The sequence below is a fragment of the Halorubrum wangae genome, assembly GCF_051194135.1.
Lineage (GTDB): Archaea > Halobacteriota > Halobacteria > Halobacteriales > Haloferacaceae > Halorubrum.
This window is the reverse complement of sequence record NZ_JBLZNH010000002.1, coordinates 835,590-890,572: the sequence shown is the minus strand read 5'-3', so window position 1 is coordinate 890,572 and position 54,983 is coordinate 835,590. Positions and strand designations below refer to the sequence as shown.

Sequence of the window (54,983 nt, the reverse complement as noted above, 5' to 3'; positions counted from 1 at the left end):
GGGCTCTAAGAGGACGGGCCGGCCACCGCGCGATCCCGACCCGTCGCCGCCGAACGCAACCCTTACCGCCCGCGTCCGCACACTCCGGGTATGCGCGATCACTTCGAGATCCGGGACCACGACGCCGCCGGACGGATCGGTCGGCTGGAGGTCCCCCGTGCCGGGGTCACGGTCGAGACGCCGGCGCTGTTGCCGGTCGTCAACCCCAACGTGCTCACCGTCGAGCCGTCGCGGCTCCGCGAGGAGTTCGGCGCGGAGATGCTGATCACCAACTCCTACATCATCCGGAGCACGGATCGGATTCGGGATCGGGTGCTCGACCAAGGGCTCCACGACTTCCTCGGCTTCGACGGGGCGATCATGACCGACTCCGGCTCCTTCCAACTCGCCGAGTACGGCGACATCGACGTGACCACCGAGGAGATAATCGAGTTCCAGCGGCGGATCGGGAGCGACGTGGCGACCCCCGTCGACGTGCCGACCCCGCCCGACGTCGACCGCGAGCGCGCCAAGCGCGAGTTAGAGACGACGGAACGGGCGCTCGCCGACGCAGAGGCCGCGGAGACGGGTGAGATGCTCGTCAACGCCCCAGTCCAAGGGTCGACCTTCCCGGACCTCCGAGAGGCGGCGGGGCGACACGCGACGGCCACCGACCTCGACGTGTTCCCGGTCGGGGCGATGGTCCCCCTTCTGAACTCCTATCGCTACGCGGAGGTCGTCGAGGCGGTGCGGGCCGCGAAGCGGGGGCTGGACCCGGACGCTCCCGTTCATCTGTTCGGCGCGGGTCACCCGATGATGCTCGCGCTGGCGGTCGCCGCCGGCTGCGACCTGTTCGACTCGGCGGCCTACGCGCTGATGGCGCGCGACGGGCGCTACCTGACCGTCTCGGGGACGGAACACCTGGAGGAGATGGAGTACTTCCCCTGCTCGTGCCCGGTCTGCGCCGAGCGCACGCCTGCGGAGCTCCGGACGCTGGACGACGACCCCGACGCCGACGCGTCCGCCGAGCAGCTGCTGGCCGAGCACAACCTCCACGTCACCTTCGAGGAGCTCCGTCGCGTGAAGGCGGCGATCCGATCGGGGACGCTCCTCGACCTCGTCGACCGCCGCGCTCGCGGCCACCCCGCGATGCTCGACGGCTACCGCACGCTGCTGGACCACGCCGACGAACTGGAGCGCACCGACCCGGTGTCGAAGGACGCCTTCTTCTACACCTCTCACGAGTCGGCCCGACGCCCGGAAGTCAGGCGTCACCACGACCGCCTCGTGCGACTGGCTGTCCCGGACCGCCTACTGCTCACGGAGTCGAACGCCCCGTCGACCCACGACTACGACGCGGTGTGGCGCGTGAAGCCCCCCTTCGGTCCCTTCCCGCGGGCGCTCTCGGAGACGTACCCGCTCACCGCGGAGGTCCCGGAGCGGCTCGACGACGCAGCGCGGGTCGCTGCAGCCGAGGGCGTCGCCGCGCTCGCGGAGGCGAACCCCGAGACGGACCTGACGTTGGGACACGACGGTTGGCCCGAGACGGCGCTCGACGCCGTCCCTGAGCGCGTCGAAACCGAGGATTTGCGGACGCTCGGGAATCACGGATAGCGAGGCTCGGGCGGGTCGACGACGCTCGGGTGTTGTAACGAACCGTGCGACACTACCGCTCTCCCGGTCCCATCCGTTTCGAGTAGTCCCACGTGTGGAGCCGCCGCGGTTCGATGCGGATTCGGACCTCATCGCGCTCCGGGCGGAGCAGGCGGTCCGCGGTCGGGTTGTCGACGCCGCCGAGGTACCGCTCTAGCAGCGCGCGGAGCAGTTCCTTCTCCGCGTCTGGCGACACCGTCGCGCGGCCGCGTCCCCTAACTCCTTTATAAGGCGGGTCGTTCGTCGACACCTCGAAGGAGACGTGGTCGTCGTGCGCGAGGAACGAGACGAGGTCGGCGTCGGCGCTCGTCGCGCAGTTGACGGCGCCGTCCCACGAGAACCACAGTGAGACGATCCACGGGTCGTCCGCGGGCGTGCGACAGCCGATCCGAACCGGCACGCGCGCGTCGGTCAGGAACTCGTCGACGCGGTCGCGGTCCCACGGGCCGGAGGGCTCCATGCAATTTCTTCGGTCGGTTCCGCCGTAACGGTTGCGGCCGGTTCCGTCCCGACGAGCGCGTCGCGGAACACAAGAGAATTGACCGTCCCCGCACGAGGGAGTGTATGACCGACTACTTCGAGGTCCACGAGCGCGACGGCGCCGCCCGTCTCGGGGAGCTTCGGCTCACCGAGCCGGTGACGACGCCGGCGCTCGCGGACCCGTTCCTCGAGGACGCGGGCAGCCTCTGGGCCGGCGCCCGCGAGGTTCCCGACGGCGACGAGACGTCGCTCACGGTCCTCCCGCATCGCTCGTTCCCCGCAGGCACCCGCGAGGAGGTCCGCGAGTCGTTCGCGGTCGACCACCCGGACGTCGACTTCCCCTCTGCGGCCGTCGTCGACAGCGCCGGCGCGCGCGACGTCGGTGCCGACGCGTACCTCCTCTCGGACGCCTCCGGATTCGTCGGCCACGGCGAAGCGTTCCGCGATGCGATCGTTTCCGCGAAAGAGGCCCTTCCAGCCGACACCGCGCTGTTCCTCTCGGGCGTCGCCACGCCGCTGAACGTCGCGACGCTCGCGTACGCCGGCGTCGACCTCGTGGACGAGACGCTCGCCCGAACGAAGGGGACGCAGGGGATGTACTGCACCGCCGACGCCGAGCATTTCCTCGAGGACCTCGACGAACTGCCGTGCGCCTGTCCGGCGTGCGCGCAGCCTCGCGACGAGTTCACCCGCGCCGACTGCGCCGAGCACAACGTCAACGCGCTCCGCGCCGAACTCCGGCGTGTGCGCGAGCGAATCCGCGCGGGTCGCCTGCGCGATTACATCGAAGGACAGAGCCGCCACGAGCAGTGGCTCACGGCCGCCTTCCGTGAGTTCGACGACCAGTGGGGGTACGTAGAGGAGCGCACGCCGCTGATGCGCGACGCCGAGGTGACAGCCGCGACCGCGGAGACGCTGGATCGTGTCGAGATCCGGCGGTTCGCCGACCGGGTGACGAGCCGCTACCGAAATCGGTTCACCGACCAGCCGCTCGTGTTGGTGCCTTGCTCGGCGACGAAGCCGTACAGCGACTCGCAGAGCCACGGGCAGTTCCACGACGCGATCCAGTGGCGCGGCCACACCGTCTCGATGACCTCGCCGATCGGCGTGGTGCCGCAGGAACTCGAGACGACGTATCCGGCCCAGCACTACGACGCGGTCGTCACCGGCGACTGGAGCGAGGACGAGATCGGATTCGTCGCCGAGGTGCTCCGCAGATACCTGACACGGAACGACTACTCGCGAGTGATCGCGCACGTCCCGGAGGACGGCTACCGAGAGATTTGCGAGCGCGTCGAGCGCGACCCCGCCGTGGACGTCCCCTTCGAGTACACCTGCGTCGGCCACCCGACGAGCGACGAGTCGCTCGGGGAGCTCAACGCCACCTTACAGGGCGAACCCGCATACAGCAAGCGCGAGCGCGAGCACAACACCGTCCGAGCGATCGCCGACTACCTGCTCGGTGACGGCGCGGGCGACGGCCTGTTCGGCGGGCCGGGCGAGGCCGACGTCCGCACCACCGGTCGCTACCCCAAACTCCAGGTGTGGGGCGACGACCCCGACGCCGGCCGCGAGGGCGAGCCGGGCGAGCAGCTCGCGACGATGGTGCCGCAGTACGGCACCCTCTCGTTCACCCTCGCCGGCGCACGCCACTGGGTCGAGAGCGACGCACCCACCAAGCGCGTCGAGATCGACGCGTTCGTCCCCCACGGCTCCGTGCTCGCACCGGGCGTCGTCGACGCGGACGACGACATCCGGGTCGGCGACGAGGTCGTTATCGAGGGGCCCAAGGCGTTCGCGGTCGGTCGCGCCGAGATGTCCGGCCCGGAGATGGTCGACTCGACTCGCGGCGTCGCTAGCGAAGTTCGCCACGTCGACGAACGGTAGCGATCGGAAACTGGCGGATATTTAAGTACGGATCTCCGCGGCGCACGCCCGTCAACGCCCGGGAGATCGCACCGGGGTGTCTCTTGCCGCTTGTTTTATTCATCCAGATCGCATATTTAAGCTAATATTACAGTACAAATCCGCATCATAACCATACCTCGTGAAAATAGATTGAAATATGGCATGGATCGGTCAGATAGCGAGATATCGCGCCGAAATGCGCTCCGGAAGGGTGGAATTGCGATCGCAGGTTCGGTAGTTGGACTGTCGTCAGCTTCGACCACGGCCGTCGCAGAGCCGACCGAGATCGCGGAGTGTGGCGAGTATCGCGCCGGTGAATACGTGCTTACCGAGGACATCTCCACGACGGGTGGGTGTTTGTCTCTGGAAGGCGATGTCACGTTAGACGGTAACGGGCACACTATTTCTGGGGACGGAACGGGGGTTGGAATTAGTATGGGAGAGGGTACGGTGGAAATAACTAACCTCAATTTGGATGACTTCGGGACCGGTATTAGAATCTCTACCCTCGGCACTATCTATGAAGCTGAACTCACGGTCCGGGATACGATCATTTCGAACACGTCTGCTGCGATAAGTGGAAACTATCGACCCAGAATAACACTGCAAGATTCCGAATTGCGCGATAACGGAACGGGTATCTCCGGCGGAGAAGCCGCTCGTGTTTCGATACGTCAGAGCACAATTAGCGGCCATGACGGGCAGGCGGTCTTCACCGACCTGGGGAACTTCATTGGAGTAGAAAATAGCGTCATTGAGGACAACGGTGCAGGGATCGATGTCGGACAAGGAACAATCACAGACAGTACCATCGCCGACAACGACGGATACGGTATCAAATTAATCGGGCTCGTGGCACCGGCAGATGTCGGTGAGACGACTCTCGTCGGAAATGACATTCAGAACAACTCCGGGGCGGGAATTTTGTTCAAAGCAAGTAACGGAACCGTCCGAGAGAACACGATCGCAGATAACCAGAACGGGGTGGTTATCTCATACGATTACTCGTTCGGAGGATTCCCGGACAGATACGAGTTTATCAACAACAACATCGAGAACAACGCTGAATTTGGGATCCATAATAGGATCGACGAATTCCCGACTGTCGACCTCGAAGACACCGGCGTTCCCGATGCGACCTGCAACTACTGGGGAGATCCGACCGGACCACAGAACGAGAACAATCCGAACGAGAATCCACAGGGCGACAGAGTCAGTGATAACGTGGAGTTTGGCCCGTGGTCAGTGACCGAGATACAGGACGGCGAAGGCACCTGCCTGGGTGGGAACCCAATCGGTGACTTCCAGAGTCAGCCGACCGATCCCGACGGCGACGGCCTCTACGAGGATATTAACGGAGACGGTGAGTCGGACATCGTCGACGTCCAAGCGCTGTTCTCCAACTCAGACGACGAGACAGTACAGAACAATCCGGACGCGTTCGACTTCAACGATGATGGATCCGTCGACGTGGTCGACGTTCAAAAGCTGTTCACCGAGCTATCGGAGTAGCGAAGACCTCGACGAACGACGCTTCCAATGTATCCTGTTCGGGCCGGCGTTTCACTGGAGCACACGCGACTCTCCTCGACGTGAATCGGTCCCTATCGCTATCGTCGCAAAGTCACCGAACGTCAGAGCCGGAATCGTCCAGAAACGCTCCCTTGCGGAGGAAAACCGCAGAAGGGGACAGTGAGTCGCCCCGGTCAGTCCCCGCTGTCATCGAACTGCGCGTCGTAGTCGTTGTGGACTTCGATCGGCGCCTCACGGCCGAGTTCATCGACGTCTTTTCCGTAGCCATCGTTGGCGGTCTCCCCGCGAGTCATGACGTCACCGGGGTCTGTCCCGTCGGCGAAGGGCTATCGGTGAGTTCAATGATGTTCTATGGGGCTCGGTCGATGAGTAATCGACCACCGACCCCTGGACGGCCACCGGGCGGCGTTCATCGTCGAACGATCGGCGGATCAGTAGCTTCAAAACCGCGCCGGACCGACTCGCGGGCATGGCGCTCGAAAAGGACGTGGACTGTCCGTCGTGCGGAGAGACCCAGTCGTTCTACCGGACCGCGGCGATGACCCTCCACCTCGGCGAGAAGACGAAGTGGCGGTGCCCCGAGTGCGGCTACGGCTACGTCGAGATCAACGGGATAAGCACGCTCGCGGCCTGAGCGACGAGAGGGACTCGCCCGCGGTGCGGTACCGGTTCTCCGCCTCCACTGCTAGTTAAAAATAAGCGACCGCGCGAGTATGGATCCGACGGGTCGCGGTCACCTCGTTCAGTCGTCGCCGCTCTCGCTCGCGGTGATCGGGTCGCTCTCCTCGTCGGTGAAGCCGGCGGACTCCTCCTGCCGGGCCGACGCCTCGGGATCGAAGCGCGCCTCGATGTCCTGGTACCGCGGGACGAAGGATAGCTCGTGGTGGCTCTCCGTCTCGTGACCGAGGTAGCGATCCTCCAAGTCGAACTGCGCCTGCTCGTCGTTCTCGGCGATGTTCTGTAGGTCCTCGTACACCGCGTGGGCGCCCGAGTGGAGCCCGTAGAGGGTGATGAAGATGTACTGGTACCCCAGATCACCGAGCTCTGCGAACGTCAGCGGGTCCTCCTCTTCGCTCCACGCGAACGACGAGGAGTAGTTGAACGCCAAGTCGAGGTCCGGGTGGGTCTCGTGGATCGTCTCGGCGTACTCGACCGCGTCCTCGCGGGACGGGTCGGGCATCTCCGGCCAGACGAGGTCGACGCCGGCGTCGGCGTAGATCCGGCCGCGTTCGAGGTGCTCCTCCCAGTCGCCGTTCGCGGAGCCGTACGCGTCGGTCCGCGCGATGATGACCGTGTCCTCGCTCTGCTTCGCGTCGACGGCCGCCTCGAAGCGCGACCGCGCCTGCTCGCGGGAGACGATCTGCTTGCCCGCGATGTGGCCGCAGCGCTTCGGCGAGGTCTGGTCCTCGATGTGGACGGCGGCGACGCCGGCCTTCTCGTACTCGCGGACCGCGCGCCGGACGTTGTGGACGCCGCCGTAGCCGGTGTCGCAGTCGGCGATCACCGGGAGGTTCGTCGCCTCGACCATCCGCTTCGCGTTCTCGACCATCTCGGTCATCGTGACCATCTCCAGGTCTGGGAAGCCGAACTGGCCGAGCACGGTCGAGTAGCCGCTCATGTAGGCGGCGTCGACCCCCGCCATCTCCGCGAGGCGGGCGTCGAGCGCGTGGTAGATCCCGGGCGCGAACGTGTAGTCCTGCTCCGCGAACAGCTCGCGGAGCCGCCGGCCGGCCGGGTTGTCGATATCTCTCGCGTAGACGTCGTCGTCGAGTTCGTTCGGGTTCATGGAGGTCACTCCGCGTTGGCGTCGGCGATGTGTCGGTCGGCGGCGCGGCGCGTGAACGTCGTCGGGTCCGGTCGCGGCCCGCGCCCGGTCCCCGCCATCGGGACGGCGCTCATCGCGACCCCCCGTCAGACCGCGAGCCGCGGCTCGGACGCAGGTCGGGGACGAGCGGCGCACCCGCTTCCTCGGTTCTCGGCGTGCGGCCGGGGATCTGTCGGGGAGAAGTCGTGTCGGTGGTCGTATCTCGGTCCGTCGGTCGGGTCGTCTCGGGCGTCGTGGTGTCGTCAGGTGTTGTCATCGGGTCGTGTGGGCGGTTGCGGCGGTCGTCTGGTGAGCGGTCGGTCGGGGTCTCGTGCTGCTGTCGCGTTTCCGTGTACTGGTACTGACATTGCACTCGGTTCGTTCGAGGCACTGGTAATAAACATAATGATTGATAATGATAATATTCGTTAATGTGTTTTACCTATTTAAATGATGTTTGGTACCACGGCTCAAGGCCGAAGCTGTCGGCGGACCGCTTCCTTATAAACGGGTTCGGTGCGTGACGTTCGCTCGTGAACGAGCGCGACGCGCTTCGCCGGATCGCCGCCGACCTGCCACACGCAGGCGACGACGCCGCCGTCGTCGGCGACACCGTCATCACGACCGACATGCTCCACGAGCGCACCGACTTCCCGCCGGGGACGACCCGGTACACCGCCGGGTGGCGCGCGGTCGGCGCGTCGCTCTCCGACGTGGCGGCGATGGGCGCGGCGGCGACCGCAGCGGTCGCCGTCTATGCCGACCCCACCTTCGACCCGGACGCGCTCGACCGGTTCGTCGCCGGCGCGGTCGACGTCTGCGACGCGGTCGACGCCGAGTACGTCGGCGGCGACCTCGACACCCACGACGAGTTCACGACCGCGTCGACCGCGATCGGCGACGTCCTCGACGACGGCCCGGTGACGCGGTCGGGCGCGACCCCCGGCGACGCGCTCTGTGTCACCGGCGAGTGGGGGCGATCGGCGGCCGCGCTCCGGCTGTTCGATCGCGCGGACGACGCGTCGGTCGAGCGCGCCAACGACTGCTTCCGATTCACGCCCCGCGTCGCCGACGGGACAGCGCTCGCCGGGCGCGCGACCGCGATGATGGACTCCTCGGACGGGCTCGCCCGATCGCTCCACCAGCTCGCGGAGGCGAGCGAGGTCGGCTTCGCGCTGGACGCCGACCGGCTCCCCGTCCACCCCGCCGTCGACGACGTCGCAGCGGACGCGACCGACCGGTTCGAGTTGGCCGCGCACTTCGGCGAGGACTTCGAACTCGTCTGTACAGTCCCCGAAGACGAACTCGATGACGCCCGAGAGGACTGCCCCGGCGGGCTCGTCCGCGTCGGGACCGTCGTCGACGCCGCGGACGGCGTGACCGCCGACGGCGACCCCCTCCCCGACCGCGGCTACACGCACGGGTAGCGGGCCGACTCACCGATCGCTTATGCCCGCGGCACCGTCACTGCGACTATGCCGACCGAGACGGAACGGATGCTGGCCGGGGAGCGCTACGATCCGAGCGATCCGGCGCTCGTCGCCGACCGAGAGCGCGCCCGCGACCGCGCCCGGCGGTACAATGCGACGAGCGAGACCGAGGGGTCCCGACGCGAGGCGATGCTTCGGGAACTGTTCGAGACGGTCGGCGACGATCCGACCATCCAGCCGCCCCTCCGCTGCGACTACGGCTACAACGTCGCCGTCGGCGACGGCTTCTTCGCGAACTACGGCTGCGTCTTCCTCGACACGAATCGGATTGCCTTCGGCGACCGCTGTCTGCTCGGGCCGGGAGTCCACGTCTACGCGGCGACCCACCCGATCGACCCCGCGGAGCGAGCGGCGGGTCGCGAGCGCGGGCGCCCGGTGACCGTCGGCGACGACGTCTGGATCGGCGGGCGTGCCGTGCTCAATCCGGGCGTTTCAGTCGGCGACGGCGCGGTAATCGCCTCCGGCGCAGTCGTGACGGAGGACGTGCCGGCGCGCACGGTCGTCGGCGGGAACCCGGCGCGCGTGATACGGACCGTCGAATAAGGCGCTACTCCAGCACGTCGGCGATGGGAGCGGCGACGCTGACGACGCTACAGCCGCGCTCGATGGTGTCGCTGCCGACGATACGAGCGACGCCGGCGGCGCGGAGCTTCGTCACGGCGTTGGCGGCGAGCATGGGGTGGACGCAGGCTGCGAACACCCGCGCCGCGCCGCGGTCTGTCAGCACGGTGATCGACTCGCTCATCGTCGAGCCGGTGGCGATGATGTCGTCGACGACGACGACGTCCCGACCCGAGGCGTCGGCGTCGGACGGCGATACCGTAACGGCGCCCGTCTCGCGGTCGCGGTGCTTCTCGAAGTAGTCCGTCTCGCCCGCGCCGTACGAATCTCGGACCGTCTCGGCGATACCGATCGCGCCCTCGTCAGGGGCGAGGAACAGCGGTTCGACGAGGTCGGCCGGCAGGGGCGCCGCGAGGACGCTCGAAGCGTCGACCGTCTCGACGGGCACGTCGTAGAAGTCGGCGACGCCCGACTCGTGGGGGTTGACGAGGACGACGCGGTCGGTTCCAGTTGAGATGGCCCGCGCCATCGCCCGCGCCGAGACCGGCTGGCCGTCGCCGAACGACTCGTCTTGTCTGGCGTAGCCCATGTAGGGAATCACGGTCGTCACGCGCTCTGCGCCGGCCTCGCGCACGGCGTCTTGAAGCTGGAGCAGTTCGACCCACGCCGCGTCGGAGTCGGTTGTGGCGACGACGACCGCCTCGTTCCCGTCGAAGTCGGGCACCGCTGCGAGCGTCTCGCCGTCCGGGAACCGGTCGTAGGTCGGCGTCGCCAGCGGCCGGCCCGTCTCCTCGGCGAGCGCGGCCGCGAGCAGCTGTGAGCTGGATCCGGGTACGATCATGGGCGTCCGTTTCCCTGACACCGGTAAACCAGTTTCCTTACTCGGGCGGCGACGGACTCGCGCTCGCCGGGCGGCGACGAACTCGCCGATACGACCCCCACGCGACCGAGTGACGCACCGCGGCCACAGGGGCGGATATTTACGCGAGCGGCGGATACGACGCCGTAATGACCGAAACAGGAGACCGAGTCGGTCTCGCTTGCCCGTCGTGCTCGCCGGGCGAGGAGACCGTCCACGAAGTGTTGCGACCCGGCGGCCAGGCGACCGTCCGCTGTACCGACTGCGACCACACGTACAAGACCGAGATTCCGGAGGAGGACACCGTCGAGCTGAAGATCGTCGTTTCGCAGGACGGCGAGTCGTTCAGCACCCGGATGGACGTGCCCGCGGACACCTACGTCGCGACCGGCGAGGAGTTCGTCGTCGACACTCCCGACGCGCTGATGCAGGTGCGGGTGACCGATATCGAAGTCGGCCCCGAGCAGCGCGTCGAAGAGGCCGACATCGAGACGGTCGAGACGCTGTGGACCCGCGCGGTCGACAACGTCACCGTCCCGGTCACGCTGCACCCGAAGGACGGGAACGCGGACGAGACGCGCTCGATCCGGGTGAACGTCCCCGGCGACTACGAGTTCACCGTCGGCGAGACCGTCGAGTTCGGTGACGAGGAGTTCGTCGTCGAAGGCGTCCAGATCCGCGAGGACGCCCCCGAGTACCGCCACGAGAAGCTGGACCACGACGGCGACTTCGCGTACGCGAAGGACTGCAAGCGAGTGTACGCCCGCGACGAGAGTCTGACGGCGTGGTCGGCCTGGTAGGCGGCGGCGCGAACGATACGTAGGAGAGTCGATCAGTCCCTGCTCTCCCCCCTCGATTATCTGCGACTGCGGCTCTCATAACGTGTTGTGACTGTTTCGAACGCCTGAATTCAGTTTGCCATCTTAGCTTTTGAACATGTCGCCGTATTCGGCCAGCCGCGGAATCAACCCGCCGAACGAGGGTTTCGACGAGGCCGTTGAAAGTCAACTGGGGGGCAAGCACACGACATGACGAACGAAAAAACAACGGCGAAACGAAGCAGATCGGCCTCTGAACGGATCGTTTCCCTCGGCGACGGCGCTCGCGGCCCGCTGGGCTGCCCGATCGCAGGCCTGGGGACTGTACCCCGACCGGGGCCGTATACACGAGGCCCACCTCGATCGGCGCAGCGATACGGGCGATATTCGCGTGGATAGCCGCGGGGAGAAAGCCCCTTGCCGGGTGAAGTGGCAGTCTTCTTCGCGGTCGCGGACGCCGCGGTTCGCAGTTGTCTCCGTCCGAGCGATTCGGGGACGGCTGAGTTCGACGATGCGGATGTACCGCCTGAGGATCTACCTCAAGCAACGACACGACGGTCCCTCCTGGTTCGCGCGCTGTGGTTCGTGTTCGTCGGCTGGTGGCTGAGCCTGCTGTGGGCGAACGTCGCGTCGTTCCTGGCGATCACGGTCGTCGGGCTGCCGGTCGCGATACGGATGCTCAACCGACTGCCGTACGTCACGTCGCTGTCCCGGTTTCACGGGTGAGCCCGACGATCCTCACCCGGTCGGCGGCGTTCGATAGCGTCCGCGCCGTCGGTTATCGCGCCCGTGAATCCAACTCGCAAGCGTCCGGGCGTGCTGCGAACTCGATCTTTGGGATAAACGACGGGTCCACGGTCGTAGCGGTACGAGTACGCAGCAAGTGAACCGACGGGAGTACGCCGCGACACACGTCGGTTCGACGTGTTCCCGAATCAAGGGATAAACAGAGAGAGTGCTGTAGACGTCTGTAACGCGACAGAAATCGGGTTATCGGACCATGGGTCAGCCCATGGAGCCGTGTCTTAGATGACGCGGTTCTGCAGGTAGTCGAGGTGTTTCGCGTTGTAAACGATCTTGACCTCGTCGGTCTCCGGGCTACCGATGCAGGTCAGGCGAACGTTCTTCTCTTCGACTTCCTCGTCGGAGAGGATCTGCTGCATGTCCATCTCGATGTCGCCTTCCTTCACGATGGCGGCGCAGTTCGCGCACGCACCGGCGCGGCACGAGAAGGGCCAGTCGTAGCCCTGGGCCTCGGCGGATTCGAGAATGTACTCGCCCTGGTTTACGTCGAGAGTACCGTAGTCTTCCTCGTCGAGATCGGCGTCTGCGGCCGACTCGAAGAGGTCGTCGTCGTCCATCGACCAACCGTGGTCGTCGAGCACGTCGTAGTTAAGGTATTCTACTGTTGGCATCACCTGCTGGTTTAACGCCCTCCTCATTAGGCTTTGCTGTTCCTCGCCTTTTGCGACGGTGCGATCGACACGCCGAGGGGCGGTAGGGACACCGGATCCGTTCGCCCGCGCACCCGGCGTGAGCCTCACAGATGGGTATCGCTATTGATACCTCGTCGGTAACAGTAAATAGCGAACGGCGTGTAGTGTGGTCCGATGCCAGAGTCCGTCATCGCCGACTTCGTCGGTCGCGTTCACGCCGCGGACTTCCAGAGCGCGAACCCGGTGACGGGGCGAGTGCTCTTGAGCCAACGCCGGCTCGTGCTCGCGACGGACAACGGGAAGACGACCGTCCCGCTCTCCGAGGTGTTCGACGTGGTCGTCGGCACGGTCCCAGGTGACCTCCAGTCGTTCTTCAGCAACAGCGTCACCCTCGCGTACGAACGACAGGGCAACCGACGGACGGCCCTCGTCGAGGGAGAACCGGACGATATGGAGCAGTTCACCCGCCTGCTGTTCAAGGCCCTGTTACACGACGTGACCGTCACGGTTCGGCACCCGGCGCAGGTCGGCGGTCGTGTCACGGAGGCCGCGGACCACACAGCGTCGATCGCGCTCTTGCCCGGCGCCATCGAGTTCGACGACTGTCCCGACCCCTTCACGGTCGACCTCTCCGCCGTGATCGACTACGAACGAACCTCCCGAACGCTGGCGGGGACGCGACGCCCGTCGATCGTGTTCCGTCACATCGTCGACGGACAGACCGTCACGTCGATCGCGACCGTCCCGAACGGACGCGCGCTGAACGTGCTCGGGCGATACATCAAACAGGAGTACGACGAGGCGATGAAGGACCTCGAGTCGTTCGACCCGACCGAAGAGCAGTTGGAGGTCCTCGTGTCGATATACTCGGCCGGCGGATCGGCGAACATCGCCGAGGTGGTCACGGGCGACGTCACGCAGACGTCGATGATCCTCGACACACTTCGCGAGGAAGGCCTCGTCGTCGACGGGGAGTCGGGCGCGGCGCTCACGCGGAAGGGACAGATGATCGTCACCTCGTACAATGAGTCGGTCAACGTCTGATCCGTGCCGTCCCGGTCGGCCGAACGCCTGTGACTTCTCAACTCGTTCGACGGGTACGGGCTTCGCGACCGACCTGCGTAGCGGTCTCGTCGCGCTCATGGGGGGCACCGGGGGAAGTTTCATGCTGATGCGGACGTAGGGTATTGGCATGCTAGACGACCACCACGGGCGTTCGTCGCGGCTCGACGCCGTGGCTCGCGAGCGGGGACTGGAGGTCCCGGCGAGCGACCGTCGAGGCACGACGAGATCCGACGCGGGGCCGCGGACCTCTCGGGTGCCCGAGCCGCACGTCCACGACACCTTCTCGGTGGACGGGATCGACACGGATCACCGCGAGGAGCTGCTGGAAACTGTTCTCGCCGATCACGACGGAGTCAGCGCCGCCTCGGTGACGAATCGGAACGGGACAGTCGGGATTCACCACGACCCGGAGGTCTCGCGCGACGACCTCAGGGGCGTGCTGGAGTCCTGCGGCCTCGTGGTCGCGCCGGGAGACGCGGCGTTCGAAGTCCGCCGCGCGGCGCAGTTCGCCTCCGCCCGAGTCGCCGTCGCCGTGCTGTTCGGGCTGATGGTGGCGACGCCGTACATCGCCGTCCTCTACCCCACGCGGATCGAGTGGCTGTTCTACGACCCGGTCACGGTCCAGTACCTCCAGTCGATCCTCGACTCGCGGGTGTCGACGCACTTCTTCGTCAACCTGGGGGCGCTCTCGGGCGTCGCCTTCCTCGTCGCCTGCGGGCCGATGATCAAGCGGTCCGTCGCGGGCGCGGCGGCTGGTCGGTTCACGAGCGAGAGCGCGTTCGTGGGCGGTGTCGTCGCCCTCTTCGGCTACAGTACGCTCGCCGCGTTCACGGCCTTCGAAGGTGCCGTCCACTACGACCTCGTCGCCTACGCGGTCGCCGGCGTCACGCTCTGGAACCACTTCGGCGTCGGCGAGACGACGCCCGATACCGCGAGCATCGAAGAGTCGAGCGGCGACGGGAGCGACGCCGCGACCAACGCCGCCGAGGAAGAGCCGGTCGCGATGACCGACGGCGGCCGGTAATCGCCGCGAGTCGCGCGCGCAGATTTTCGAATTCGATCCCCTACCCAGGCAGGACAATATGGTCTCCCGACCAGTCAGTACAGTGCTCCGTCGAGCGCCTCGATGCCCTCGACGGTCACGCGATCACCGACCGCGAGGCGCGCTCCCCACTCCGCTTCCGGGACGACGGTGTTCACCATCAGCCGGAAGTCGTGGTCGAAGCGGTCGCTCTCGGTCCAGTCGGGGAGCGTCGCGCGGCGGTTCTTTATAAACGTCTCACGGAAGCCGTCGAGTTCGTCGCCCGTCTCCGGGTGTCGTGACGGGACGACGCAGCGCTGACAGGGGTTGACGCCGAGCAGTTCGGCACCGCCCGCGGAGAATCGGACCGCCTCGCCGCGGTCGGCGAACAGGCGATCCTCCCAGAACGCGGGACAGTCGTCGACGACCACGTTCGGACGGAGTCGTCGTCGCATCTCCGTCGCGTCAGCGACCGCGTCGAACCAGCCGGCGACGGTCTCCAGCGTGGCGCGCGAGACGACCGTCGGGCCGTGAGCGACCCGGTCGTCCGGAAGTCCGCCGTCCGGCTCGCGGACCAGATCGACGTCGTAGCCGAGGTAGTCGCCGACCCACGCCGCCAGCGCGTCGCCGTCCTCGGGGAGCGCGAACCGATGCTCGTCCGCCGCGGCCCCCGTTTCCGGGCGCCCCGGCCGCGTGAGAGTCACCGCGGTCGGCGTCGCGTCTGCCGGGTCGGCCAGTTCGTAGCTCGCGCGGAGCCGGTGGAGCGCAGGCTCGCTCTTCCCGTTGACGTAGCCGCCGTTCGCGCCCACGGAGGCCTCGTCCGGGTCGACGCCCGCCTCGACGAGCGCGTACGTGCGGTCCCCACGGAGCGCGCCCGTCGGGCCGATCTCCGCGCAATCGAGGCCGACGCCGTCGTTCGACTTCAGCGGGTAGGCGACGAGGTCGGCGATGCGTGCCATACCCCGCGTTCGATGGCGCGCGAGAAAAGCGATCGGTCGATGGAGCCGCGTTACTCTTCGTCGTCCGCGTCGACGTCGGATTCCTCTTCCTCGTCCTCGTCAGCGGCCACCCCGGCCGCCTCGAACGCCGCTTCGACCTCGGCGGCGGGGACGGTCTGGTACCCGTCGGCCTCGGTGATCGTCGCGACGGCGACGTCGGCGGGTTCGAACTCGTCCTCGTGGGCCGCGAGCGCCGCGAGACCGAGTTCGATGCCGGCGGTCACGGAGAGGTCGTCGGTCCACTTCTCCTCCAGGAGGCCCTGGATGTCCTGCCGGCCGCCGCCGATGACGGTCGCCTTCCACTCGTTCGGCGTGCCGGAGGGGTCGGCGGCGAACAGGCGCGGCTCGCCGTCCTCGATGCCGCCGATCAGGAGCGCGGCGCCGTACGGGCGCGTTCCGCCGCGCTGGGTGTTCTCCTGGATGTGGTCCGTGATCGTCTTCGTCAGCGCCTCGACGCCGACCGGCTCGCCGTAGCGCAGGCGGTTCCCCTGCGACTGCCGGCGGGCGAGGTCGATGAGCTGTCGCGCGTCGGCGACGTGGCCCGCGCTCGCGGTGCCGAGGTGGTCGTCGAGCTTGTGGAGCTTCTCGATGCTCTCGGCCTCCATCAGCGTGGAGGAGGCGCGGGACATCGCGACGAACACGACGCCCTCCGCGGTGCGAATCCCCACGCTCGGCGCGCCGCGCGAGACCGCCTCGCGGGCGTACTCGACCTGGTAGATGCGTCCGTCGGGCGAGAACAGCGACGTTCCGCGGTCGTACGCCTGCTGGTCGTTGTTGCCCATCATCGCCGATCACCCGCTCTCGCTGTGTCGCGTCGGTTCATTACCCCTTCTTACGTCGGGCGGTTGAAAAAGCATCCGTAACCGGTACGTGCGAGTGACGACCCGGCCGCTTTACCCGCGTCGCGTTGACGCGAGCCCGCGACGACGGCGTGCGACCGGAGGAGTCCGTGACCCTCGGCTACGACGGATATATGTCAATCGCTCCCCTAACAGGGTCGACATTGATTCTTTCACGAACGACGGCCGCGCTGCTCGCCCTCCTCATGCTGTTCGCGGCCATCGGCGGAGTCGCGGCCGTCCCCGACGCTCGGATCGGGATCGATGCGGTCGAGCCCGGTTCGACCGAACCCGTCGTCGGCGAACGCACGGCGCTGAACGTCAGCGTCTCGAACTCCGGCGGGAGTCCCGACGCCGCCGACGTGACGAGCGTCAGCGTGTTCGACCCGGACGCGGACGATGACGCGAAGCCGCTGGACGAGGCGACCGCCGTCGGAGCGCTCTCACCCGGCGACGCGCTCGAGGTCGAGTTGTGGACGCGGTTCGACGAGCCGGGTGAACGGCGGCTCACCGTCGAAGTCGTCGCGGAGGGAGAGGCGGTCGGAGACGACGAGGAGCCGGAGACCGTCACCGTGACGCGCGACGTCGTCGTCGACGTCCAGCCCGCAGAGGTGACGCTCGACCTCCGAACCCGTGGGCTCGCGCCCGGAGACCTCCAAAACGAGGATGAGGGGCAGAACGCCGGTGGCATCGACGTCGGCGGCATTCAGGGCCTCTTCGGCGGCGGTGGCGGCGGACTCGACACAGGCGAGGACGCCGAGGAGGTCGTGCAAGCCGCCGATTCCCCGGTGGCGGTCACCGTAGTCAACACGGGGACCACCACCGCGGACCGCGTGAGCCTGACCGCGGTCGGTGAACCGATCGCGGGTGCCGAAGGTGGTGCCGACAGCGAGGACGGAGCCGACTCGACCGCAGCCAGCGGGTTCGCGGCCGGCCCGTACGTCGTCGAGGACGTGGCGCCCGGCGAGGAGCGCGAAGTCGTCGTCGACCTCGGTCCGCTCGACCGGCGCTCCGCGGTGACGTTCACGGCGACGTTCCGGTCTGGACTCGACGCGCAAGCGGGCGCCGGCGCTGAGCGCACGGCGACGTCGACGCTCCAGTACCCGGCACACGAGGCGGCGCCGACGATCACGGACGCGACGGTCGAGACGGCCGAGGACGGCACGGTACGCATCGACGCCAACCTCGGTAACTCGGGGAGCGGTACGCTGGATGGCGTCGTCGTCTCCGTCGGGGAGGCGCCGGGCGTCGCGCCGACTCCGGGCGGGAGAGAGTACTTCGTCGGGTCGGTCGGCGCCGGCGACTTCGTCGCCTTCGACCTGCGTACCTCGGTGAACGCGTCGGTCGCCGACGAGGTCCCGGTCCGGATCGCGTACACCGAGCGCGGCGTTCGGTACGTCGAGACCGACACGGTGGCGCTCCCCGACGCGGACGGAGGGAGCGACGGCGGCTCCGGATCGGGCGGCGTGTTCGGGACGCTCGGTGTGATCGGGACGATAGGCCTCGTCGGCGCCGCCGGCCTCGCCGTCGTCGGTGGCGTGGTGCGTCGCCGCGATGTATAGCGTCGAACTTCGCGGCGTGACGAAGCGCTATCCCGGCGGGGGCGCGGAGCCGGTCGTCGCGCTCGACGACGTCGACTTCGCGGTGAAACCGGGCGAGTTCGTCGCTGTCGTCGGGCCGAGCGGCTCGGGGAAGTCGACGCTGTTGAACGTACTCGGGTTGCTCGACGACCCCACCGAGGGACAGCGGATCCTCGACGGGACGGACGTGACCGACCTCTCTATCACCGAGCGTACGAGGGCGCGGAAGGAGTCAATCGGGTTCGTCTTCCAGGACTTCCATCTGTTGCCGACGCTGACGGCGGTCGAGAACGTCTCGCTCCCCACTGCGTTCGACCCCGGCGACGCGAGCGACCGCGCCGCCGACCTCCTCACTCGCTTCGGCCTCGGCGACCGGCTCGACCACGACCCCTCGGAGCTGTCTGGCGGGCAGAAACAACGGGTTGCCATCGCCCGGTCGCTGATCAACGAGCCGGCGGTGCTCCTCGCCGACGAGCCGACGGGGAACCTGGACACGGAGACGGGCGAATCGATCCTCGCCGAGTTCGAGCGAGTGAAATCGGAGGGGGTCGCGGTCGTGGCGGTGACGCACGACCCGCTCGTCGAGGAGTACGCCGACCGGGTGGTCGAACTCACCGACGGCGTGCTCGTCGGCGGGGTCCCGGAAGAACCCGACTCGGTGCGCAACGAGGGGAGTCCCGCTCCGCGCCGTCGCACCGGACCGGCGACCGCGGAGGACGGATGAGTCGAGACGAGGCGCCGGCGCGGTCGAGGTTCGGCGGGCGGTTGCGCGGGTGGCGGCCCGCGGTCTCGATGGCCGCACGGAACCTTCGGCGGAACCGGGTTCGGACCGCCCTCGCGGTGCTCGGTGTGTGCATCGGCGTCCTCGCGGTCGCGGCGCTCGGTATCTTCGGCAACGTGCTGGCGCTCGGCGCCGCCGACGCCATCGGAGACATCGGCACGCAGGTCGTGGTCTCGCCGAACGCAGACGCCGGCGTCGAATCGCTCTCGGAGGCGGACGTGGCCGACATTCGGCGCGCCGTCGACGGGCCGGCGGTCGTCCCTCTGTACTCCGACAACGCGATCGTCTCCACCCAAAACGCCCAGCAGTTCGCGACCGTCTACGGGGTCGAGGAGCCGGCGCTCGCGTTCGAGGCCGCGGAGGGACGGCTCCCCGAGCGCCATCGACAGGGCGCGATCGTCGGCGCGGGCGTCGCGGCGGACCTCGGTATCAGCGCCGGCGACACCGTCGGGATCGCCGGGAGACAGGTCCGGGTGGTCGCGGTGCTCGTCGAGAGCGAGACGTTCAGCCCCGTGGCCCCGGACGACGCCGTCCTCCTCCCCGAGTCCGCGTTCGTCGCCGACGGGTACGGACAGGTCCTCGTCGTCGCCGACTCGGGCGAGGCAGCGCGGGTCGCGGCCGACGACATCCGCGAGCAGGTGAACGCCCGCGAGGAGCGCGTCGATCTGTTCGAACTTGCCGCGATCGTCGACGAGATCAACGAGTTCTTCGGACTGCTCAGCACGTTCCTCCTCGGTCTGGGCGCCATCTCGCTCGTCGTCGCAGGCGTATCGATCCTCAACGTGATGCTGATGAGCACCGTCGAGCGCCGCCAAGAGATCGGCGTGATGCGCGCGGTCGGCGTGACCCGCCGCGACGTGTTACGAGTGCTGCTCGCGGAGGCCGGTCTGATCGGCGCGGCCGGGGCCGCCGCCGGAACCCTCCTCACCGTCGCGCTCGTCGCCGGACTCGTCGTCGCCACCGAGGAGGTCGACGCCGCGCTGGCGCTCGACCCGACGAACGGGTACTACCTCCTCCTCGCGCTGGGCTTCGGCGTTGGCGTGGGACTCGTCAGCGGCGCCTATCCTGCATGGAAGGCGGCAAACGAGCGTCCGGTCGAGGCGCTCCGAAACTGAGCGGCGTCGGGGGTGACGAGCGCGGCGAGCGCGCCCGCTGCTCACTCGGACGTGCGCTCGTAGGTGACGAACGCGATGGCGTCGTCGCCCTCCGCGTCCTCTGTCTCGGCGTTCGCGGCGACCTCGCGGTCGACCTCCCGCCACGTGTCGGCGTCCCACTCCGGAAAGCGCGTGTCGCCAGTGGGTCGCCCGGGAATCTCCGTCAACACCATCCGGTCTGCGCGGTCGAGGAACTGCTCGTAGACGGCGGCGCCACCGATCACGTACGCCTCGCTGACGCCGCGGTCGTCGGCGTCTGCGGCGGCGAGCGCGATCGCCTCCTCGACGTCGTTCGCGGCGACGGCCCCCTCGGGGAGGTCGAGGTCTCGTGTCGTCAACACGATGTTGGTGCGGTCGGGGAGCGGTCCCCCGACTCCGGCGGCGATGCTCTCGTAGGTCGTCCGGCCGACGATCACGGGATGGCCGGTCGTGAGTCGTTTGAAGTGCGCGAGATCGGCCGGGTGGTGCCACGGCATCTCGCCCTCGTCGCCGATGACGCCATTCTCGGCGACGGCGGCGACAATAACGAGGTCGACGGGAGACGAACCGCCCGGGGACGAGCCGTCGGTCATCACTCCGCGACCGCGAACGAGAGGCCGTCCGCGGAGTCGTAGTCGACGAGTCGGACGTCCTCGTACGTCAGTTCGTCCAGCGGGACGTCGGCGATCTCGATGCGGGGACGCTCGCGCGGCTCGCGCGATAGCTGTTCGAGTAGGCCGGGGACGTGGTCGTACCCCTCCTCGCCGGACGTCTCGTCGGGGGCGGTTCGCTCGACCCAGCTCTTCACGTCGAGGTAGTCCACCTTGCTCTCGGCGCTCGCGAGCCGCTCCTGTACGTACGGAAGGTTGTTCGCGTACCACTTCCCGCGCTCGCCGCGGCCGCAGTAGACGTGCGCGTCGACGACAGTGTGGCCGAACTCGCCCACCTCGAACCCCGTCCGTTGCGCGAGCGCGTTCGCGAGCAGGGCGTACGCGGCGATGTTGAACGGCACGCCGAGCGCGATGTCGCCCGACCGCTGCGTGAGGTGGAGGTTCAGTCGACCGTCCTGCACGTTCACCACGAACGTGTAGTGACACGGCGGGAGCGTGGAGGTCGCGGCGTTGGCGGGGTGCCACGCGTTGACGACCATCCGTCGCGAGCGCGGGTTCTCTTCGAGCGTGTCGAGCACGTACTGGATCTGGTCGAACGTCCGACGCTCGGTCCCGTCGGGGCCCTTCTCGACGGTCACCCAGCGGTGGGCGTCGTCGGGCCACGTCTCGCCGGGCAACGCGGCGTCCGCCTCCGGGACCGGGAACCGACGCCAAAATCGACCGTAGGCGGTGTCGAGACGTCCCTCCTCGTCGGCCCACGCGTCCCATATCTTCGTCTCCTCGCGGAGATTTTCGACGTGTTCCTCGCCGGAGAGGTACCAGAGCACCTCGTGGATGAGCGAGTTCCAGCGGTAGCCGTCCATCTTCTTCGTGGTGAGGAGCGGGAACCCCTCCGCGAGGTCGACGGTGTACTGCCCGCTGAACGACGCGATCGTGTCGACACCGGTCCGGTTCGGCTTGTAGGTGCCCGTCGACAGAGTGTCGTCGACGAGATCGAGGTACTGTTGCATGGTGGTCGGCGTCGCCCCCGTCCCACGGCACACGAGGCGACTGTCTATCGGGTCAAACGCGCCGCGGAAAGTAAGTGTGTCGTGAGCGACCCAGAGGTAGATGTCAACGCGCTCGTCGGCGTCGTCAACGTATAATCGGCCGAAGCGGTGGCGCGCCTCCGAGCGGTCGCTGGCGGAGACCGCGAGGTGTCCGCGAGGGAGTCAGTCGTCCGGAGCAACGCGAAGGACGACTGACGAGGTTGGGGAGGCGTGAGGCCGTGGTTGTGGTGCTGTGCGGCTGGAATCAAAGGGGCAGTCGGCTCCGGGAAAACGGGCGACGAAAGCACCGGAGGGAGTGAGCGACGCGAGCGACTGAGGAGCACAGCGAGCCCATCAATCGGAGTCGACTGGAGCTTTGGATCCTTCGCTCTGTCGCCGACGGTAGACTATAAACGACCGACGATAACCTCGCTGTCCAATTTATACCGTCGTCACCCACGCCCGGTACTCCTCGTCGAGCCCGTACACCTCGCGGAACGCGCGCTCCATGAATCCCGCCACGCGGTTCGCGTCGGAACGGGCGGTGACGACCGCGTTCGTCCCCTCGGCCTCCTCCGGACTCACGAGTTCGTCGATGCGAAACTCGGGGAACTCGCCCAGAAGATCTTTTAAACGATCCAGCTCGTCGTCGGTGCAGTCCAAGACGAGTTCCGTGCCGGCGAGCTGGATCCACGGCGCCACCTCGCCGCCCCCGGTGACGTCGCTGTCGGGGTCGACATCGACGGTCATCACGTCGCTCGAACGGGCGCGGTGAGCGGCCGCCGCGTCCGCGAACAGCTTCAGCCGCTCCGCCTCGGTCGCGGCGTCGAATCGAGTCATGTCACCACGTCAGCGCCCGCGGCTCTTGAAAGGACGCGACTCCCTCGCGTGATATATAACCGCCGCTACCGCTCCGTCTCCGCCAGCACGGCCGCGACGGTCTCGCGAGTGCGCTCGGCCTCGCGCACCCGGTCGTCGATGGCGCCCGTTCGCACCAGTTCCAACTCCGGCTCGTCGAGGGCGTCGCGCACCTCGGCGGCGCGACGGAGCCGCTCGTACTCGTCGTCGCGCGTGCGGTCGCGAACCGCTCGCAGTGTCGCGACCGTCTCGTCGTCTGCGACCCGCGAGACCAGCGGGATCAGTTCGTCGATCTCGTAGGCGAGTTCGTCGCCCCCGGCGGGCGGCCAGTCCAGCGTCAGCGGCTCGCCGTCGAGCCGCTCGATGTAGGTCCGGTGGACCGCGACGGCGGTCCGGAGCGCGCCGGGGTCGTCGACGTAGTGTTCAAGCTTGGAGTTTGAGTAGTCCGCGTACTCCAAGAGGGTCGGAAGCGGCTCCTCGCCGGCGCCGTACTCCGCGACGTACTCGGCCAAGTCCGTCGGCGGTACGGTGACGTCGACGAACGGCGTCGCGTCCGCACGGTCGAGGAAGGCGAAGGCGTCGCGGGCCGACGCCGACTTATAAAACTCGTCGAACGATTCGCGGACGGCTTCGTTGTACTCCGCAATCGGGTCGCGGAGGCGGGCGACGTCCGCGTCGAGGTCAGCGTCCGCCATCGCTGCGACCTCGCGGAGCTCGTCGAGCCGTGCGTCGAGGGACTTCCGAGCCTCGCGGGTGGCCTTGCGCGCGGCCCGGTAGTCGTCGAGCGCGTCGTCGCGGTCTGTGAGCAGGTCGACGTACTCACCGGCGGGCTCGAGCGCCTCGCGCGCCGCCTCGATGTCGCGCTCGGAGAGCCGCTTCTTGTCGACGGCCTCGTCGGCGGCCGCGAACGCGTCGGCTGCGAGCGCATCGTCGTCGACGTCGACCGCGTTGGCGAACTCGCCTTCGAACTGGACGTAGGCCGCGAAGTCCCCGCTGCCGACCGCGTCGTCCTCGTACTGCTCGATGATGCGGTGCGCGCGGCGGTACGTGTCCGCCGCGGCCTCGACGCGGTCGCGGCCGAGGTCGGCGATCCGAGTCTCGATCCGGCGGAGCTCGTCGTAGTGCTCGCGTAGCCTCGCGGCCGCCTCGCCGGCCTCGGCGACAGGGTCGGAATCGGTCGCCGCGCCGCGTCCCGCCGTGTCGCCCATTCAGTACACCTCGTCCGGGTCGAAGACGCGCTCACCGACCGTTTCGCCGTCGATAGTCCGGTGGAAACACGACCGGTGTCCCGTGTGGCACGCTCCGACGTTCTGGTCGACGAGGTACAGGAGGGTGTCGGCGTCGCAGTCGACGCGCACCTCACGGACCGCCTGCGTGTGTCCGGAGGAGCCGCCCTTGTGCCACAGTTCGTCGCGCGACCGGGAGTAGTAGTGCGCCTCGCCCGTCTCGCGGGTGCGCTCGAGCGCCTCCGGCGAGACGTACGCGAGCATCAGCACCTCGCCGGAGTCGGCGTCCTGGGCGACCGCGGGGACGAGACCGTCCTCGCCGAAGTCGACCTCGATAGGCTCGGCTGCGCCCTCGCTCGCGTCCCGGATCGCGTCGGCATCGCTCATGTCTCGGTCGACGTGCGGGGCTCGAATAGGCCTTTTGTCTGTTCCAGTTCCGGGAGGCGCGCGGTTACTCCCGGCGCAACACGAGCGCGTCGCCGTCGGGGTACGCGTCGGCGCGCCGGTCGACGACCGCGAACCCGACCTCGTCGTACAGCGCGAGCGCCCCGTCGTTGTCCGGGTGCGCCTGCAGCGTCACGGGGCCGGTCGCGTCCGCGAGCACGGCCGAGAGGAGACCGTGAGCGCGCCCCTCGCGACGGTAGTCGGGATCGACGACGAGTTCCGCCAGGTGGACTCCCGGTCGATTCGGAGCGTCGACCGGCAGTAGATAGCCGACGGCCCGCCCGTCGGCGGCGCTCACGAGCGCTGACCCGACCGCGAGCCCGTACTCCAAGAGGTCCGGGTTCGGCTGCCGGAGGAACGACTGCAGGTCCCGGATTCTGCCGGCGTCCGTCGGGCGGGCGGCGCGGACGCGCGGGTCGGGAGCGGGCCGCCCATCGTCAGAAGCGGCGGGTCTCTCGTCGGCCTCGACGGGAGGTCCGTCGGACGGGCGGGACTCGCCGCGACCGCCCTCGGGCGAATACGTCACGCCAGCGCCACCCCGAGCACGACCGCGACCGCCGCTCCCGAGAGTGTCGCGAGGAAGTTCACGACCTGATTCCCGACGCGGTCGCCCTCTATCGACGCGCCGAGGACGCTGTCGGCGGTCATCCCGGCGACGCCGGCGAGCACGACGACGCCCCCGCCGACGACGGGGCCACCGACGGGCATCCCGAACGCGGCGAGGCCACCGACGAGACCGGCGCCGGCGAGGCCGGCGAGTTCGCCCTGCCACGTGATCGCGCCGTCGGTGCCGGGTTCGACCCGGCGAAGGGTCGTGACGAGGCGCGGTCCGTCGAACAGCCCGCCGATCTCAGAGGAGAGCGTGTCGGCCATCGCGGTGGCGGTCGCCCCCGCGAAGGCGAACGCGAATGGGGTGGCGGGAACAGAGAGGTGGGGAGTCGCGGCGTACCCGAGGAGGGCGACGAGTGCGACCGCGGAGTTCGCGAGGACGTTTCCGGTACCACGGGCGCCTTCGTTCTCCTGGGCCACGCCGCGGTCGGCCTTCTCGTCGAAGCGGTATTTCGAGGCGAGACCGCCGACCGCGTAGAAGGCCATCAGCGTGAGGAACCAGCCGACGCCGCCGAGCACGACGGCGAGCAGCGCCGAGAGTACGCCCGTCAGCATGCCGGGGACCGAGGCGGTGCCGAGCGCGAAGGAGATGTACCCGAGCGCGACGGTCACGCCGAGACCAAACACGATGAGGGGAACGGTGACGGTCGGGTCGAGCGCGACGAATCCCCAGACCGCGAACGCGACGAGGATCATCGTGATGTGCGCGTCGCGGTCGAACACCAGCGACCGCACGAGCGCGGCGGTCAGGGCGGCCACGGACGCGAAGAAGACGAGGTCGGGGAGGCCGGTCGTGAGCGACGACGACACGCCGACGAGGTCGGTGCTCGGGGCAGGGAGGCTGCCGCCGAGGGAGAGTCCGCCGTCGGCACCGAGCATCTCGACTTGCAGCAGCACCGCAACCTGCCCGACGAGCGCCGCGAGCGTGCCGACCCCGACGTAGCCGGCGACGAGCGAGAACTCGTCGGTCGACCGGCGAGCGACGAGCGCTCGGCCCAGTCGCCCGCCACCGACGGCGAGCGCCGCCGCGGCGAACGCCTGGTAGGGGAGCGGAGCACGGGGGAGGGAAGCGAACAGCGCGAGGCCGGCGGCGGCGACCGAGAAGGCGACGAACCCGTAGAGACGCTCCTCCTCGCGGTCGCCCGGCAGTGCGAGCGTCTCGAACCATTCGCCGTCACGAATCCCGAAGAAAGCGAGGCTGGCGACGGCGAGGAACGGCACGACCGCGGCGTCGCCGAGCGTCGGCGCGAGAGCCGCGAGCGCGGCCACGGCGGCGAAGATACCCGCACGTCGGAGCCTCCGTATCACACCCTCGGCTACCCGGGACGAACACTTAACGGTCCCGACACCGGCCGGAAATCGCGTCGGCGGTCAGTATCGGTACTCGTTGAACTGGACTGCATGGCCCTCGATCACGTGGACGGGTTGCTCCGGGTCCTCGTCGTCGTCTCCCGTCGCCGCCTCGTGCGTGTCAACGCCACCCATACGCGACGGGAAGCGACTGTTACATATAAACCTTAGCCACGGGGCGGAAGTGGCGAGCGCGACCGATGGCTGAGCGTCGGTCCCTTCAGTCGATGACGCGGTCGATGTCGCCGAGGTCGTCGAGCACGTAGTCGGGGGTGACGTCGGCGGCGGCGAGACGGTCGTCGTCGGTCACGCCGGACCTGACGAGGACGGTCGTCATCCCGGCACGCTCGCCGAGTGCGATGTCGGTGTTCAGGCGGTCACCGACGACGAGACACTCCTCCGGCGGATAGGGGAGTCGCTCGCGTACCATCTCTATCGCGGGGTCCGACGGCTTGCCCAGGACGACGTCGGGCTCACGCTCGGCGACGCCGGCGACGGCGTCGATCACCGCGCCGGACCCGGGCACGTCGCGCTCGGGGGCCGGGATGACCACGTCGGGGTCGGTCCCGATGAACGGAACCCCCCGTTCCAGCGTCCACAGCGCTGTACAGAGGTCCTCGTAGTCGAACTCGCGATCGATGGAGACGACGAGAGCGTCGGCCGCGTCGACGTCGTCGGTCGTCGAGAGTCCGGCCTCCGTGAACTGGTCGAGCAGGCCGTCCTCGCCGATACACAGCAGTTCGTCGTCGGCGTGGTGGTCGCTGAGATACCGCGTCGTCACCGTTCCGGCCGTGAACACGCGGTCGACATCGACGTCGTACCCAGCGGCACCGAGTCGGTCGACGTACGCAGGCGGGGCCTTCGTCGGGTTGTTCGAGACGAACAGCGTCTCGATGCCCGCCGCTCGGAGGCGTCGGTAGCCGGCCGGAGCGCCGGGGATCGGATCGTTGCCTCGCACGACCGTGCCGTCCACGTCGAGGACGGCGCCGCTGAATGCCATGCCTTCCGTCGGGGCGCCACGGCCGTAGAGGTTGCGGGGCGGGTGTTGGGAGCGACTCCGACTATGGATTCCCACATCCGGTACCGGTTTCACCTTCGGGATAACGGAAGGGTAAAGCGGCGGGGCTTCGTACCGATTGCTACTGTGACGACGACCCAGGTGACCCTCGTCCAGATCGATAACTACGGTCCGTGGACGACGACGCCCGAGCCGCGTCGGGAGATGGACCTCCAAGCGCTCCAATCGCGGCTCTTCGCCGACATCGCCCAGTTCGTCGGCCACCGCGACGCGTACGTCTTCTTCACGCGCTTCGACAACATGATCGCCGTGACGAACGGCGTGGACGGCGCGGCCCACGCGGCGCTTCAGGAGTCGATCGGGAACCGGTATCCGGTGAGCATCAGCCTCGGCACTGCGGTCGCCGAGCGACCGGTCGACGCGCTGGAGGCCGCGAACCGGCAGCTCCAGGTGGAAGGGAGCGCCCAAGACGAGCACCGGACCGAAGTTCTCGCCGGCGAGTACCTCACTGAGACGACGGGTTCGGACCTCCAAATCGCTCACTTCGACGTGGTCGACGTGACCGGGAAGTACACCGACCGGCTCAACGAGTTTGACACGTTCATCAACATCGAACAGGCGTATGCCTCGGTCATGCGGTATCTCCGCGAGCAGCACGGCGCGCTCTCCTTCTTCGTTGGCGGCGACAACATCATCTCCGTCTGCCCCGACCTCCCCGAGCGCGCGTTCGCCGACGCGGTGGCGCACGTCAAAGAGGACGTGGGCGTGGAGCTACAGGTTGGCGTCGGGCGAGGCGCCTCCGCCCACGAGGCGGGCTTCGCCGCGAAACACGCACTGGAGGACTGCCGCCACGACGGAACGAGCGTCGAACTGTTCGGCGCGCCCGCAGTCAGCGACTGACGGGACGGCGACCGAGGCGAGGGACGTCGCTCGACCGTGCCGATTTCGTTCGTTATTCCTCGTGATAACTGCGACTCCACGTTTATATAGGGCGGTTGGGTAGCCTCCGGCAACATGTCTGATGAGATAGTGTTCGTCTGCACGGCGGACGGCTGCGACGAAGGTCCCTGGGAGGGCTCTCACGACGCGATGGCGCACTGCGCCGAACACCCCGATCACGGCTATACGGGGCGCCCGCGGATCGAGGTTGACGGCGACACGGTCATTCCGGCGACAGCGACGCGAAAGCGGGACAACCGGAACCTCCAGCACAAGGGCCACCCAAAGGGGGCCCTCGCGAAGAACGACTGAGCGACACGACCGACTCGAAAGGCGACTGATCGATTCGAACCCGGTTCGGCCCCGATGATCGGACCGGAAGCCGTCGGCGGCGGTCTCCGCTCGCTTCGGCTACGCGTCCTCGAAGAGGCCGAGATCCTCCGCGACGAGGTCGGCGAGCCGGTCTTTCAGTCCCGGTTCGACCTCGGCGATCTCCTCGCCGTCGTGTTTCCCGTCATTGTGTTTCTTGAGCGCGTCCGCCACGTCGGACAGGGGGACGCTGGTCTCCGTCTCGCACTCGGTGCACACGATCGGGACGGACGGTTCGTCGGTGGACATACGTCGGATAGTCGCGGGTCGACGGTATATGCCTTCGGGGGTGGCCCGAGCCTCCTCCCGTCGGCTCCGCGCCTGACGCGAACCACTCCCGAGCGCTATCCGGGCCACGCGCGTCCTCGTGACCGGGGCGACCGGCGGGACGGGTTACCGACCGGTAGCGGAGTCGTCGCCGCCCTCGGGGATGGGTCACTCTCGGCGGTCCCCTCCGCGTAGAACTCCTCCGGCGCGGCGTCGTCGCGCTCGACGCGCTCGGTGACTCATTCGTTCTCGAACTTGTAGAGGATCGGGTAGACGGAGCCGTACGAGGGCTCCCAGTGGCCGCCGCTGATCGCGGTGATATCACCCAGCAGCTCGTACCCGTACCGGGGCCGCTCGTCGAGCAGCTCCAACACGAGGTGCGAGATCAGTCCTTTCGGCGGCCCGCTTTTCCGCATCATCCCAACGTCTCTGAGTCGTCGTGAAAGCGTTTCGGTCGGGTTTCGATCGGCGATCGAACCGCGATCCCGTTCACGCCTGAGAATCGCTTCGAGGCGCGTCGTCCGACTCGGCCGAGAGCTTCCGGATGGCCTCGTGGACGCCGAGGACGAGTGCCGGCACGACGATCATGAAGAGGTGCTCCTCGATCGGGATCCCGAACAGGTCGTATCCGGTGCGCATCTTGATCTCGAAGACGCCGACCTCCAGCGTGTACCAGTCCCAGAGGTAGGCGATCGGATACAGAGCGGCGATCGTCCGGGCCGACCGACGGAGTGCGCCGGCGTAACGCAGCAGGCCGAACGCGACCGCGCCGAAGGCTATCTCGGTGGCGAGGTACGTGTACGGCCCGATAACGGTGACGTCCGGAAGCGGGGTGCCGGACAGCGGTCGGAACCAGACGGCCGCGATCAGGACGGCCAGGAAGACGTAGGCGCCGCGGATCAGGAGCATGGTCGCGATCTTCGGGCTGGCCCGCCTGGCCACCAGCGCTATCGTGCCGAACGCGAGCGCCGCGGCCGGCGCCGACGGGGGAAACAGTCCGCCGACCGTCCCCCAGAGGACGCCGACGAGCCCGGTCATCAGCAGGGAGAACGCCAGCGTCCGGGCTCGCGGCCGGCCGAGCAGCACCGAGACGGTCCGTTTGTCGATCGACCTGTCGTACGCGTAGTCCTGTTCGTCGTCGATGATCTTCACCCCGGCGAGCGTCACGAGGAAGACGAGCGCGAACCCGAGTATCGCCGCGGTCACCTCGGTCGTCTGGACGTAGAACCCGCCGAGCAGCGCGAGCGCGATACCGGTCGGATAGCCCAGCGTCGTGGTGAGCGGGTTCGTGTCGAGCTGCGGCGCGTGGAGGTACCCGACGAACCAGGTCGGGAGGGTGACGAGCGCGGCGCCCGGACCGACGAGCGCGCCGAGCGCGAGCGTGCAGACGGCGAAGGCGACGCCGGCGGCGAGGAGGGAGAGGCGGCAGCCGCGGACCGTCATCGGGTGGTCGTCGTCCTCGCCGCGCCGATAGAAGTCGACGTAGCCGTCCTTCACGTGTGCCGTGTACACCGCGAAGAAGATCGCGCTCATGTGGATCGCGCCCACCGAGAGCGCGAATTCGCCGGCGACAGCCGCACCGAACCACGAGGCCGCGAGCGGCGGCAGCATGAACACCGGATGGACCTGCGAGAGCAACGCCCGCAGGTCCGCCCGCAGTCCGCGTTCGTGCCGAGCGATGGCCATGCGCCACCAACGCGCTAATCACGATTAATCTTGTTGGGAGGTTCACAAGTGTGACACTTGGCTCGGCGAGGCGACTTCGGCCCCGGAGACGCGACGGCGACTCGCAAACCCCTAAGTCCCGGCGACCCAAGCCGGCGTATGGTCGAGGCACCACAGACCGAGGAGGGGTGGTTCGCGCTGCATGACTTCCGGTCCATCGACTGGGACGCGTGGCGCGACGCCCCCGAGCGAGAGCGGCGTCGAGCGATCGAAGAAGGCGAGGCCTTCCTGAAACACCGCGAGCTGCTCGCCGACGCCGACGAGGGCGACTCCGGGCTGTTCTCCGTGCTCGGACACAAGGCAGATCTGCTGTTCGTCCACTTCCGCCCGTCGCTCGATGATCTCTCGTCGATCGAGCGCCAGTTCGAGGACACCGCGCTCGCGAACTTCACCGAGCGGACGACATCGTACGTCTCCGTCACCGAGGTCTCCGGCTACGTCTCCGACGCGTACTTCGAGGAGGGGCCGGAGGAGGTCGACGCCGGCCTCCGGCGGTATATCGAGGGGAAGCTGACGCCGGATATTCCGGACGACGAGTACGTCTGCTTCTACCCGATGAGCAAGCGTCGCGGCGAGGAGTACAACTGGTACGACCTCTCGTTCGAGGACCGTGCCGACCTCATGGCCGGCCACGGCGAGGTCGGTAAGGAGTACGCCGGGAAGATCAAGCAGGTGATCGCATCCTCGGTCGGCCTCGACGATCACGAGTGGGGCGTCACGCTGTTCGGCGCCGACCCAACCGACATCAAGGACATCGTCTACGAGATGCGCTTCGACCCCGCCTCCTCCCGCTACGGCGAGTTCGGCGACTTCTACATCGGGCGGCGGTTCCCGCCCGCCGACCTCGGCGCGTACCTCGCGGGCGAGACCGTACCCACGGGCGACGGCGACGGAGCCCACGGCGAGGGGCACGACCACGCCGGCGCCGAGAGCAAGCACGCCGGCGGCGACGGACACGGGAGTCACGGCGAGGGGCACGACCACGCCGACGCCGGCGGCGGCTCCGCGCACGGCGACCACCCGCACGGTGAGGAGGGATCGGGCGGCGAGGGCGACCACCCGCACGCCGACGGAGACGCCGACGCGGGCGACGGGGTCGCCGACGAGGACATCCGCGGCGAGCTCGCGGACCTCGACATCTACGCCGGGAAGCCGCACGGCGAGGACGTGTACGCGACCGTGCTGTACAGCGAGGCCAACGTCGACGGCCTGTTCGACGAGGTCGAGGGGCTCCGCGGCAACTTCGACCACTACGGTACCCACGTGAAGACGGCGGTGTACGAGGGGCGCGCGACCGACCGGGCCGCGGTCGTCTCCATCTGGGAAACGGCGTCAGCGGCCGAGACCGCGGCCGGCTTCCTCTCGGAGCTGCCAGATATCGTCGCCCGCGCCGGCGAGGAGTCCGGCTTCGGGACGATGGGGATGTTCTACACCGTCAAGCCGGAGCATCAGAGCGACTTCGTCGACACGTTCGACGACGTCGGCGAGGTGCTCGCGGGGATGGACGGCCACGTCGAGACCGACCTGATGACCAACGTCGAGGACGAGAACGACATGTTCATCGCCAGCCAGTGGGAGGCGAAGGAGGACGCCATGACGTTTTTCGGCTCCGACGAGTTCCGCGAGACGGTCCAGTGGGGCCGCGAGGTGCTGGCCGACCGGCCGCGGCACGTCTTCCTCGCGTAACTCGACGGGACGTCCGCCCGCCGACCGCCTGTTTTTAACTATCGTCTCGGCGAACGGAGGCGTATGTTCGACACGATCGTGGTCGCGACCGACGGCTCCGACAGCGTGCGCCGGGCCGTCGACGTCGCGGTCGATATCGCCGCCCGCTTCGAGGCCGATGTCCACGCCGTCTACGTCGTCGACAGCGGGGAGGTCGACTCCACCCCCGACGAGGTCCGTGAGGACCTCCGCGACGCGCTCGGCGAGCGGGGCGAGCGCGCGCTCGAAGAAGTGACCGATGCCGTGACGGAGCACGCCCCCGGGCTGAACGTGACGGTCGAGGCGCGCGAGGGGCGACCGGCGACGGAAATCTCGGAGTACGCTCGCGACGTCGACGCCGACGTGGTCGCGATGGGCACACGCGGCCGACACGGCGAGAACCGGTTCCTCATCGGATCGGTCGCGGAGCGCGTCGTCCGGACGTGCCCGATCCCCGTACTCACCGTCCGTCAGCTCACCGACGAAGATCCCCGTCGAACGACGATCTGAGGAGCGAGCGCGGCGGACGCCGACAATCCGAGAACGGCGGAGTTTTCCCGCTCCCGCTCGGCTCGACGGTATGGACGACGACCTCATCGACGAGGCGGGGGTCCCCCGCTCACGGTACACGCGGCTGCCCGGAAAGGGCTTCTTCTACCCGGACTCGCTGGACGAAGAGCGCGGCGAGCGGCTGGCGAAGGAAGCGATCGAAGGCAGCGAGGCGGTCGTGATTGCCGACAGCGACGCCGACGGGCTCGCCTGCGCGGCGATGATCCGCGAGACGTACGACGCCGCGCTCGACGTCGCCGACTTCGAGTCGGCGCTCGCGGCGCGACTCCGGGACGACGATCCGGAAACCGACGACGCGTCGGATGGCGACTCGGAAGCGGAAGACGACGACCCGACCGCCGACGCCCACGCGCGCTCGCCGGTCGGGCTGGTCGCGGCGGGGCCGTACTCGCTCGACACCTCGCTCGAACGCGTGCTCGCGTACGCCGACGCCGACATCGACCTGTTTGTCTGTGACCTCTGCCCCGACGAGTACGAGTGGATCGCGGAGCCGCTAGAAGCGCTCTCGGAGACGGTCGACTCGATCCGATGGTTCGACCACCACCAGTGGGACGACGAGACGGCGGCGGCGGTCCGAGACCTCGGCGTCGACCTCGTGATCGGCGAGTCCGACGAGGAGTGCACCGCCGACGTGACGCTCCGGTCGCTCGACTACGAGTTCGACGACCGATGGACCGAGCTGGCGGCGGTGACGCGTGATCACGACCTCTGGATAAAGGAGGACCCGCGCTCGGACGACCTGGCCGACTACTCGTACTGGGCCGGGAGCGAGGAGTACGCGACGGTCGTCGGCGCCTACGGTGCCGACCTCCCCGAGACCGTCGAGGAGTTCGTCGCAGACCGCCGCGTCGAGAAGGAGGCCCGGATCGACGCCGCCGTCGACCGCGCGGTCGTCCACGAGGTCGGCGACTGGAGCGTCGCGGTGACGTACGGCCGCTGCTCGCAGAACGAGGTCGCGGAGACGCTCCGAGGCGAGGGCGCCGACGCCGCGGTGATCGTCAAGCCCGCCGGCTCCGCGTCGATCCGCGGCTCCGAGGGGTTCCAGCACGCCCACGAGGTCGCCGGGAAGGTGAACGGCGGCGGGCACCCGCAGGCCGCCGGCTGTAAGCCGGACATCTACGACGACATGCTCGATTACGCCCAGCACTGGACGACCGAGGGACAGGCCTGCAGGCGGGTCATCCTCGCCGCGTTCGAGGCTGTCGCCGAGGAGGTCGCGGCGGCGGAGACGGGCGAGGAGTCAGAGGAGTAGCGCGCCGGAGAACCGCACACTTTCATATCGACCGGCGGCCCCGTGTCACGCATGACGGATATTCTCGTGGCCGGCGAAACGCTGATCGACCTGCTCCCGGGGGCGGGAGAGACGCTTCACGACATCGACGGCTTCGCCCATCGACCGGGCGGTGCACCGGCCAACGTCGCAGTCGGGCTCTCTCGGCTCGACACGCCGCCGGCGTTCTGGACGCGCCTCGGCGGCGACCCGTTCGGCGACTTCCTCCAAGAGACGCTCAACGACGAAGGCGTGCCGGCGGCGGCGTTCGAGCGAGTCGACGGCAACACGACCCTCGCGGTCGTCTCGCCGCCCGGCGTCGAGGGCCGGCGCTTCCGGTTTTACGGCTCCGGGGACGTCACGTTCGGCTTCGAGTCCGAGTCGGTCCCGCGGGACGCGCTGGCATCGACTTCGTGGGTCCACCTCGGCGGCGTCGCCCTGACGCACCCGGAGGGCCGGGAGGCGATGCGCGAACTCGCCGCGGTCGCCGCTGAGAACGGCCGTACGGTGTCGTTCGACGTCAACTACCGTGAGGACCTCGTGCCGGATGGCGAGCAGGACGCCGTCGTCGACGCGGTCCGCGAAATCGTCGGCGTCAGCGACGTGGTGTTCGCCAGCGACGAGGACGTGGCGGCGACGGGGCTGTCGTCGCGCGAAGGCGAAGCGCTCGGCCACGACCTGTTGGACATCGGTCCACACACCGCCGTCGTCACGCTCGGGGAGGCGGGCGCGGTCGTCACCAGCGCGTCGTCGGCGCCGTGGGGCGAACGGACCGCCCGACACGCCGGCTTCGCGGTCGAGGCGGTCGATGTCACGGGGGCGGGCGACGCGTTCACGGCCGGGCTGATCGCCCGGCTCTCTGCTGGCGACACCGACCTCGACGGGGCGGTGGCGTTCGCCAACGCGACGGCCGCGCTCTCGGTGCAGGAACGGGGCGGGATGACGGCGCTCCCCTCGAAGGAAGCTGTGGAATCGTTCCTCGCGGAGCGTCGGTGAGCAGAGGCGCACCGTCTGAAAAATAGGCGAGTCAGGCGCAGGGCCGACCTAATCGTTCCGGCCGTGCACGTACGTCTGATCGTGAGCCGGGAACACCTCGTCGACGGTCTCCTCGCCGTGTTCCTCGGCGATGAGGGTTCGGAGTTCGTCCTCGTAGTCGGCCTTCGGCACCTCCTCGCTCGGTCCCTGCTGAACGTCGAACGTCTCCTCGACGAGCCGGTCGACGGCGTGGCGACCGAATCCCGACAGCGGGGAGATGTAGTCGATCTCGTGGCGGTCTTCGAGGCTCTGCGCCTGTGCGCGCGAGACCGTCGGCACCCGGTCGTCCCGGCGGGTGCCGTCCGCGATCGCATCGACGTCGCGGCGCGCGATCGTTTCCAGCGCGTGCTGGTGGACGCGCTGGATCCCGTTACGGGGGTAGCCGTCCGCGAGCATGGTCTCGACCGCCTCTTCGGCGACCGCTCGGTCGAGGTCGACGCGCTCGAACGGGAAGCCGAGCTCCGCGGCCGCCCGCTCGGCGTGCTCCCAGTCGTCGGTGAGTCCGAAGCTCCCGGTGACGCAGCGCACGTCGTAGAACCGATCGAGCAGGTGGGCGGCGAGCGAGGAGTCTTTCCCCCCGCTGTACAGGAGCGCGAGCTCCATCTATCGCCGCCGGATGTCGAAGCTCTGCTGTTCGGGCTGGAGTTCCTTCAGAAGATCCCGCATCTGGTCCTCGTCGATACGCCCCTGAACCCGGCCGCTCTGGGCCAGCGCCGCGACCTGCTGTTTCACCTTCTCGCCGAACTCCGGCTTCGACATCTCGACCGCGTTGAGCCGCTGGCGCGCGCCGTCGGTCAGGTACTGCTTGAGGACGGCCTCCTGCTGCGCGTCGGCGCGCTCCTGCGCCTCGCGCTGCGCCTCGGCGTCGCCGCCGCCCTGCTGCTGCTCGCGCAGCTCTTCCATCTTCTTCTCTCGCAGTTCTTCCAGTCGTTCGTCGTCGGGGTTCTCGCTCATACTGTCGCCTTCACGGTCCGCGCGAAAAACGATTTCGGAGGGAGCGGTGGTATCGGTGGAGACCGAGGGCGGTCGGACGGTCGCGTCCGGCGGCCGACGCGAACGCCGATCGCCGCTCTTCGCACCGGCGGTCCGCGCCGCTTAAACGCCTCCTCGGCGTAGTCGGCGTTAATGAGTGAGTCGCGGGAGTTCTGTCCGCGGTGCGGCGATTCGGTCCCGGAGCGGCGCGAGCCGCTCCCCGGCGAGCCGCGCGGACGGGACGCGCTGCTGTGTGACGACTGTTACTTCGAGGACTTCGACCTCGTCGACGCCCCGGAACGGATCGAGGTACTGGTCTGTTCCGGTTGCGGCGCGGTCCGCCGCGGGGAGTCGTGGCGCGACGTCGGCGCGCGCGACTACACCGACGTCGCCGTCGACGAAGTAGCCGAGGCGCTCGGCGTCCACGTCGACGCCACAGACGTCGAGTGGGGCGTCGAGCCCGAACAGGTCGACGAGAACAACGTCAGAATGCACTGCCGCTTCTCCGGCGTCGTCCGCGGGACGCTCCGCTCTGCGGAGGTCACCGTCCCGGTGAAAATCTCACGGGGGACCTGCGACCGATGCGGCCGGATCGCCGGGGGGTACTACGCCGGAACGGTGCAGGTGCGCGCGGACGAGCGCGACCTGACGGCGGCGGAGCGCGCCGAGGCGCTCGACATCGCCGAGAGATACGTCGCGGATCAGGAGGCCGACGGCGACCGAGAGGCGTTCATCACGGAGGTGAAAGAGACCGACGACGGGCCGGACATCAAACTCTCCTCGAACCGGCTTGCACAAAACGTCGCGACGCGCATCACCGATGCGCTCGGCGGGAGCTTCGAATCGTACCCGACGCTCGTGACCGAGGACGGCGACGGCAACGAGGTGTACCGAGTGACGTTCGCGGTCAGGCTCCCTCGCTACGCCGAGGGTGAGATTATCGACCCCGAAGACGGCGACGGCCCCGTGCTCGTCACGGGCGTCTCCGGACGCCTGCAGGGCGTCCGGCTCGCGACCGGGGAGTCGTACACCTCCGAGTTCGAGGACGCGGCAGCACCCGACGCGACCCGCCTCGGGAGGCGGAGCGACGCGACGGAGACGACGGTCGTGACGGTGGAAGACGAAAACGCCATCCAGGTGCTCGACCCGGTCACCTACGAGGCGAAGACGGTCCCGAACCCCGACTTCGTCGACGGTAACGCCGACAGCGTTCTGGCGTTCGAACACGGCGGCGACGTGCACCTCGTCCCGGAAGAGTAGGCCGCGAGTGCAGAGGGAGGGTGCGAGTGCGGCAGGACAGCGAACGCTCGGGCGTCGGTAGAGACGGTGACCGCTAGCGCGATCCGACGGGGACATCGGGGGCGCCAGCGAGCGAACGAGAAGAAGCGCGTGAGCGCTGTTAGTCGGCTCGAGCGGTCGACTCGGTGTCGAGTGCGGCGGCGCGCTCCGACTCGGTCACCTCGATGCCGCGGCGCTCCAACTGCTCGATGAACTCGCCGTCACTGAGCCCGGCCTGGGCGGCGGCCTGAGACAGCGTCAGTGTTCGCGCACCGTACAGCGTCAGCGCACTCGAGAGACCGTTCGTTGCCATACCCACAGTACTTCCGTGTAAGTTAATGAAGGTTACTAATTGATTGAGGTTCCTGATACACCTTATACGATATATATTGACAACCGGGGCGGTCGGCCGTGTATTATCACTACCGAGGACGGCCCGCAGGAATTATGCCGGCCTACGGCGCAGTAGCGGTATGGATAGACAACAGATCTTCGCGCTGTTCTTCGCGTTCCTCATGGTGAGTTCCATGGCGGCGTGGGGCGTCACGCTACTGTAAGCGTCTCCTTCCCCTCGCCATCGAATTCGCGGGCGACTCCGTCGGGACCGTCGCCCCCGAAGCGTGAACGGCCCGATCAGCCGTCGCCCCAGATATCGGAGAGCGGGTGATTCTCGCGCCGATCGGCGTCGGCCTCCGAACGGGTCCGCGTCTCGTCTGCGTCCCCGCCCCGCTGGTCCTTCGATCCGGCGGCGTCGGCACCATCGGTCGCTGATTTCCCGGACCCGCCCGCGACGGAGTCGCTCCGCACGGACGAGCCGTCTGGCCCGCTCGCTGGCGTCCGTCCGGCACGGGACGGACCGGACGGGTCGGCGTCGATTCCGGCGAGCGCGGCGGCGGGATCGAAGTCGGGGAGCGTCGGAGTCGTCATCGCGTCGATCTGATCGCGGAACCACGGCGGCGTGTCGGCCTTCGCGCGGTCGAAGAGGTCCAGCAAGGAGTCGTCGGCGAGGTACGTCGCGCCGTAGTCGTCGGGCGCGCGAACGACTCGGCCACACGCCTGAATCACGGTGCGCAGCGCGGTCCGGTGGTACCAGGCCCACTGGCCGTCCGCGAGTCGACGGGCGACGCGGGAGTCGTTCGTGTTGCGGTACGGCGCCTTACACACCACCTGCCAGCGACAGAGGTCTCCCTTCAGGTCCAGCGCCTCCTCCATCTTGACGGAGACGAACACCTCGGGGTCGTCACTGGCCTTCCACGCCGAAAGCTCGGCGTCGCGGTTCTCGCGCCCGTGGTGCCGAACACGCGCGGCGACTCCGAACTCGCCCAGCTTCTCGACGATCCGACCCGCGATGTCGTACGAGTGCGCGTGAATCAGCCCCTTCTCGGTCGGGTGTTCCGCCATCAGTCGAACGATCAGGCGAGCGATTTTCGGCACCGTCTCGGACCGATTCTCGTAGGTCATCGATCCCTGCGTTACGTCGTACAGGGGGCGGTGTTCCAACGGGAACGTGTGTTCGACGTCGACGAGGGCGACGTTTGCGGGGTTCAGCCCGATCCCGCGGCAGAACGCCTCCTTCGAGAGGATGGTGGCGGAGAGGAGGGCGAACCGGTTCCCGCGGTCCCACACCGTGTGTCGGAGGTAGCGGGCCGGGTCGAGGGGTTTGATCGCGATCGGCGACCCCTCGCCGCCGGACTGGTCGACGACCCACGTCGTGGGCGAGTCGAGGTCGCGGTAGTCCTCTAAGAACCAGCCGAGTTCGCTTATCAGCTCCTGGAGTCGGTCGCGACGCGCGACCTCCTCGCGGTCGAGTTCGGCCCGTCCGGTGAGCTCGTCTTTCGCGCGCTTCGCGGTGTCGCGAAGCGACGAGACGAAACGGGCGGTGCGGTCGAGCGCATCCTCCTCCGGGCCGGCGTCGGCCGTCACGTCGGGGACGCCCACCTCGTCCCAGACGGGGACGCGCTCGGGTGAAAGCTCGATCGTCGCGTACATCTCGGCCCACTCGGCGAGCCCGTGCGCCTCGTCGATCACGACCACGTCGCGCTTGCGGAACACCTCGGAGCCCGCGGTGCGCATGAAGTATGCGAGCGTCATCGCGGCGTACCGGTTCCCGGAAGCGATCGCTCGGTCGGAGAAGTACGGGCACCGGTGTTTCACGGAGCAGTCGAACCCCTGCTGTCGGACGCAGGGCGCGCGGTTGACCGGCGTGTCGTGCTCGCCCGGGAGGATGCAATCGTAGTTCGATTTCCCGCGGATCACCGCCAGGTCGTCGAGCAGGTCGTCCGCCTCGACGTCGTCGATCTGCGACACCTGCGGGGTCGTGTAGTAGGCGCCCGTCGCCTCGCTCGGTGAGGTCTCGTCGACGGTGGCGGCGGCGCCCATCACCGCCCGCGCCAGCAGCGACTTCCCGCTTCCCGTCGGTGCGCGCACGAGGACGACCTCGTTGCCGGCGGCGAAGGCGTCTCGAATGTCCGAGAGCGCTTGCTCCTGCGCGCCGCGAAAGCTCGGGGCGGGGAACTCGGCGGGGATCCGGTCGGGGTCCACAGGGGTCCCTCGCGCCCTCCCGGAATTAAACCCTCGGCTCGCGACGGTCCGCGGCCGTGATCGGGTCGCGACCCGGCGTTCCCGTCGGACGCTTCGCGCCGGCATCCATCGGGTCGTCCCTGCGGACCGCCTCGCCAATCGAGAGACCGCTGCCGCGCGTTCCCGATTGAACTGAAAACTACCGTATTGTTTATGAGGGTTCGGCGGGTCATTCGCAGTATGCAATGGCAGGAGGCGGAACGGGAGTTCGCGGACGACGTCGTCGCCCGGGAAACGCTCCCCCGTACCTTCGAACGGTCCGCCGAGCGAAACGCCGACCGAACCGCCCAGCGATACAAGGGCGGGATCTACGACCGTTCGCTGGTGAGCGACGGCGTCCTCCGGACCGCGGCTGACGGCGAGTACGCCGACCTCACCTACCGCGAGATGCGCGACGTCGTCCGAAACCTCGCCGCGGGGTTCCGGGAGATCGGCGTTGACTCCGGGACCCGAGTCGCGCTCTACGCGGAGACGCGGATGGAATGGGCCCAGTCCGACTTTGCGGCCCTAGCCGCCGGTGGGGTCGTGACAACCGTCTACGCCTCCTCCTCGCCGTCGCAGATGCAGTACCTGCTGGAGGACCCCGGGGCGACGGTCGTCGTGGTCGAGAACCGCGACCTCCTCGACGAGGTGCTCGCCGTCGCCGACGACCTCACGCACGACCTCGAAGCGATAGTCTCGTTCGACGACGTCGACACGGCCGAACTGGATCTCGACGCAGACGCCGCGCTCGACGCCGACGACGTGTACACGCTCGGTGAGATCCACGGTGTGGGCGCCGAGGCCTTCGACGAAGCGGCCTACGAGGGCTGGATCGACGCTCTCGACGTCGACGACCTCGCCAGCCTCATCTACACCTCCGGGACGACTGGGAAGCCGAAGGGCGTCCAACTCACTCACGCGAACTTCCGGGACAACGTCTCGCAGTGTTACCGCCGCTTCGCCGACCGTCCGGACCGCGATCCGGATGTGCCGGGGATCTCGGCCGAGTCGACGACGCTCTCGTTCCTCCCGCTCGCGCACGTTTTCGAACGCATGGCGGGCCATTACATGATGTTCGCGGCGGGGGCGACAGTAGGGTACGCCGAGAGCCCGGACACCCTCCGCGAGGACTTCCAGCTTGTGCGGCCGACGACGATCACCAGCGTCCCGCGCGTCTACGAGAAGCTGTACGACGCGATCCGCGAGCAGGCGAGCGAATCGCCGGTGAAAGAGCGGATTTTCGAGTGGGCGGTCGAGGTGGGCCGGACCCACCACGACTCCGAAACGCCGGGCGCCGTTCTCAACGCGAAGCGTGCGATCGCCGACCGACTCGTCTTCTCGTCGGTCCGAGAGGCGATCGGCGGCAACGTCGACTTCTTTATTTCGGGCGGCGGCTCGTTGTCGGCCGAGTTGTGCGCGCTGTACCACGGGATGGACCTACCCATTCTGGAGGGGTACGGACTCACGGAAACTTCGCCGGTTCTCAGCGTTAACCCGCCCGAGGAGCCGAAGGTCGGGACCATCGGGCCGCCGGTGGTCGATACCGAAATCGCCATCGACGGCACGGTCGTCGGCGAGGAGGTCGCCGATATCGCGGGCGACGTGGGCGAGCTACTCGTCCGCGGCCCGCAGGTAACTGAGGGGTACTGGAACCGCCCGGAGGCGACCGCGGAAGCGTTCGTCGACACCGAGAAGCTTCCCGACGACGTGACGAGGGCGGGGACGCCACCGACGGAGCGCGACGGCGATCCGGACGAGCCGTGGTTCCGCACGGGCGACATCGTTCAGCTTCGGTCCGACGGATACATCGCGTTCCAAGAGCGCGCCAAGCAACTGCTCGTGCTCTCGACGGGCAAGAACGTCGCACCCGGTCCGATCGAGGACCGGTTCGCCGCAAACGAGTTCGTCGAGCAGTGCGTGGTCATCGGTGACGGGCGGAAGTTCGTCTCCGCGCTCATCGTCCCGAACGTCGAGAGGGTGAGGGCGTGGGCGGACAGTCGCGGGATCGACCTCCCCGACGACCCGAAGGCCCTGTGCCGGAACGACCGAGTGCGCGACCGGATCCAAGAGGAGGTCGACCGCGTGAACGAGGAGTTCGAGTCCTACGAACAGATCAAGCAGTTCCGGCTCGTCGAAGAGGAGTTCTCCGAGGACAACGACCTGCTCACGCCGACGATGAAAAAGAAGCGACGCAACATCCTCGACCGGTTCGCCGACGAGGTCGACATGATCTACGAGGAGTGAGGGCCCGCCGGTCAGTCGTCGCTCGGGACCGCTCCGGCGTCGTCGACGCCGCCGGCGTCCGATCGCCGCTCCTCGACGGGAGTGCCGAACGCGTACACCGTGTTGTGACCGGTCACGGTGACCTCCAGGAAGTCGCCCACCTCGACGCCGCGTTCGGTAGCGTTCTGGACGATTATCTGACGGTAGGCTGAGTCGCGGCACTTCACGGAGTCGCCGGTGCCCTCCTCGACGACGAGTACCTTGTAGCGCTCGCCGACCATCGACTCGTACGCCTCGCCGACGACGGTCATCTTCAGTTCAGACATCGCCTTCGAGCGTTCCTTCTTGACGGTCCCCCCGAGCCCCTTCATGTCGGCGGCGTCCGTGCCGGGGCGCTTCGAGAAGCGGGTGACGTTGATCTTCTCGGGCCGCACCTCGGCGAGGAGTTCCATCGAGCGCTCGTGATCGGCCGGTGTCTCGGTCGGGAAGCCGACGATGAAGTCGGTCGAGAGCGTCCAGTGGTCGAGTCTGTCGTCGAACGTCTCCACGACCTCTCGGAACTTGTCGACGCGGTGTTGCCGGCGCATGTCCTCGAGAACGTCGTCGGACCCCGACTGAACCGGCGCGTGGATGAAATCGTATAGCTCCTCGTTTTCGGCGAACACGTCGGCGAGCTCCTCGTGAATGCCGTGGATACCGCCGGGATTCGCCATGCCGAGTCGGACGCGGAACTCGCCGTCGATGTCGCAGATGCGGTCGAGTAGCTCCGGGAGCTTTCTGTCGCCCGTGTCCCAGCCGTAGACCCCGGTGTCCTGTCCCGTGACGCGGATCTCTTTCGCGCCGGCGTGGACCAGCGCGCGGGCCTTCTCCACGTTCTCCTCGACGGGCGGGGAGTCGACCCGGCCGGTCGCGAACTTCGTGATGCAGTACGAGCAGTTGCTCATGCAGCCGCGTGCGATGGGAAGGAGGCCGACCACGCCGTCGAGGACCGGTTCGGCGTCGGGCGTGGTCGTCGGGCACTCGCCGTTGAGCGCGTACGTCGGCACCTCATCCCAGTGGAGAATCTCCGCGTCGATACCGGCCTCTTGGAACGCGTCGCCCTGCGCGAGCGCCATGCAGCCGGTGACCACGAGATCGGCCGTCATCTCCTGAAGCTCTTCGGCACGTCGGAGCATGTTCCGCTCCGTCTTCTCGACGACCGTACAGGTGTTGAGGATGGCGACGTCGGCGTCTTCGGGCCCGTCGGCGGGGTGGTGACCGCCATCGCGGAGCGCGCGCTCGATCGCCCGGCTCTCACCCCGGTTCGAACTACAGCCGTAGGTTTCGATGTGATACGTCGCCATCGAGTGGGTTCACTATCGGTCCCGAGGGCAAAAGGACGACGGATCGGAGCCGGGGGCGCGAAAGCGGCGAAAGCGGGAGCCGGCCCCGCGAGTCGACTGACGGAGCGCCGCCTCGCCTCAGCGCTCGCCGTCGACGACCTCGAAGAGGCTCCCCCAGTTCTCAGTGTCCTCGCTTTCGGGAAGCATCTCTCTGAGCTGGGAGAAGTCCGATTCGGGGACTTGCGACTGAACGACGTCCATGATGACGCGGGCGTGATAGGCCGCGTCGGCCGGATCCGCGCCCTCGATCTCAGCTACACGAGTGACGAACTCCTGCCAGTCGAAGCGCTGCCCGTGTTCGGCGACCGGGCCCGTCAGGTACCACTTGATCTCCAGGGGTAGCGAGGCGGCGAGATCCGCCGCGTTCCCCTCGGGAATGCGTTGCCCGAGCGTCGTGAGCGTCGCCCGGATCGCCCGTACCGTCTCTCCCGTCCCGGGCATGTCGAGTCGGTGCTGTACTTCGCCGGTGAATTCATCGAAGTCCATGAACAGAGGGAGTCGCCGAGAGAATGTCAATGTGACTGAACGTTCTCATCGTCTGCAAACGGACCACCGGCCCATTCTCGCCGAGAGGCGTCCGGTCGCGGTCGGTTTCCCGGACCGTCGGATCGGTGGCTGTCGTGTTACTGCGTCGTTTCGTAGATCGCCACGCCCGACGAGGCGCCGATCCGGGTCGCTCCCGCGGCCACCATCTCGAACGCCTCGTCGAAGGTGGATATCCCGCCCGAGGCCTTGATTTCGGTACCCGGACCGATCGCGTCTCGGATCGCCGTAATCTCCTCGACCGCTGTCGGCCCGTCGTACCCGACGGCGGTCTTGACGAAGTCCGCACCGCCGTCTTCGACGAGCGCAGCGGCCTGCCGTATCTCGGATGGAGTCAGCGCGGGCGACTCGATGATACATTTCAGTGTCTTCTCGCCGACCGCGTCCTTTACCGCCCTGATGTCGTCGACCACGGACTCGTGATCGTCGTTGGCGAACGCCGTTCTATTCATCACCATGTCGAACTCGTCGACGTGCTCGCGGAGCGCGTCGACCTCGCTTCGTTTGGCCGCCGAGTTCTGTATCCCGTAGGGGAAGCCGATCACCGCGACGACGTTCGCCTCCCCGGCGAGCAGTTCGCTCGCGAGCGGCGCGTGGTAGGGAACGACCACCGCCGAACAGAACCCGTATTCGAGCACCTCCGTACAGAGGGTTCGAATCTCGGCTTCGGTCGCGGTCGGGTCGACGTTCGTGTGGTCGATGATCGACGCGACGCGCGCCGGATCGGCCCGTAGTGTCTCTTCGAGTGACATATCCCACACTACTCGTCGAAGCGATAAGTATCTCAGCCGTCGACGGGCGAGTCGCTCGGCGGCACCTCGGGCGCTCTCGCGTTCAGTCCTCGGCGACGGCGGCCGCCGTGGGCGCGTCGGCGTCGGGGTCCGAGGCGGCTTCCGGCTCGACGTCCGTCGGGCGTTCGGAGTGGGGGACCGGCGCGTACACCGATCGGCGGGCGTCGCGGGGACAGAGCCCCTCCTCGACGAGTCCGACGTCGGTGAGCTTCTCGATCGCGAACCGCACGGTCCGCGTGGAGAGGCGGGTCTCCTCGGCGAGCCCGGTCTGGTCGAATCGGCCTTCCTCGTCGAGGACGTAATAGACCAACTTGGCGCTCGGCGGGAGCGGCGAAAGCAGCTCACGGGCACTATCGTCCATATAAAACACCCACGGGCGAGCCGTCAATAACCGTGGCCCGAGTGTGCGCTCGGCGCGCACGTCACCCACACTCTTATAAGCGACTTCGGGTCGCTTCGCGAGCGATTGCTCGATCGGGCGGGCGAGGCGATTCAGACGGCGTCGCGAAATTCGAACCGCGCCCCGTCCGCGTCGTCGATGGTGAGCGTCCAACCGTGTGCGGCTGCAATCTCGCGGACGATCGCGAGCCCGAAGCCGGTGCCGTGCGGATCGCTGGAGACGCCGTACTCCACCGCGTCGTCGATATCGAGTCTGTCGTCGAACCCCGTGCCGTCGTCGGCGACGTAGAACCCGTCCGGGAGCGCGCCGACGCTGACCGTGATCCCGGCGTCGTCGGTCGAGCCGTGCTCGACGCTGTCGTCGGGCGGCGCCCGACTGCCAGCGGTGCCGTGTACCACGCTGTTCGTGAACAGATTCTCCAACAGCGTCCGGAATCGTTCCGGGTCAGCGTCGACCGTGACCGACGCCTCCGCGGTGTCGAGCGTCGCGTCGCCGGTGTCGACCGTTCGCCACGCCTGCCCGGCCGCCTCGGCGAGGTCGACAGGTTCCAGTTCGTCGACGGTCTTCCCCTGTCGCGCCAGCGCGAGGAGGTCGTCGATGAGTTGCGTCATCCGGTCGTGAGCGTCGCCGACCCGCTCGAGTTCGGCGATAGCGTCCTCGTCGTCGACGAGCCCGTGTGCGATGTCGAGCCGCCCGGCCGCGACGTTGAGCGGGTTTCGGAGGTCGTGCGAAACGAGCCCGGCGAACTTCTCCAAGCGATCGATCTCGCGCTGGAGCGCGGCGTCGCGGTCCCGCAACTGTGCCGTGCGCTCGGCGCCGTCGAGCGCGACGGTGACGTTGGCGGCCAGCACCCGCGCCAACTGGACCGCGGTGTCGTCGAAGAAGTTCGGCTCGCGGGAGCCGAGCGGCATCACGCCGTGGTCGCCGAGCGGAACGACGAGCAGACTCCGATGGTCACCGTAGCCCACGGCGGTGTCGACCGCGGTGAGGTCGTCGACGACCATCGTTTCGTTCGTCTCGAACGCCTCCCAGACCCGGCCGTCGCCGGGACCGAACGCCGGGCGCTCACCGAGCGCGGCGGTCGCTTCCTCGCTGATAGCGGTCGGCAGCAGGCGGTGTGCGTCCGGGTCGTACAGCCGAACGCCGCTGCTGGGAAATCCGAGGATGTCGATGGCCGCACGCGTCGCGAGCGCGGCGATCTCCTCGCGGTCCTCGCCGCGGAACATCTCACGAGTCGTCTCGTGGAGGTTTCGCAGCGTTCGTTCGACCCGCTTCTGCTCGCCGATGTCGGCGTAGATGCTATAAATAACCGTCTCACCGTGGCGGTGCACCGGAATCACGTGCAGGATGAAGTCCCGGATCCCGTCGGTCGTGTGGCGGCGGACCTCCAGCCGCGGCACGTGCTCCCGATCCAAGACGGTCGCGGGATCGTGGCGGTCGGCGTCCGTCGGGATGATCGCGTCGCGGATCTCGTAGTACCCGTGGTCGGCCGCTGAGTAGCCGAAGGTCCGCTCGAACGCCTCGTTCGTCTCGTCGAGGCGCCGCTCGCTGTCGCCGAGAGCGACCGTTCTGACGGCCGGGAGCGGGAGGTCGTCGAAGAGCGCGGCCAGGCGGTCACGCTCCGCCCGGAGCGCGTTCTCGGTCTCTATCTGCTCGATGGCGTCGGCCGCGTGGGCGGCGAGTAGCTCCGTGAACTCGATGTCCCCCTCGTCAAAAGCGGCATAGCCGTCCGAGACGGCCTGCAACACGCCGTGCGAGCCGATCGGAACGCTGATCGCAGACCGGATGTCGTCCGCGACCGGATCGGCGACGGTGCTGCCGTCCGCGCGCTCTCGGTCCCCGGAGACGCCCCCGAGGTAGGGTTCGGGACGATCGATGTCCGCCGGGTCCTCCAACTGATTCGGGTCGGCGGGGTCGACGCTGAGGTTGTCCACCACCACCGTCCGCTCGTCGAGGGCCGTGGTGCCCACGACGCCTTCCCCGACGTCGAACACGCGGACCTCGTCATCGGTGACGCTTTCCGAGAGTGCCGCAGGAATGAGCTTGTCACCGTCCCGACGGGCCGTGACGCACCGATCGAACTGCAAGATGCCCTCCGCCGCGGCCACGGTCCGTTCGAACACGCCGTCGACGCGCTCGCAGGCGGTGACCGCCGTCGCAAACTCGTGGAGCGCGGTCACCTTCGCGTTCACCTCGCGAAGGTCGCGTTCGACCCGTCTGCGTTCGAGCGCGTTCTCGACGCTGTTCGCGAGCATCTCGTACCGGTCGCGTCCCACGCCCTTCTGGAGGTAGTCCGTCACGCCGGCGGAGATCGCTTCGCTCGCGATCTCCTCCGACCCCTTCCCCGTGAACAGCACGAACGGAAGTCCGGGTTCGACCTCGCGAGCGTCGGTGAGGAGTTCGAGCCCGTTGCTCCCCGGCATGTCGAAGTCGCTGACAACGCAGTCCACGCGGCTGGTCTCGATCGCCGTGAGGGCGCCCTCCGGGGAGGTGTACGTGACCGTCTCGATCCCCTCGATCAGCCGGTCGACGTGGGTCGCCGCGAGATCCGCGGCTCCGGGTTCGTCGTCGACGAAGAGCACCCTCCGTGGACCCCCGCCGGCGGGCTCCGAGCGATGGAAGATATCGGTCGCGGGGGCGTCGTCGTCGTCCCCGGCGGGAGTGTCCATGGTGACAGGTGTAGTCGCCGGTAATTTTAGGTTACGCTCCAGTTTCAGGAATGAGAACCGGAACGACGCATCGAGAGCGATCGATCGGGAGCGGAGCGAGATGCGATCGGCGAGTCTGGGTGAAACGAGTGGTTGGGGCGAAACGAGTGGTCGTGGTGAAACGAATGGTCGGGGAGAACGGGACCGAATCGGGACGAGTGCGGTCCCGAGTTGCCGTCGATTACAGGAAGTCTTCGACGTGGTCGGCGACTTCCTCGGGGGTGTCGCCGACGGGGACGCCCGCGTTGTTCAGCGCGTCGATCTTCGACTGCGCGGTGCCCGTGCCGGAGCCGGAGACGATGGCGCCCGCGTGGCCCATCCGCTTGCCCGGCGGCGCCGTGCGCCCGGCGATGAAGCCGGTGACCGGCGTGTCCATGTGCTCGCCGATGAACCTCGCGGCCTGTTCCTCGTCCTCGCCGCCAATCTCGCCGCACATCACGACCGCGTCGGTCTCCGGGTCGGCCTCGAACGCTTCCAGGGCGTCGATAAAGGAGGTCCCGATGATCGGGTCCCCGCCGATGCCGATGGCGGTCGTCTGACCGATGCCGCGCTCGGTGAGGTTGTCGACGACCTGGTAGGTGAGCGTGCCGGAGCGGGAGACGAGCCCGACGTTGCCGTCAGAGAAGATGTTGCCGGGCAGGATGCCGAGCTTCGCCTCGCCGGGCGTGATGATCCCGGGGCAGTTCGGACCGAGCAGGCGGGTGTCGACCTCGCTCAGCCGCTTGTTCACCTTCGCCATGTCCTGGGTCGGGATACCCTCGGTGATCGCGACCGCCAGATCGAGGTCGGTGTCGAGCGCCTCGAATATCGCGTCGCCCGCGAACGCCGGCGGTACGAAGATCACGGAGGCGTCGGCGTTCTCCGTCTCGACGGCCTCGTCCACGGTGTCGTACACCGGGACGCCGGCGACCTCCTGGCCGCCCTTGCCGGGCACCGCGCCGGCGACGACGTTGGTGCCGTACTCGATCATCTGACCGGCGTGGAACTTGCCTTCCCCGCCGGTGATTCCCTGCACAACCACCCTGGTGTCGTCGTCGACGAAAATGCTCATTGGGTCACCTCTTCAGCGTTTGCCACGGCACGCTGGACCGCCGCTTCCAGCGTCTCCTCGACCTCGATCAGGTCGGTGTTCAGGATCTCCATCCCCTCCTCGGCGTTGGTCCCGGCGAGCCGGACGACGACCGGCTTCGGGATCTCGTCGAACTCGGCGAGCGCCTCGTTGATCCCCTTCGCGACCTCGTCGCCGCGGGTGATCCCGCCGAAGATGTTGAAGACGACACTGTCGACGTTGGGGTCGGAGAAGACCATGTCGAGCGCCTTCGTGACGCGCTCGGCCTTCGCGCCGCCGCCGATGTCGAGGAAGTTGGCGGGTTTGCCGCCGTAGTAGTCCACCAGGTCGAGCGTCGTCATCACGAGCCCGGCGCCGTTGCCGATGATGCCGACGTTGCCCGAGAGGCGGACGTAGTCGAAGCCGTACTCGCCGGCCTTCCGTTCGAGGTCGTCCTCGTAGGACTCATCGGCCAGCTCGGCGAGTTCGGGCTGGCGGAACAGGGCGTCCTCGTCGATGTTCATCACGGCGTCCGCGGCGATCACGTCGCGGTCGCCCGTGATCATGACGGGGTTGACCTCGATCTCGGAGGCGTCGTTCCCCTCGTACAGGTCGTACAGCGTCGTGAGAATCGACGCGACGTCGAGCGCGACGTCGGCGTCGACGCCGGCCTCGTAGACGACTTTTCGCGCCTGGTACGGGTGCAGTCCGAACGCGGGGTCGACGTGTTCGCGCGCGATCGCGTCGGGATTCTCCTCGGCGACCTCCTCGATGTTCACGCCGCCCTCGGTCGACACCATCAGGACCGGCTGTCCCTCGCCGCGGTCCATCGTGACGCCGACGTACAGCTCGTCCACGAAGTCGACGCCGGCCTCGACGAGTACCGAGTCGACGGTGTACCCCTTCAGATCCATCCCCAGGATCTCCTCGGCGTACTGCTCGGCCTCCTCGCGGTCGGTCGCGATTTTGATGCCGCCGGCCTTCCCGCGGCCCCCCACGTGGACCTGCGCCTTGATCGCGGCCGGGTAGCCGATCTCGTCGACGGCGTCGAGCGCCTCGTCGACGGTCGTCGCGAGACGGGAGTCCGGGACCGGAATCCCGGCGTCTGCGAAGATAGTCTTCGCTTGATGTTCGTGTAGTTTCATCCGTCTCAAAGGCGGGCCGACGACGGCTTAAATGGTGCCGATTCGGCGCGAGCGGCGGAGACAGCGGAAGACGGCAACGTGCATTTTTATACGCCGAGCGACTTCGGTCGGCGTGGACTCGGCGGAGTTCCTCGACGGCGGAACGGTCAGCGTGTCGGACGAGACGGACGCGGTCTGCCGTACCGACCGCGATCACCCCGCCGCGTTCGCGACGGTCCGGGAGGCGGACGAGACGACGGTGGTCGTCGAGCGCGACGACATCGGCGATATCGACGCCGACGACGTCGAGGCGGGGTGGGCGCGTCTGACCTTCGAGATGGAACTTCCGTTCGAACTCGTGGGGTTCCTGGCGGCGGTCGCGACGGCGCTCGCCGAGGCGGAGGTCTCGGTGTTCGTCCTCTCCTCGTACGCGACCGACCACGTGTTCGTCAAGGCGGAGGACCTTCCGGTTGCCGTTTCTCGGCTGGAAGCGCTGGGCTGTGCGGTCGACGGCTGACGACGGTGGCCCACGCGTCGCGGCTACTCGCCGGGCGCGCCGGTCCGTCCGGGGCGACGACGCTCGAAGGCCGCTCGGACCGCGTCACTGGGATCGAGCGTGGCGAGTTCGGACTCGACGTCGATCTCGGCGTACGTCTCGGCTCCCGCGGGGGTCTTCTTGAGGACGGCGACGTGGTACAGGTACGAGAGTCGAACCAACCGACGGGCGTGATCGTAGTCGGCCTCCCCCTCGATGTAGAACGTCGTCCATCCCGACTGGTCGAGGAGGTGGTGGACGCCAGTCTGCCCCTCCTCGATCAGCGCGTCGCGGAGCGCCCGCAGGTACGCGACATCGAGCATCCCCCATTCGTGGACGTGGCCGATCTCGCGCGGCCCGACGCGCCACTCTGTCCCGCCGAATCGGTGGTCGCCGACCGTCACTCCGGGCCACGATCCGACCTCGTCTATCAGTCGTTCGACCGTCCGTTCGATCGCTTCCGGCGTCGTGTCACTCACGACACTCGTCGGCGCTCAGTGCTCATGAGCGTTTCCTCGGGGACTCTTCCGACCCGATCCTCGGGCGCTCTCTCGACCCGATCGGCCGAGAGACAGACTCCAATCGCCGGCACCGCTTTCACCTTTGCGCGAATACGACGCGGTAGCGTCGGGAGTTCAGTTCCGGTATGATTCCACCCATCGTCCGTCGGTGTCCCGAATGCGGTACCAGCGGCTGGAGCCGCCGCTTCGCGGTCGTCGTCGACGCGAGCGGCCGCCGAGTCGTCGAGTGTCCGTCGTGTGGCCACCGATTCGAACCGCTCGATAACCCGTTTCTCAACGGACCCGCGGCGAACGGGAGTGGTTTCGCGCCGGCGACGACGGCTCACAGTCGTCTGAGACCCACGAAGTAGGCCGGATTGCGGCTCCAGCGACGTTCGAAGACGGTCCGGAAGGCGAACGCGACCTCCCACCCGCCGGCGTTTTCGAATCGGGATCGCAGTTCGTCCGGCGTGAGTCCGTAAATGTCGCCGTCCGTCCGCCGCGCGTCGCCGAGGACGCAGTAGAGTCCGCCGGAGCGGACGACGTCTGCGAGGCTCTCGACGAACCGATCGCGCTCGCGGTCGCCGAGAATGTGGAACATCGCGGAGTCGACGACGGTTCGAAACGAGAGGTCGGCCGCCCGGAGCCGAGAGAGGTCCAGCGCGTCCCAGACGAGAAACTGGGCGGGTATCCGTCGCCAACGCGATTTTTCCGTGGCCTGCCGAATCGCCAGCGGTGAGAGGTCGATGCCGAGAACGTCGTACCCGTGTCGGGCGAGGAACAGCGATAGCTCGCCCGTCCCGCACCCGACGTCGAGGACGGGACTCCGAACGAGGTCGGCGTCGAGAAGGTCGACGAACGCCCGCTGTGGTCGCCCGATGTCCCAGTTGGGAACCCCCATGTACGCCGCGTCGTACACGTGAGTGATGGATGGCTCTCGCGGGTGCGTCCGTCCGCTCATCCCGCTCATCCGCCACCCCGTCGACCGCTCGATTCAGCGGGGCGCGTCGCCGTGACGTTCACAGTGCCACGTAGTCGGCCGGACCAATCAGTGTACCGAGGGTCAGAGGGTTCGCCGCGGCGTCCGAGCGGGGGTCGGCGTCACCCCGTCCGGCCAGTGGTCTTGCGCGCTCAGTCGTCGTCGCCGAGGATGACGCGGTGGGTCATCGCCTCGGGATCGAGCACCTCGTCCGCCTCCTCCTCGGTGAGGTAACCCGCCTCGATGGCGGCCTCGCGGACGCTCTTCCCCTCTTTTAAGGCCGTCTTCGCGACCTTCGACGCCTTGTCATACCCGATAGCGGGGTTCAGCGCGGTCGCCAGCGCCATCGACTGCTCGACGCGCGTCTCGCAGTACTCCTCGTTGGCCTCCAGTTTCGCGACGAAGCGCTCGCCGAACGTCTCGGCGGCGTTCGAGAGAAGTTCGGCGGACTCGAGGAAGTTGTGCGCGATGACTGGCTTATACAGGTTCAGGTCGATCTCGCCGCGTGCGGCACCGGCCGAGACCGCGGCATCGTTGCCGACGACCTGCTTGTGGACCTGATTGACCGTCTCGGCAACGACAGGGTTGATCTTTCCGGGCATGATCGAGGAGCCGGGCTGATTTTCGGGCTGTTCGATCTCACCGAGCCCGTTGCGAGGGCCGGAGGCGAGCAGTCGCAGGTCGTTGGCCATCTTGTTCATGCTCCCGGCGATCGTTCGGAGGGCGCCGTGCGCCTCCGCCATCGCGTCGTGGGCCGCCTGCGCCTCGAAGTGGTTCTCGGCCTCGCGGAACGTCGTGTTCGTCTCGTCGGAGATGTACTCCGCGGCGAGCTCCGGGAAGTCGGGGTGCGTGTTGAGCCCGGTGCCGACCGCGGTGCCGCCGAGGGCGAGCTCGCGGAGGTTGGACTGGGCGCGCTCGGCGCGCTCGATGCCCTTGGCAGCCTGCGTCCGGTACCCGCTGAACTCCTGACCGAGCCGGATCGGCGTCGCGTCCTGGAGGTGCGTCCGACCGGTCTTGACGACGCCGTCGAACGCCGTCTCCTTCGCCTCCAGTTCGGCGTGGAGCGTTTCCAAGGCCGGAATCAGGTCCTTCTCGACGGCTTCGAGGGCGGCGACGTGCATCGCCGTCGGGATCACGTCGTTGGACGACTGCCCGTAGTTGACGTGGTCGTTCGGGTGGACGACGCGGTCGCCGATCTCCGCGCCGGCGATCTCCGCGGCGCGGTTGGCGATCACTTCGTTGGCGTTCATGTTCGAGGAGGTGCCGGAGCCGGTCTGGAAGACGTCGACCGGGAACTGGTCGTCGTGCTCGCCGGCGATCACTTCGTCCGCGGCCGCGACGATCGCCTCCGCGGTGTCGTCCTCGACGAGGCCCAGATCGCGGTTCGCCTGCGCGGCCGCCTTCTTCACGACACCGAGCGCGCGGATGAACCGCCGACTCATCGGAATTCCCGAGATTGGGAAGTTCTCGACCGCGCGCTGGGTCTGTGCGCCCCAGTAGGCGTCGGCCGGCACCTGCATCTCTCCGAGGCTGTCCTCCTCCGTACGGTATTCCTCGCTCATGGGCGACAGTTCCCGCGAGACCGGGTAAAAGGTATTGAATGCGGTGACCGCTCAGTACGCGACCAGCACGACCGCGACGACCGCGGCGCCGATGCCGGCGACGTCGGTGAGCGCGAGCGACTCGCCGAGCACCACGACGCCCAGTCCCGCGGCGACGACGAAGTACATCGCGGTGATCGTGGTCGCGACGCCCGCCGAACCGGCCTGCAGCGCGGCGTAGTACGCGACCGCACCGATGCCGGAGGCGACGCCCGCGAGCGCGGCGATACCGATCGCGGTCGGGTCGTTCCCGAGGATGCTCGTCCCGCGGTAGAGGACGTACAGCCCGGCGACGCCGATTCCGACCGTGTAGGAGACGATCATCGCCGCCTCGGGCGCCATCGACTCCGTGGCGATGTCGGCGAACATCGCCCAGAACCCCCACATGACCGCACCGATCAACGCGAGTCCGACGACGTGGTTCACCGTCGCGCCCTCACTCCTCCTCGACCGGGAACAGCCCCGCCTCGCGTAGGTCTGGGGCGAGCGCGCCGTCGCCGTGTTCGGCGTAGTCGGCGGGCGTGTACGTCTTGATCTCTAGGGCGTGGACGGTCCGGGTCATGTGGTCGCCAACGGCGTCGTACACGCGCTGGTGCTGGTCGACGAGGGAGTCCCCCTCGAAGGTGGGTGAGACGACGACGGCGGCGAAGTGCGCGTCCTCGCCCTCGTCGTTGTGGATCCGCGGGGTGGTCACGCGGGCGACCGCGTCCGGGATCCCTGCCTCGATGAGGTCCTCGATCTCGGCCGGTTCGATGGTCATACCCCGATTCGGGCCCGCCGCGGTAAAAAAGCGACCGCATGGGCGCGGGGAGCGTTACATCTTCGACACGAACGGCGGGCAATGATCGACGAGACCGCCGACCGCGTGCTCGGCGAACTCGAACTCACGCGGGCGCTGCCGATCCAGCTGACGGTCGTCGGGACGCCCGCTCAGCGCTCGAAGACGAGCCCGTAATGAAACGGCGGGAGGTCGACCTCGCGGGCGAGTTCGAAGACGCTCGCGTTCTCGACCGCACGCCGCGTCGCCTCGGGACCGACTCGCAGGTCGGTCGGGGGGCCGCGGGGCTCGCCGCCGACCGTCGTCTCCTCGCGCGGCCGGTCGCGCCAGTTGACGACGACGAACCGACCGTCGGCGGCCAGCGCGCCGGCGACGCCCGCCACGAACGCCGGCCGGTCGTCGATTCCGTGGAAGGCGTTCGCGAGCAGCGCGATGTCGACCGGCTCGGGGAGGAGCGCGGCGAGGTCCCGCGCGTCGCCACGCACCGGAACGACGTTGTCGATCCCCTGCGCCTCCGCGAGCCCCTCCAGTTCCGCGAGCAGAGATTCGTTGAGGTCGACGGCGTACACCGACGCCGGATTTGTGATCCGGGCGGCTG

Annotated in this window: 56 protein-coding genes and 1 pseudogene (2 of these 57 cut by a window edge); 23 read left to right on the top strand and 34 right to left on the bottom strand. The window is 68.0% G+C overall.

The window, feature by feature from the left end; all coding sequences use genetic code 11:
* Positions 1–9, top strand: partial view of a Nif3-like dinuclear metal center hexameric protein gene (locus ACNS84_RS09635; RefSeq protein ID WP_435074627.1) — the final stretch only. Its footprint begins 768 nt before the window's first position; 9 of the gene's 777 nt are visible here — the last part of the coding sequence; the start codon falls outside the window, past its left edge; it ends in the stop codon at positions 7–9.
* Positions 10–90: 81 nt separating this feature from the next.
* The gene (gene tgtA / locus ACNS84_RS09630) at positions 91–1,593 is read left to right on the top strand and encodes a tRNA guanosine(15) transglycosylase TgtA (RefSeq protein ID WP_435074626.1); all 1,503 of its coding nucleotides are present in this window, start codon (positions 91–93) and stop codon (positions 1,591–1,593) included.
* 52 nt (positions 1,594–1,645) lie between these two features.
* On the opposite strand, the gene ACNS84_RS09625 is transcribed toward tgtA, so the two are convergent.
* A complete protein-coding gene (locus ACNS84_RS09625) occupies positions 1,646–2,092 on the bottom strand; it encodes a pyridoxamine 5'-phosphate oxidase family protein (RefSeq protein WP_435074625.1) in 447 nt (148 codons plus the stop codon).
* A 104-nt stretch (positions 2,093–2,196) separates the two neighbouring features.
* Between ACNS84_RS09625 and arcS the strand changes: the two genes are divergently transcribed.
* The 3 genes from arcS (at position 2,197) to ACNS84_RS09610 (ending at position 6,187) form a co-directional block, all read left to right on the top strand.
* The gene (arcS, locus tag ACNS84_RS09620) at positions 2,197–3,999 is read left to right on the top strand and encodes an archaeosine synthase subunit alpha (protein ID WP_435074624.1); all 1,803 of its coding nucleotides are present in this window, start codon (positions 2,197–2,199) and stop codon (positions 3,997–3,999) included.
* A gap of 183 nt (positions 4,000–4,182) precedes the next feature.
* Positions 4,183–5,532, top strand: a complete 1,350-nt coding sequence (locus tag ACNS84_RS09615; RefSeq protein WP_435074623.1) for a right-handed parallel beta-helix repeat-containing protein — start codon at positions 4,183–4,185, stop codon at positions 5,530–5,532.
* A gap of 490 nt (positions 5,533–6,022) precedes the next feature.
* The gene (locus tag ACNS84_RS09610) at positions 6,023–6,187 is read left to right on the top strand and encodes a DUF7838 family putative zinc beta-ribbon protein (RefSeq protein WP_435074622.1); all 165 of its coding nucleotides are present in this window, start codon (positions 6,023–6,025) and stop codon (positions 6,185–6,187) included.
* 108 nt (positions 6,188–6,295) lie between these two features.
* Here ACNS84_RS09610 and aceA read toward each other — a convergent pair whose 3' ends face one another.
* Positions 6,296–7,339 (bottom strand): isocitrate lyase, encoded by a 1,044-nt coding sequence (aceA, locus tag ACNS84_RS09605; protein ID WP_435074621.1) that lies wholly within the window; start codon positions 7,337–7,339, stop codon positions 6,296–6,298.
* A 551-nt stretch (positions 7,340–7,890) separates the two neighbouring features.
* Between aceA and thiL the strand changes: the two genes are divergently transcribed.
* Together thiL and ACNS84_RS09595 are read left to right on the top strand one after the other, a co-directional pair.
* Positions 7,891–8,784 (top strand): thiamine-phosphate kinase, encoded by an 894-nt coding sequence (thiL, locus tag ACNS84_RS09600; protein ID WP_435074620.1) that lies wholly within the window; start codon positions 7,891–7,893, stop codon positions 8,782–8,784.
* 48 nt (positions 8,785–8,832) lie between these two features.
* On the top strand, positions 8,833–9,390 hold the full coding sequence (locus ACNS84_RS09595) for a sugar O-acetyltransferase (protein WP_435074619.1): 558 nt from the start codon (positions 8,833–8,835) through the stop codon (positions 9,388–9,390).
* 4 nt (positions 9,391–9,394) lie between these two features.
* On the opposite strand, the gene prs is transcribed toward ACNS84_RS09595, so the two are convergent.
* Entirely contained in the window at positions 9,395–10,249 is an 855-nt protein-coding gene (prs, locus tag ACNS84_RS09590) for a ribose-phosphate diphosphokinase (protein ID WP_435074618.1), read from the bottom strand.
* 167 nt (positions 10,250–10,416) lie between these two features.
* Here prs and ACNS84_RS09585 point away from each other — a divergent pair, with 167 nt between their 5' ends.
* Both ACNS84_RS09585 and ACNS84_RS09580 read left to right on the top strand, forming a co-directional pair.
* Positions 10,417–11,067: an HVO_0476 family zinc finger protein gene (locus tag ACNS84_RS09585; RefSeq protein WP_435074617.1), complete on the top strand. Its 651-nt coding sequence runs from the start codon at positions 10,417–10,419 to the stop codon at positions 11,065–11,067.
* 435 nt (positions 11,068–11,502) lie between these two features.
* Positions 11,503–11,811, top strand: a complete 309-nt coding sequence (locus tag ACNS84_RS09580; RefSeq protein WP_435074616.1) for a YccF domain-containing protein — start codon at positions 11,503–11,505, stop codon at positions 11,809–11,811.
* 299 nt (positions 11,812–12,110) lie between these two features.
* Here the strand turns inward: ACNS84_RS09580 and fer are convergent, their stop codons facing one another.
* Positions 12,111–12,500, bottom strand: coding sequence for a ferredoxin Fer (fer, locus tag ACNS84_RS09575; RefSeq protein ID WP_435074615.1), 390 nt, complete (start codon positions 12,498–12,500; stop codon positions 12,111–12,113).
* Between the two features lie 195 nt (positions 12,501–12,695).
* On the opposite strand from fer, the gene ACNS84_RS09570 reads away from it, so the two are divergent.
* Together ACNS84_RS09570 and ACNS84_RS09565 are read left to right on the top strand one after the other, a co-directional pair.
* Entirely contained in the window at positions 12,696–13,565 is an 870-nt protein-coding gene (locus ACNS84_RS09570; protein ID WP_435074614.1) for a CheF family chemotaxis protein, read from the top strand.
* A 148-nt stretch (positions 13,566–13,713) separates the two neighbouring features.
* Positions 13,714–14,610, top strand: a complete 897-nt coding sequence (locus ACNS84_RS09565; RefSeq protein WP_435074613.1) for a hypothetical protein — start codon at positions 13,714–13,716, stop codon at positions 14,608–14,610.
* A gap of 74 nt (positions 14,611–14,684) precedes the next feature.
* Here ACNS84_RS09565 and ACNS84_RS09560 read toward each other — a convergent pair whose 3' ends face one another.
* Positions 14,685–15,566, bottom strand: coding sequence for an MOSC domain-containing protein (locus ACNS84_RS09560; protein WP_435074612.1), 882 nt, complete (start codon positions 15,564–15,566; stop codon positions 14,685–14,687).
* A 50-nt stretch (positions 15,567–15,616) separates the two neighbouring features.
* Complete coding sequence (gene psmA, locus ACNS84_RS09555; protein WP_435074611.1) at positions 15,617–16,390, bottom strand: archaeal proteasome endopeptidase complex subunit alpha; 774 nt, start codon at positions 16,388–16,390, stop codon at positions 15,617–15,619.
* 188 nt (positions 16,391–16,578) lie between these two features.
* Between psmA and ACNS84_RS09550 the strand changes: the two genes are divergently transcribed.
* Genes ACNS84_RS09550 through ACNS84_RS09540 form a run of 3 tightly spaced genes read left to right on the top strand, consistent with a single transcriptional unit; the run spans position 16,579 to position 19,920 of the window.
* Complete coding sequence (locus ACNS84_RS09550) at positions 16,579–18,006, top strand: hypothetical protein (protein WP_435074610.1); 1,428 nt, start codon at positions 16,579–16,581, stop codon at positions 18,004–18,006.
* Positions 17,999–18,748, top strand: a complete 750-nt coding sequence (locus tag ACNS84_RS09545; protein ID WP_435074609.1) for an ABC transporter ATP-binding protein — start codon at positions 17,999–18,001, stop codon at positions 18,746–18,748. Before ACNS84_RS09550 ends, ACNS84_RS09545 begins: the two co-directional genes overlap by 8 nt.
* Positions 18,745–19,920 (top strand): ABC transporter permease, encoded by a 1,176-nt coding sequence (locus ACNS84_RS09540; protein ID WP_435074608.1) that lies wholly within the window; start codon positions 18,745–18,747, stop codon positions 19,918–19,920. Before ACNS84_RS09545 ends, ACNS84_RS09540 begins: the two co-directional genes overlap by 4 nt.
* A gap of 41 nt (positions 19,921–19,961) precedes the next feature.
* Here ACNS84_RS09540 and ACNS84_RS09535 read toward each other — a convergent pair whose 3' ends face one another.
* The 8 genes from ACNS84_RS09535 to ACNS84_RS09500 all read right to left on the bottom strand — a co-directional run bounded on the left by ACNS84_RS09535 (position 19,962) and on the right by ACNS84_RS09500 (position 27,064).
* Positions 19,962–20,531: a dihydrofolate reductase gene (locus tag ACNS84_RS09535; protein ID WP_435074607.1), complete on the bottom strand. Its 570-nt coding sequence runs from the start codon at positions 20,529–20,531 to the stop codon at positions 19,962–19,964.
* On the bottom strand, positions 20,531–21,559 hold the full coding sequence (gene thyA, locus ACNS84_RS09530) for a thymidylate synthase (RefSeq protein ID WP_435074606.1): 1,029 nt from the start codon (positions 21,557–21,559) through the stop codon (positions 20,531–20,533). The genes ACNS84_RS09535 and thyA overlap by 1 nt, the downstream gene beginning before the upstream one ends.
* 459 nt (positions 21,560–22,018) lie before the next feature.
* Positions 22,019–22,417: a DUF7975 family protein gene (locus ACNS84_RS09525; RefSeq protein ID WP_435074605.1), complete on the bottom strand. Its 399-nt coding sequence runs from the start codon at positions 22,415–22,417 to the stop codon at positions 22,019–22,021.
* A 65-nt stretch (positions 22,418–22,482) separates the two neighbouring features.
* Entirely contained in the window at positions 22,483–23,643 is a 1,161-nt protein-coding gene (locus tag ACNS84_RS09520) for a DUF7118 family protein (protein ID WP_435074604.1), read from the bottom strand.
* Positions 23,644–24,048: a phosphoribosyl-AMP cyclohydrolase gene (gene hisI / locus ACNS84_RS09515; RefSeq protein ID WP_435074603.1), complete on the bottom strand. Its 405-nt coding sequence runs from the start codon at positions 24,046–24,048 to the stop codon at positions 23,644–23,646.
* 64 nt (positions 24,049–24,112) lie between these two features.
* Positions 24,113–24,631 (bottom strand): GNAT family N-acetyltransferase, encoded by a 519-nt coding sequence (locus ACNS84_RS09510; RefSeq protein WP_435074602.1) that lies wholly within the window; start codon positions 24,629–24,631, stop codon positions 24,113–24,115.
* Positions 24,628–26,022 (bottom strand): DUF92 domain-containing protein, encoded by a 1,395-nt coding sequence (locus ACNS84_RS09505; RefSeq protein WP_435074601.1) that lies wholly within the window; start codon positions 26,020–26,022, stop codon positions 24,628–24,630. The genes ACNS84_RS09510 and ACNS84_RS09505 overlap by 4 nt, the downstream gene beginning before the upstream one ends.
* A 262-nt stretch (positions 26,023–26,284) precedes the next feature.
* Positions 26,285–27,064, bottom strand: a complete 780-nt coding sequence (locus ACNS84_RS09500) for an HAD-IIA family hydrolase (protein WP_435074600.1) — start codon at positions 27,062–27,064, stop codon at positions 26,285–26,287.
* Positions 27,065–27,208: 144 nt separating this feature from the next.
* On the opposite strand from ACNS84_RS09500, the gene ACNS84_RS09495 reads away from it, so the two are divergent.
* Complete coding sequence (locus tag ACNS84_RS09495) at positions 27,209–27,982, top strand: GTP cyclohydrolase III (RefSeq protein ID WP_435074599.1); 774 nt, start codon at positions 27,209–27,211, stop codon at positions 27,980–27,982.
* Between the two features lie 114 nt (positions 27,983–28,096).
* Positions 28,097–28,333, top strand: a complete 237-nt coding sequence (locus ACNS84_RS09490; protein WP_435074598.1) for a hypothetical protein — start codon at positions 28,097–28,099, stop codon at positions 28,331–28,333.
* Between the two features lie 99 nt (positions 28,334–28,432).
* On the opposite strand, the gene ACNS84_RS09485 is transcribed toward ACNS84_RS09490, so the two are convergent.
* From ACNS84_RS09485 to ACNS84_RS09475, 3 genes and pseudogenes are all read right to left on the bottom strand, one after another.
* Positions 28,433–28,639 carry a DUF8149 family protein gene (locus ACNS84_RS09485; RefSeq protein WP_435074597.1) on the bottom strand — a complete coding sequence of 69 codons (207 nt, stop codon included), beginning with the start codon at positions 28,637–28,639 and terminating at the stop codon, positions 28,433–28,435.
* 260 nt (positions 28,640–28,899) lie between these two features.
* A pseudogene (locus tag ACNS84_RS09480) lies at positions 28,900–29,073 on the bottom strand (PadR family transcriptional regulator); the annotation flags it as partial.
* A 73-nt stretch (positions 29,074–29,146) separates the two neighbouring features.
* Positions 29,147–30,343: a lycopene cyclase domain-containing protein gene (locus tag ACNS84_RS09475; protein ID WP_435074596.1), complete on the bottom strand. Its 1,197-nt coding sequence runs from the start codon at positions 30,341–30,343 to the stop codon at positions 29,147–29,149.
* Positions 30,344–30,481: 138 nt separating this feature from the next.
* Between ACNS84_RS09475 and ACNS84_RS09470 the strand changes: the two genes are divergently transcribed.
* The 4 genes from ACNS84_RS09470 (at position 30,482) to ACNS84_RS09455 (ending at position 34,922) form a co-directional block, all read left to right on the top strand.
* Positions 30,482–32,068 (top strand): heme-binding protein, encoded by a 1,587-nt coding sequence (locus tag ACNS84_RS09470; protein ID WP_435074595.1) that lies wholly within the window; start codon positions 30,482–30,484, stop codon positions 32,066–32,068.
* A 63-nt stretch (positions 32,069–32,131) separates the two neighbouring features.
* Positions 32,132–32,596: a universal stress protein gene (locus ACNS84_RS09465; RefSeq protein WP_435074594.1), complete on the top strand. Its 465-nt coding sequence runs from the start codon at positions 32,132–32,134 to the stop codon at positions 32,594–32,596.
* Positions 32,597–32,666: 70 nt separating this feature from the next.
* Positions 32,667–33,908: a DHH family phosphoesterase gene (locus ACNS84_RS09460; protein WP_435074593.1), complete on the top strand. Its 1,242-nt coding sequence runs from the start codon at positions 32,667–32,669 to the stop codon at positions 33,906–33,908.
* A gap of 51 nt (positions 33,909–33,959) precedes the next feature.
* Positions 33,960–34,922, top strand: a complete 963-nt coding sequence (locus ACNS84_RS09455) for a carbohydrate kinase family protein (RefSeq protein WP_435074592.1) — start codon at positions 33,960–33,962, stop codon at positions 34,920–34,922.
* A gap of 48 nt (positions 34,923–34,970) precedes the next feature.
* Here ACNS84_RS09455 and ACNS84_RS09450 read toward each other — a convergent pair whose 3' ends face one another.
* Together ACNS84_RS09450 and ACNS84_RS09445 are read right to left on the bottom strand one after the other, a co-directional pair.
* Entirely contained in the window at positions 34,971–35,564 is a 594-nt protein-coding gene (locus ACNS84_RS09450; RefSeq protein WP_435074591.1) for a DUF7411 family protein, read from the bottom strand.
* The gene (locus tag ACNS84_RS09445) at positions 35,565–35,915 is read right to left on the bottom strand and encodes a DNA-binding protein (RefSeq protein ID WP_435074590.1); all 351 of its coding nucleotides are present in this window, start codon (positions 35,913–35,915) and stop codon (positions 35,565–35,567) included.
* 171 nt (positions 35,916–36,086) lie between these two features.
* On the opposite strand from ACNS84_RS09445, the gene ACNS84_RS09440 reads away from it, so the two are divergent.
* Positions 36,087–37,193, top strand: coding sequence for a 60S ribosomal export protein NMD3 (locus ACNS84_RS09440; protein ID WP_435074589.1), 1,107 nt, complete (start codon positions 36,087–36,089; stop codon positions 37,191–37,193).
* Positions 37,194–37,332: 139 nt separating this feature from the next.
* On the opposite strand, the gene ACNS84_RS09435 is transcribed toward ACNS84_RS09440, so the two are convergent.
* Together ACNS84_RS09435 and ACNS84_RS09430 are read right to left on the bottom strand one after the other, a co-directional pair.
* Positions 37,333–37,524, bottom strand: a complete 192-nt coding sequence (locus ACNS84_RS09435; protein WP_435074588.1) for a DUF7317 family protein — start codon at positions 37,522–37,524, stop codon at positions 37,333–37,335.
* A gap of 320 nt (positions 37,525–37,844) precedes the next feature.
* Positions 37,845–39,752 (bottom strand): helicase C-terminal domain-containing protein, encoded by a 1,908-nt coding sequence (locus tag ACNS84_RS09430; protein ID WP_435074587.1) that lies wholly within the window; start codon positions 39,750–39,752, stop codon positions 37,845–37,847.
* Between the two features lie 219 nt (positions 39,753–39,971).
* On the opposite strand from ACNS84_RS09430, the gene ACNS84_RS09425 reads away from it, so the two are divergent.
* Positions 39,972–42,017: an AMP-dependent synthetase/ligase gene (locus tag ACNS84_RS09425; RefSeq protein ID WP_435074586.1), complete on the top strand. Its 2,046-nt coding sequence runs from the start codon at positions 39,972–39,974 to the stop codon at positions 42,015–42,017.
* Between the two features lie 11 nt (positions 42,018–42,028).
* Here the strand turns inward: ACNS84_RS09425 and ACNS84_RS09420 are convergent, their stop codons facing one another.
* From ACNS84_RS09420 to sucC, 7 genes are all read right to left on the bottom strand, one after another.
* Positions 42,029–43,339 carry a tRNA (N(6)-L-threonylcarbamoyladenosine(37)-C(2))-methylthiotransferase gene (locus tag ACNS84_RS09420; RefSeq protein WP_435074585.1) on the bottom strand — a complete coding sequence of 437 codons (1,311 nt, stop codon included), beginning with the start codon at positions 43,337–43,339 and terminating at the stop codon, positions 42,029–42,031.
* 117 nt (positions 43,340–43,456) lie between these two features.
* Entirely contained in the window at positions 43,457–43,864 is a 408-nt protein-coding gene (locus tag ACNS84_RS09415; RefSeq protein ID WP_435074584.1) for a DUF2267 domain-containing protein, read from the bottom strand.
* 137 nt (positions 43,865–44,001) lie between these two features.
* On the bottom strand, positions 44,002–44,673 hold the full coding sequence (deoC, locus tag ACNS84_RS09410) for a deoxyribose-phosphate aldolase (RefSeq protein WP_435074583.1): 672 nt from the start codon (positions 44,671–44,673) through the stop codon (positions 44,002–44,004).
* Positions 44,674–44,755: 82 nt separating this feature from the next.
* A complete protein-coding gene (locus ACNS84_RS09405) occupies positions 44,756–45,073 on the bottom strand; it encodes an ArsR family transcriptional regulator (protein WP_435074582.1) in 318 nt (105 codons plus the stop codon).
* Between the two features lie 131 nt (positions 45,074–45,204).
* Entirely contained in the window at positions 45,205–47,781 is a 2,577-nt protein-coding gene (locus ACNS84_RS09400) for a GAF domain-containing protein (protein WP_435074581.1), read from the bottom strand.
* A gap of 220 nt (positions 47,782–48,001) precedes the next feature.
* A complete protein-coding gene (sucD, locus tag ACNS84_RS09395) occupies positions 48,002–48,871 on the bottom strand; it encodes a succinate--CoA ligase subunit alpha (protein WP_435074580.1) in 870 nt (289 codons plus the stop codon).
* Entirely contained in the window at positions 48,868–50,013 is a 1,146-nt protein-coding gene (gene sucC, locus ACNS84_RS09390; RefSeq protein ID WP_435074579.1) for an ADP-forming succinate--CoA ligase subunit beta, read from the bottom strand. Before sucC ends, sucD begins: the two co-directional genes overlap by 4 nt.
* A gap of 112 nt (positions 50,014–50,125) precedes the next feature.
* Here sucC and ACNS84_RS09385 point away from each other — a divergent pair, with 112 nt between their 5' ends.
* Positions 50,126–50,509: an ACT domain-containing protein gene (locus ACNS84_RS09385; RefSeq protein WP_435074578.1), complete on the top strand. Its 384-nt coding sequence runs from the start codon at positions 50,126–50,128 to the stop codon at positions 50,507–50,509.
* Between the two features lie 23 nt (positions 50,510–50,532).
* On the opposite strand, the gene ACNS84_RS09380 is transcribed toward ACNS84_RS09385, so the two are convergent.
* From ACNS84_RS09380 to ACNS84_RS09355, 6 genes are all read right to left on the bottom strand, one after another.
* Positions 50,533–51,006: a luciferase domain-containing protein gene (locus ACNS84_RS09380; protein WP_435074577.1), complete on the bottom strand. Its 474-nt coding sequence runs from the start codon at positions 51,004–51,006 to the stop codon at positions 50,533–50,535.
* 364 nt (positions 51,007–51,370) lie between these two features.
* Entirely contained in the window at positions 51,371–51,988 is a 618-nt protein-coding gene (locus ACNS84_RS09375) for a class I SAM-dependent methyltransferase (RefSeq protein ID WP_435074576.1), read from the bottom strand.
* A 170-nt stretch (positions 51,989–52,158) separates the two neighbouring features.
* Positions 52,159–53,568 carry a class II fumarate hydratase gene (locus ACNS84_RS09370; RefSeq protein ID WP_435074575.1) on the bottom strand — a complete coding sequence of 470 codons (1,410 nt, stop codon included), beginning with the start codon at positions 53,566–53,568 and terminating at the stop codon, positions 52,159–52,161.
* A gap of 51 nt (positions 53,569–53,619) precedes the next feature.
* Positions 53,620–54,033 carry an EamA family transporter gene (locus ACNS84_RS09365; RefSeq protein WP_435074574.1) on the bottom strand — a complete coding sequence of 138 codons (414 nt, stop codon included), beginning with the start codon at positions 54,031–54,033 and terminating at the stop codon, positions 53,620–53,622.
* A gap of 10 nt (positions 54,034–54,043) precedes the next feature.
* Positions 54,044–54,367, bottom strand: coding sequence for a BolA family protein (locus ACNS84_RS09360; protein ID WP_435074573.1), 324 nt, complete (start codon positions 54,365–54,367; stop codon positions 54,044–54,046).
* Positions 54,368–54,537: 170 nt separating this feature from the next.
* On the bottom strand, positions 54,538–54,983 hold the 3' portion of the coding sequence (locus tag ACNS84_RS09355) for a class I SAM-dependent methyltransferase (protein WP_435074572.1). The gene runs 148 nt beyond the window's last position; 446 of the gene's 594 nt are visible here — the last part of the coding sequence; its start codon lies off the right edge, out of view; its stop codon occupies positions 54,538–54,540.

What these genes read in the sequence shown, in the direction of transcription:
- ACNS84_RS09540 (WP_435074608.1), top strand. Translation starts at nt 18,745, where the DNA reads ATGAGTCGAGACGAGGCGCCGGCGCGGTCGAGGTTCGGCGGGCGGTTG.
- ACNS84_RS09560 (WP_435074612.1), bottom strand. Translation starts at nt 15,566, where the DNA reads ATGGCACGCATCGCCGACCTCGTCGCCTACCCGCTGAAGTCGAACGAC.
- ACNS84_RS09585 (WP_435074617.1), top strand. Translation starts at nt 10,417, where the DNA reads ATGACCGAAACAGGAGACCGAGTCGGTCTCGCTTGCCCGTCGTGCTCG.
- ACNS84_RS09465 (WP_435074594.1), top strand. Translation starts at nt 32,132, where the DNA reads ATGTTCGACACGATCGTGGTCGCGACCGACGGCTCCGACAGCGTGCGC.
- ACNS84_RS09625 (WP_435074625.1), bottom strand. Translation starts at nt 2,092, where the DNA reads ATGGAGCCCTCCGGCCCGTGGGACCGCGACCGCGTCGACGAGTTCCTG.
- ACNS84_RS09460 (WP_435074593.1), top strand. Translation starts at nt 32,667, where the DNA reads ATGGACGACGACCTCATCGACGAGGCGGGGGTCCCCCGCTCACGGTAC.
- ACNS84_RS09545 (WP_435074609.1), top strand. Translation starts at nt 17,999, where the DNA reads ATGTATAGCGTCGAACTTCGCGGCGTGACGAAGCGCTATCCCGGCGGG.
- arcS (WP_435074624.1), top strand. Translation starts at nt 2,197, where the DNA reads ATGACCGACTACTTCGAGGTCCACGAGCGCGACGGCGCCGCCCGTCTC.
- ACNS84_RS09475 (WP_435074596.1), bottom strand. Translation starts at nt 30,343, where the DNA reads ATGGCCATCGCTCGGCACGAACGCGGACTGCGGGCGGACCTGCGGGCG.
- ACNS84_RS09470 (WP_435074595.1), top strand. Translation starts at nt 30,482, where the DNA reads ATGGTCGAGGCACCACAGACCGAGGAGGGGTGGTTCGCGCTGCATGAC.
- ACNS84_RS09550 (WP_435074610.1), top strand. Translation starts at nt 16,579, where the DNA reads ATGTCAATCGCTCCCCTAACAGGGTCGACATTGATTCTTTCACGAACG.
- ACNS84_RS09440 (WP_435074589.1), top strand. Translation starts at nt 36,087, where the DNA reads ATGAGTGAGTCGCGGGAGTTCTGTCCGCGGTGCGGCGATTCGGTCCCG.
- ACNS84_RS09400 (WP_435074581.1), bottom strand. Translation starts at nt 47,781, where the DNA reads ATGGACACTCCCGCCGGGGACGACGACGACGCCCCCGCGACCGATATC.
- ACNS84_RS09490 (WP_435074598.1), top strand. Translation starts at nt 28,097, where the DNA reads ATGTCTGATGAGATAGTGTTCGTCTGCACGGCGGACGGCTGCGACGAA.
- sucC (WP_435074579.1), bottom strand. Translation starts at nt 50,013, where the DNA reads ATGAAACTACACGAACATCAAGCGAAGACTATCTTCGCAGACGCCGGG.
- ACNS84_RS09610 (WP_435074622.1), top strand. Translation starts at nt 6,023, where the DNA reads ATGGCGCTCGAAAAGGACGTGGACTGTCCGTCGTGCGGAGAGACCCAG.
- ACNS84_RS09500 (WP_435074600.1), bottom strand. Translation starts at nt 27,064, where the DNA reads ATGGCATTCAGCGGCGCCGTCCTCGACGTGGACGGCACGGTCGTGCGA.
- sucD (WP_435074580.1), bottom strand. Translation starts at nt 48,871, where the DNA reads ATGAGCATTTTCGTCGACGACGACACCAGGGTGGTTGTGCAGGGAATC.
- aceA (WP_435074621.1), bottom strand. Translation starts at nt 7,339, where the DNA reads ATGAACCCGAACGAACTCGACGACGACGTCTACGCGAGAGATATCGAC.
- ACNS84_RS09420 (WP_435074585.1), bottom strand. Translation starts at nt 43,339, where the DNA reads ATGGCGACGTATCACATCGAAACCTACGGCTGTAGTTCGAACCGGGGT.
- ACNS84_RS09595 (WP_435074619.1), top strand. Translation starts at nt 8,833, where the DNA reads ATGCCGACCGAGACGGAACGGATGCTGGCCGGGGAGCGCTACGATCCG.
- ACNS84_RS09360 (WP_435074573.1), bottom strand. Translation starts at nt 54,367, where the DNA reads ATGACCATCGAACCGGCCGAGATCGAGGACCTCATCGAGGCAGGGATC.
- ACNS84_RS09615 (WP_435074623.1), top strand. Translation starts at nt 4,183, where the DNA reads ATGGATCGGTCAGATAGCGAGATATCGCGCCGAAATGCGCTCCGGAAG.
- ACNS84_RS09370 (WP_435074575.1), bottom strand. Translation starts at nt 53,568, where the DNA reads ATGAGCGAGGAATACCGTACGGAGGAGGACAGCCTCGGAGAGATGCAG.
- ACNS84_RS09405 (WP_435074582.1), bottom strand. Translation starts at nt 45,073, where the DNA reads ATGGACGATAGTGCCCGTGAGCTGCTTTCGCCGCTCCCGCCGAGCGCC.
- ACNS84_RS09485 (WP_435074597.1), bottom strand. Translation starts at nt 28,639, where the DNA reads ATGTCCACCGACGAACCGTCCGTCCCGATCGTGTGCACCGAGTGCGAG.
- fer (WP_435074615.1), bottom strand. Translation starts at nt 12,500, where the DNA reads ATGCCAACAGTAGAATACCTTAACTACGACGTGCTCGACGACCACGGT.
- ACNS84_RS09435 (WP_435074588.1), bottom strand. Translation starts at nt 37,524, where the DNA reads ATGGCAACGAACGGTCTCTCGAGTGCGCTGACGCTGTACGGTGCGCGA.
- ACNS84_RS09450 (WP_435074591.1), bottom strand. Translation starts at nt 35,564, where the DNA reads ATGGAGCTCGCGCTCCTGTACAGCGGGGGGAAAGACTCCTCGCTCGCC.
- ACNS84_RS09535 (WP_435074607.1), bottom strand. Translation starts at nt 20,531, where the DNA reads ATGACCGACGGCTCGTCCCCGGGCGGTTCGTCTCCCGTCGACCTCGTT.
- ACNS84_RS09415 (WP_435074584.1), bottom strand. Translation starts at nt 43,864, where the DNA reads ATGGACTTCGATGAATTCACCGGCGAAGTACAGCACCGACTCGACATG.
- hisI (WP_435074603.1), bottom strand. Translation starts at nt 24,048, where the DNA reads ATGAGCGATGCCGACGCGATCCGGGACGCGAGCGAGGGCGCAGCCGAG.
- ACNS84_RS09375 (WP_435074576.1), bottom strand. Translation starts at nt 51,988, where the DNA reads ATGAGCGGACGGACGCACCCGCGAGAGCCATCCATCACTCACGTGTAC.
- ACNS84_RS09525 (WP_435074605.1), bottom strand. Translation starts at nt 22,417, where the DNA reads ATGACTCGATTCGACGCCGCGACCGAGGCGGAGCGGCTGAAGCTGTTC.
- tgtA (WP_435074626.1), top strand. Translation starts at nt 91, where the DNA reads ATGCGCGATCACTTCGAGATCCGGGACCACGACGCCGCCGGACGGATC.
- ACNS84_RS09455 (WP_435074592.1), top strand. Translation starts at nt 33,960, where the DNA reads ATGACGGATATTCTCGTGGCCGGCGAAACGCTGATCGACCTGCTCCCG.
- ACNS84_RS09565 (WP_435074613.1), top strand. Translation starts at nt 13,714, where the DNA reads ATGCTAGACGACCACCACGGGCGTTCGTCGCGGCTCGACGCCGTGGCT.
- psmA (WP_435074611.1), bottom strand. Translation starts at nt 16,390, where the DNA reads ATGATGGGCAACAACGACCAGCAGGCGTACGACCGCGGAACGTCGCTG.
- thyA (WP_435074606.1), bottom strand. Translation starts at nt 21,559, where the DNA reads ATGCAACAGTACCTCGATCTCGTCGACGACACTCTGTCGACGGGCACC.
- ACNS84_RS09570 (WP_435074614.1), top strand. Translation starts at nt 12,696, where the DNA reads ATGCCAGAGTCCGTCATCGCCGACTTCGTCGGTCGCGTTCACGCCGCG.
- ACNS84_RS09520 (WP_435074604.1), bottom strand. Translation starts at nt 23,643, where the DNA reads ATGGGCGACACGGCGGGACGCGGCGCGGCGACCGATTCCGACCCTGTC.
- deoC (WP_435074583.1), bottom strand. Translation starts at nt 44,673, where the DNA reads ATGTCACTCGAAGAGACACTACGGGCCGATCCGGCGCGCGTCGCGTCG.
- ACNS84_RS09445 (WP_435074590.1), bottom strand. Translation starts at nt 35,915, where the DNA reads ATGAGCGAGAACCCCGACGACGAACGACTGGAAGAACTGCGAGAGAAG.
- prs (WP_435074618.1), bottom strand. Translation starts at nt 10,249, where the DNA reads ATGATCGTACCCGGATCCAGCTCACAGCTGCTCGCGGCCGCGCTCGCC.
- ACNS84_RS09425 (WP_435074586.1), top strand. Translation starts at nt 39,972, where the DNA reads ATGCAATGGCAGGAGGCGGAACGGGAGTTCGCGGACGACGTCGTCGCC.